This is a genomic window from Massilia suwonensis, assembly GCF_042655665.1.
In the GTDB taxonomy this organism is placed as follows: domain Bacteria; phylum Pseudomonadota; class Gammaproteobacteria; order Burkholderiales; family Burkholderiaceae_D; genus Telluria; species Telluria suwonensis.
In genome coordinates, this window is record NZ_JBHSMR010000013.1 from 1 (window position 1) to 55,482 (window position 55,482).

Sequence of the window (55,482 nt, forward strand, 5' to 3'; positions counted from 1 at the left end):
CTGTTAGACAGCGACAGGTCGTCGAGATCGCAAACTCAGGCGGAGTTTTTCAACACAATAGACCCGAAACGGACATTGCGCTTTGACGGGTTCGTGTCGTTGTAGTGTCTATCGACGTTCAACGCAAACCTGTTGGAACCAGTTCGACAGGCTGGGCCAACGTTCCGACGTTGCTCCGTTATGAGACCAGTAGGAGACTTCGCCGGAGGGAGAAATGCAGAAGTAGTCCCCATTGTCTTCAATGAAGGGGACGAGGTCGCGAGGTACACCCGCGTTCTCCCACGCGTACTGCGCTATTTCAAAAAGATCGCAGTAGCCTGACCCCGGCAATACGACGGCTGGGTCAAATACAGCGTTGCCAACGTCCCCTCCGCCTTTTAGAAAAGCGCGATAGTCAGGATGGAACATAACCCCTAAACGGGTCTCTGCAGAGGTAATTTCCTCGTCGGTTGGAGGGCGAAAAGGATCGATTTCTGAAGTCATGTAATGTGCTCACTTTGCGTGGCCGGATTGTTCAGTGATGAATGTCTACTTCTGGCCGGTCACCGAAATTCGGAACGGCTCAGTGTACGCCACCGTTGCTTCGACGACAAGAACACGTCTGATGAACGCGCGAAATTGAAGACCTTGCCAATCCCTCCTTGTAACTCGTCATGCATTGACTATGCTGGAGAATAGACGGCAGGCTCGGCACTGGCGTCGAAGGCGGGCGACGTGGACATCTTTACGGCAGTGGAGCGCAAGAACCTGCGCGAATTGAAGCGGATACTCAAGCACGATCCGCTCTCAGCGCGCAGGACCGATTGTTGGGGACGCACGGCGCTGATGCTGGCCTGCGTCGAGGGCGAGGAGGAATTCGTCAGGCTGCTGCTGCCGCTGAGCGACCCGCAGGCCAGCGACCGCGATGGCGAGACGGCCCTGATGCTGGCTTCCTTCGGTCATCCAGGCTGCGTCGAGCTGCTGCTGCCGGTCAGCGATGCGCACGCGCAGGACGGGGACGGCTGGACGGCCCTGATGTGGGCCGCCTCCAGCGGCAGCCAGCGCTGCATCGAACTGCTGCTGCCCCACAGCGATGCGGGCGCAGCCTTCCTGGGGCTGGGCAAGGCCTTGACCGACAAGGCCGCGCCGTCTAGCGCGCCGTCTACCGATTGACCAGGCTGCGCGGCTGCAGCAAGGCCAGTACCGCGCCCAGCAGCAGGGCAGCCGACACCACGTACATGCCCGCATTCGTGCTCTGGGTCACGTCCTTCATCCAGCCGATGATCGACGGGCTGACGAAGCCGGCCAGGTTGCCGATCGAATTGATCATGGCGATGCCGGCGGCGGCCGCGGTGCCGCCCAGGATGGCGCTCGGATAGGTCCAGAACACCGGCATGGTGGCCAGCAGGCCGGCGGTGCCGAGCGAGAGCGCGGCCATGGCCAGCACGACGTTGTCGCCGTAGATGGTGGCCAGCAGCAGGCCGATGCCGCCAAACGCGCTGGCGACCGTGAAGTGCCAGCGGCGCTCGCGGGTGCGGTCGGCGCTTTTCGCAATCGCCAGCATGGCGACCACGGCGCAGCCGTAGGGGATGGCGGTCAGCAGGCCGACGTCGAGCGCATCCTTGACGCCGGCCGCCTTGATCAGCGTCGGCAGGTAGAAGCCCACGCCGTACAGGCCCATCATGCAGCAGAAGTAGATCGCCGCCATCAGCCAGACCCGCGCATTGCCGAATACGCCGGACAGCTTGTGATCGGCCTTGCCGGAGTTGTCGTTGGCGATGTTCTCTTCCAGCAGGCGCTTTTCCTCGGTACTGAGCCAGGAAGCGGCGCGGATGCTGTTGGGCAGGTAGAAGATCGTGACGACGCCGAGGATCAGCGAAGGCACGGCTTCGACCAGGAACAGCCACTTCCAGCCTGCCATCCCGTTCATGCCGTTCATGGCGTTCAGGATCCAGCCCGACAGCGGCCCGCCGATCACGCCGGCGATCGGGATACCGATCATGAACAGCGCATTCATGCGGCTGCGGCGCTGCGCCGGGAACCAGTAGGTCAGATACAGCACGATGCCCGGGAAGAAGCCGGCCTCGGCGACGCCGAGGAAGAAGCGCACCACGTAGAACATGGTGGGCGTGGTGACGTAGGCCGTCGCCGCGGACAGGATGGCCCAGGTGATCATGATGCGGCCGATCCAGACCCGCGCGCCGACCTTGTGCAGGATGATGTTGCTGGGGACTTCGAACAGGAAGTAGCCGATGAAGAAGATGCCGGCCCCGAGTCCATAGACGGTTTCGCTGAACTGCAGGTCGCTGAGCATCTGCAGTTTGGCGAAGCCGACGTTGACGCGGTCGAGGTAGGCCGCGACGTAGCAGATGAACAGGAAGGGAAGCAGGCGCGCGGTCACCTTGGCATAGGTACGCGTTTCCATTTGCTCGCGCTGCGCTTGCGCGGCGCCCGCCGAAAGGGTAGGAGAGTCCATGTTGTTGTTGACCTTGCTGGATGAGGGTGAAAGCGCCGGCCGGCACGGCTCCAGTATATATATCTTAAGGACGGCTCAGTGCCGGCAAGCGAATCGCGCGGCCTTATTGCAGGCTCGTCGCCCGCACGATGCGCATGATGCTCGCGCGCGACAAGTTCGCCGCGCGGGCGAGGGCGCTGATCGATTCGCCGGCCCGGTGCTGCTGGACGATCAGGGCGCGCTGGGCCTGGGTGGTGCAGACCGGACGGCCGCGCGTCCTGGCTTGCGGCGCCGTGGCGATCGGCGTCATGCATGCCGGGTCGGCCGGATGAGGATCCATGTCCGCCACGGCAGCCAGCGCCGCCAGGACGGCCTGGCCGGCGGCACCGGCCAGGTCGAAGCTGCCGAGCTGGAGGACGACGACTTCGCTGCGGCGCAGGGCCAGTGTCCGGACCTGCGAAACGATGTCGCGCGCATCCTGGCCCAGGCAGTCGAGCGTGCACACGACCAGGCGGTCGTGCCTGCCGATGCGTCCGAGCAGGCGCTGGAATTCGAAGCGCTGCGCGGCCGGACGCGGCTCGCTGGCGCAGTCGTCGGCAAACCAGTGCGCGAGTTCGTAGCCGGCATGCTCCAGCATGCGGCGTTGCTGCCCGCTGTGCTGACTGCTATTGCTTGTCCATCCGTATCCGAAAACCGCCATTGCATCGCCCCCGATTCCCGTTACGCCGATGTTCAGCGCTTCAGCTGGGACAGGTCGCGTACCGCGCCGCGGTCGGCCGAGGTGGTCAAGGCCGCGTAGGCTTGCAGCGCCTGCGAGACCGCGCGTTCGCGTCCGACAGGCTGCCAGGCGTCGCGCCCGCGCGCTTCCATCGCCGCGCGCCGTTCGGCCAGTTCGCCGTCCGTCACGCGCAGATCGATGGTGCGTGCCGGGATGTCGATGTCGATGGTGTCGCCTTCTTCTACCAGCCCGATCGCGCCGCCTTCGGCCGCTTCCGGCGAGGCGTGGCCGATCACCAGGCCCGAGGAGCCGCCCGAGAAGCGCCCGTCCGTGAACAGGGCGCAGGCTTTACCCAGTCCCTTTGATTTGATGTACGAAGTCGGATACAGCATCTCCTGCATGCCGGGGCCGCCCTTCGGGCCTTCGTAGCGGATGATGACGACGTCGCCCGCATGGACCTGGTCGCCGAGGATCGCTTCGACCGCGGCGTCCTGGCTTTCGAACACGCGCGCCTTGCCGGAGAATTTCAGAATGCTTTCGTCGACGCCGGCCGTCTTGACGATGCAGCCCTTGGCGGCGATGTTCCCGTACAGGACCGCGAGGCCCCCGTCCTGCGAGTAGGCGTGGGCGCGGTCGCGGATGCAGCCCGTGCTGCGGTCGATGTCGTTGGAGGCGTAGCGCTCGGCCTGCGAGAATGCGACCTGGGTCGGCACGCCGCCTGGCGCCGCGCGGAACAGCTCATGGACGGCGCGCTCGTCGCTGACGCGGATGTCGTATTTGTCGATCGCCGCCTGCAGCGACGGGCTGTGCACGGTCGGCAGCGAGGTATCGAGCAAACCGGCGCGCGCCAGTTCGCCCAGGATCGCGACGATGCCGCCGGCGCGGTGCACGTCCTCGATGTGGTATTTGTCGGTCATCGGCGCGACCTTGCACAGGCAGGGCACCTGGCGCGAGATGCGGTCGATGTCGGCCATCGTGAAATCGACCTGCGCCTCGTGCGCGGCGGCCAAGAGGTGCAGCACGGTGTTGGTCGATCCGCCCATCGAGACGTCGAGCGCCATCGCGTTTTCGAACGCCGCGCGGGTCGCGATGGAGCGCGGCAGGACCGAGTAGTCGTCGCCTTCGTAGTGGCGTTTCGCCAGTTCGACGATCAGGAGGCCGGCCTTCAGGAACAGCTCCTTGCGGTCCGCGTGCGTGGCGACGATGGTGCCGTTGCCCGGCAGGGACAGGCCCAGCGCCTCGGTCAGGCAGTTCATCGAGTTTGCCGTGAACATGCCCGAGCAGGAGCCGCAGGTCGGGCAGGCCGAGCGCTCCGCTTCCAGCACGTCGGCATCCGACACCTTGTCGTCGCCGGCCTTGATCATGGCGTCGATCAGGTCGAGCTTGATGACCTTGCGTTCGTTGTTCACGACTTTCACCACCTTGCCGGCTTCCATCGGGCCGCCCGAGACGAACACGGTCGGGATGTTCAGGCGCATCGCGGCCATCAGCATGCCGGGCGTGATCTTGTCGCAGTTCGAGATGCAGACCATGGCGTCGGCGCAGTGGGCGTTGACCATGTACTCGACCGAGTCGGCGATGAGGTCGCGCGAGGGCAGCGAATACAGCATGCCGCCGTGGCCCATGGCGATGCCGTCGTCGACCGCGATCGTATTGAATTCCTTGGCCACGCCGCCGGCCGCCTCGATCTCGCGCGCGACCAGCTGGCCCAGGTCCTTCAGGTGCACGTGGCCGGGCACGAACTGGGTGAAGGAGTTCACCACGGCGATGATCGGCTTGTCGAAGTCGCCGTCCTTCATGCCGGTGGCGCGCCACAGGGCGCGGGCGCCGGCCATGTTGCGGCCCTGGGTGGTGGTGTGGGAGCGGTAGGTCGGCATGGCGGTTCCTGAAGCGAAAAATGATCGCTTCAGCATGCCGTATCGACATTGATATGTCCAATATGCGATTTGGCGCGCTGTGATTCTTTTTGCGTATCACAGCAGCGGACAACCTTTGTTAAATTGTTGCCTTGAGTAAACTATTGTCGTAGACTTATGGCAAGGATGACCACTAATCACACGACTAGGAGAACCCGATGTTCGTTGGGAGCTACACCTCGGCCCGGCTGTCACTAACGACCCCGCCGGACTGCTGCTGCAACTGCGGTGCCCACGGACCGCTCGAGTTCGTCGACACGCCGATGAAACAGGTGCGTTTCTTCCTCGTCTTCGGCACCGAACTGACGCTGACCGAAGCCTTCCCGTATTGCGCGGACTGCAAGCGATCCGCCAAGCGCGTGCGCCACGGCTGGCTGGCCAAGGGGATGGTGTATTGCCTGGTAACATCCATTGTCTTCCTGGCTGTCGTGATCGCTTCAAGCTCGCTGCCACGCTTCATGGGCGATAACCTGTTCTACAGCGCGCTGGTGCTCTCGGCCTTGCTGACCGCCGGGTATTACGCCACCCGCAAGTCCAGGCAGCCGGGCGGCACCTACTACCAGCCCGTCGCGCTCACCGAAGCATGGATCGGCGGCCAGCAGCTCGCGCAATACGGGCTGGCCTTCCATAACGAGCGCTATGCGGGGGCGATGCGGCGCGCGAATGCCGAACTGATCGACGCAGGCATCCTGAAGATTGCCTAGGCTCGGGCCGGCAAACCCGTACACTGGCCGGATCGTGCCCGAGGGCGCTTGAGGACGCATGAACATGGCAATGATATTGGCAGTCCTTGTTTTCTTCTCGGTGTGTGGCGTCATCGGCGCTTTCCAGCAGCGCTGGAGAGACGAGGACCTGCGTCTCCTCGCGCGCATCGACGAGGAATTTCGCCTGCTCGCCGTCGATGGCGAGTTTCCCGAGCTATGTTTCGACGGCAGTACCGCCGAGATCGTGGACGAGCGCCAGGAAGGCTTGAGCGACGACGAGGCCAATCTCGGTCTGGTGCGTGTGCACCGGTTCGCCCGCAACGCGCATGGTGAATACTTCCTCTTCATTTCCGAAGGCGCGGGCAAGCCCTTCTTCAAGCATGTGACCCAGGCGAATGCCAAGCTTGCACTCGGCAGCAAGTATGTCGCGCCGGCCCCGGCTCATTTGCACTGACAGCCTTCCGTCGCCGGCCGGATCTCCGTGCCCTGATGGAAGGTGTTCTTCCAGCCCTCCGCCTCGCGCACCCAGACGCGCACGAAGCGGCCGCGGAAGGGCTTGCCGCCTTCCTGGCGGCTGCGGAAGACGCCGGCGACGATGGCGGACTTGCCGCCATCGAGCACCTGGACTTCGGCCGACTCGTTCTCGTAAGTCTGAAAACGGAACTCGTCGCGCTCGAGCGCCGTGAGCAGCCCGGTCTTGCTGCGTACGCGGCCGCGGCTTTCGACGTGACGATAATAGCGGTCCATCAGCCGGCGCAGGGCCGGGATGTCGCGCCGCAGGATCGCATCGGCGCGCTGTTGTTCGAGTTTCAGCAAGGCCGCCTCGATCTCGCCGGTGGCCGCGGCGCCCGCCGGCATGCCGGTCAGCAGGGCGATCAGCACGGCGGCGCGAGTCAGTGCCCTCATGCCGCGCCGTTTCCAGGCTGGCCGGCCGGCGCGTCGGGCGCCATGCAGTAGCGGTTGCGCCCGTCCGCCTTGGCCTGGTACAGCGCCCCATCGGCCGCCCGGATCAGCGTGGCGCTCGTCTGCGTCCGGTGATCCGGCACCAGCGCGGCGATGCCCATGCTGCTGGTGAGGAGCGCGCTGGTCGGCGAAACCGCATGCGCGATGCCCAGCGCCGCCAGTTCGTCCAGCACCCGCTGCGCCACGCAACGCGCGCCGCAAGCATCGGTCTCGGGCAGCAGGATCGCGAACTCCTCGCCGCCGTAGCGCGCCACCAGGTCCTGGGCGCGGTTGGCGGCGCGGCAGAAGGCGCGCGCGACCTGTTCCAGGCAGGCGTCGCCGGCCTGGTGGCCGTAGTGGTCGTTGTAGAGCTTGAAGTGGTCGATGTCGGCCAGGATCAGCGCCATCGGCAGCGCGGCGCGGCCGCAGCGGCGCCATTCGTTGTCGATCCGCTCGCTGAAGGCGCGGCGGTTCGCCACGCCGGTGAGGCTGTCGGTCAGGCTCATGGCGCGCAGCGCGTCGGCCTGGCGCTTTACCGTCAGCTGGGTCCTCACGCGGGCGCGCACCACGGCCGCGTTCACCGGTTTGCTGATGAAGTCGGCCGCGCCGGCGTCAAGCGCGCGGGTTTCGTCTTCGGGCGAGGTGAGGGCAGTGACGAAAATGACGGGGATGCCGCTCGTTTCGGGGGCGGCGCGCAGGGCTTGCAGCACCGCGTAGCCGTCCATGCCGGGCATGACGGCGTCGAGCAGGATCAGGTCGGGACGCTGGGCCTGGGCCAGGTCGAGCGCGCGGCTGCCGTCGAGCGCGAACAGCACCTCGTGCGCGTCCTGCAATGCCGCATGCAGGATCTGGATGTTTTCCATGGCGTCGTCGACCACCAGGATGCGCCCGTTCAGGGCCAGCTCGCTCCAGCTCATGCGTCTCCTCTTTATTCCAGTATAGCTCCCAGCAGCTGCGCGGCGCGGTCGAAACGCAGCGTGCCGACCGCGTCGGCGAGCTCGGCCGCCGCGCTCGCACCCAGCAGGGCGGCAAGGCCGGGCGCGAGCGCCGCGTGCGCGGCCAGGGCCTTCAAATTGTTATTCCTGAGCAATTCTAGCAGCTGGGCCGGACTGGCCCCGTCCACTTGCGCGGGCGCGGCCGGAGCCGAACTGGGAGCCAACTCGCGCGCCGCCGCCTGCAGCGGCGCCAGCGCCGGTTCCAGCAGGGCCAGGTGGCGCGCCGCGGCGCCGTCGTCGCCCGCGCGCAGCGCGCTTTCCAGCGCCTGCGCCTGGGAGGCCAGGTCGACGGCGCCGAGGTTGGCGGCCACCCCGCGCAGGCGGTGCGCCGCTACCAGGGCGGCGTCGCGCTCGCCGCTTGCCGCCAGCGCGTGCAGTTCGTCGAAGCTGGCGCCGGCGCCGGCGACGAAGCGGGCGAAGACGGCGGCAAAGGCGTCCAGGCTGCCGCCGAAACGGGGCAGGGCCGCCTGCAGGTCAAGCCCGGGCAGGCGCGGGACAACGGCAGGCATGGTCGCCTCTGTCCGCGCCGCGCCGCCGCGGCCCGTCATGCGCGCCAGCGTGTCCACCAGTTCGTCGACGTCGATCGGTTTCGCAAGATGTTCGTCCATGCCGGCGTCGAACGCCTGGCGGCGGTCTTCCATGCTGCTGTTGGCGCTCATCGCGATCACCGGCAGCGCGTGCAGGCCCATGGCGCGGATCGCCTCGGTGGCCTGGTAACCGTTCATCACCGGCATCTGCAAGTCCATCAGGACCGCATCGAATGCGGCATCGACCCCGCCCAGCAGGGCCAGCGCTTCGGCGCCGTCGGCCGCCACCGTAACCAGCGCGCCGGCGTGGGTCAGCACATAGGTCGCCACTTCCTGGTTGATGGCATTGTCCTCGACCACCAGCACGCGCAGGCCGGCCAGGCGCGCTTCCAGCGGAGCAGGCTGCGGCGCCTCCGGGGCGGCCGTGCCTTGCGCCTCGCGGATCGCCGCTTCCAGTGCGGTGCGCGTAAAGGGCTTGCCGAGCAGGGCAACGCGCGGGGCGGCGGGCAGGGCGGGCGGTTCGACGGCGGCATCGGGCACCAGCAGCACGGTCGGCGGCAAGGCGGGCAATGCGTCGAGGCCGGAAGCGGCGGCATCGGCGAACAACAGCGCGCAGTCCCCGGCACTGGAAGCAGCTTGCGCCGCGCTGCTGTCGCCCACGCAGACCGGCTCCCAGCCGGCGCCGCGCAAGCCAGCAAGCAGCGCCGCTTCGGTATTCCCCGACAGCGCGAACACCAGGGCGCGCGGCATCGCAAGTGGAGCGGACAGCGCGGCCGGTTCCATGTCGCCGAAGTCCGCCTCGAAGTGGAAGGTCGACCCACGCCCAGGGCTGCTGTCCACGGCGAGCACACCGCCCATCAGGGCGACCAGGCGGCGCGCGATCGACAGGCCGAGGCCGACGCCGCCGTACTTGCGGCCGGTCGAGCTGTCGCCCTGCGAGAAGGGTTCGAACAGGCGCGCCTGCTCGCTCGCGGCGATGCCGATGCCGGTGTCGAGCACCGCAAAGCGCAGGCGCACCCGGCCCGGGCTGCGCGCGGCCACCTCCACCGACAGCAGGATCTCGCCGCTGTCGGTGAACTTGACGGCATTGCCGACCAGATTGAGCAGCACCTGCTCGAGGCGGACCGGATCGCCGCGCAGCAGGCGCGGCACGTCCGGGGCCACCTTAAACACGGTCTCGATGCCCTTGGCGCGGGCGTCCGGCGCGGTCAACACGGCGATGCCCTGCAGGATGGCGTCCAGCTGCAGGGGCGTCTGCTCCAGCACCAGCTGGCCGGCGTCGGTCTTGGCGTAGTCGAGCAGGTCGTTCAGGATGCCCAGCAGCGCGTTCGAGGCGCGCTTGATGTGAGCCAGGTGGGCGCGCTCGCGCCGGCCCAGCGGGGCTTCTTCCAGCAGGCGCGCCAGGCCCATGATGGCGTTCATCGGCGTGCGGATCTCGTGGCTCATGTTGCCGAGGAATTCGCTCTTCGCGCGGCTGGCCTGCTCGGCTTCGCGCAGCGCTTCCACCAGGCGCCCTTCGGTGAGCTTGAGTGCCGAGATGTCCGCGTGCAGCGCGTAGAAGCCGCGCACGCGGCCGGCGCTGTCGACGTCGGGCAGGTAGCTGCCCCAGACGTGGACCGGCTCGCCTTGCGGATTGCGCAGCGCTTCCTCGAAGCTCTGCGGCCGGCCCGCCAGCACGCCCGCCACATAGGGCCGCAGCTGGGCCAGGATGTCGGCCGGGACCAGGTCGCCGACAGGCTGCCCGAGCACGGCCGCTTCGTCTTCGGTGCCGAGCCAGGCCAGCGCCGGCCGGTTGGCGAAGCGCAGGCGCTCGTCGGCGTCCCAGTAGCTGACCAGGGCCGGCAGGTTGTCGGTGACGGTGCGGATGAAGCGCTCGCGCTGGCGCAGCTGGGCACCGCTGGCGCGCAGGGCGGCGTCGGCGGCCACGCGTTCGCTGATGTCGCGGATCGTCGCCTGCAGCATGCCGCGCCCGCCGATGTCGATGCTGGTCAGCTTGACGTCGGCGTGGAAGTTGCTGCCGTTGCGGCGCTGGTTCACCCATTCGAACTGGATGCCGCCTTCGTCCAGCGCGCGGCGCATCAGTTCGGTCGAGTACGCGTCCGAGCGGCGCCCGTTGGGCTGGAATTCGGGCGAGATGCTGGCCGGCGCGAGCAGCGTCAGCTCCTCGACGCTGTAGCCGAACATGCGCGCCGCGGCCGGGTTCACGCTGACGAAATGGGCGTTGTAGGCGAGCAGAGCCTGGGCGTCGCCCGAGCCTTCGAACAGCACGCGGAACATCTCTTCGTTGTCGCGGTTGCGCTGTTCCAGCTGCTTGCGCTCGGTGATGTCGATCACGACCGCGTTGATGCCGACCAGCTCGCGCTGCGGCCCGAACACAGGATAGTAGCTCGACAGCCAGTGGCGGATCACGCCCGGCTCTGCCGGCACTTCGCCCGCCACTTCCAGGTCGCGCAGGGCGCGCCCGGTTTCCAGCACGCGCCGGTAGGGCGCCTCGAATTCGACGCCGACCTCGCCCAGCAGTTCGGGCAGGGTGCGTCCCAGGTGGGCCAGGGCCGGCACGGCATTGATCGCGGCCAGGTAGTCGTTGATCATCACGAAGCGCAGCTCGCGGTCGACGAAGCACAGGCCCACCGGCGCGGTCGCGTACACGGTTTCCAGGCGCACGTTCAGGCGTTCCAGTTCGGCCGTACGGTCGGCCACGCGCGCTTCCAATTGGCTGCGGTAGCGCAGCAGCTCGCCCTCGACCTCCTGCAAGGCCGCGGCCACTTCGAAGGTCTCGCCGATCGCAGGGGGCGCCAGCCGCAGCGGCTCGCCGCGTCCGAGCGCGATCGCCGGGCCGACCAGGCCCTGCACCGAGCGCGCGATGCCGCCGCCGATGGTCCAGGCCAGCAGCAGGCCCAGGCCCAGCATGGCGCTGCCCACGGCGACGGTGGCCGGCAGGCTGTTGCCGAGCAGTTCGCGCGCGGCGTTGTCGGGATAGGTGACCGCGACCAGCCAGCCGTGTTGACCCGAGCGCATCCAGGCCGCGTGGCGCGCCACGCCGTCGCCTTCGTCGGGCAGGGCGGCCACGCCTTCGGGACTGGCGGCCGCGTTCGAGGCCAGTACGCCGTTGATCGGCGTCCCGACCCGGGTGGCGCCCCCGATATTGCGCGCCACCACCAGGCCGCGGCCGTCGAAGATCTCGGCGATCCAGCCGGGCGGCAGCTGCTGGGCGCCGAGCAGGTCGGCGATGCGCTTCGGGCGCACCTGGCTCGACAGCACGTAGGCCACCTTGCCCTCGCGCCAGACCGGCACGTCGGCCGAGAACACGAAGGCCTGCCCAGGTCCGGGCCGGTACAGGCCGGAGATGCGGGCGTCGCCGCGCAGCAGGACGGCCTCGACCGAGTCGCGGTTGGGCATCTCGGGCAAGGCGCTGCCGTAGGCGTGGCGGGTGTCGAGAAGGGGCCGGGCATCGGCGCCGCTCAGGGCGAAGTTGGAGACGGCGAATTCGGGGCGCAGCAGGCGGCGCGCCTCGGTGTGGAATCGTTCCAGGCTGCCGGGGGCGAGCGAGGGCCAGGCCGCGGCCACCCGCGCGGCCGTCTCGGCGCTTTCCAGGTCGCGGTCGAGCGCCGCCGCCAGCGCGCGGGTGACGGTCGCGGCGTCGCGCGCCACGTGCTCCCCTTCACGCCGGCCCGCGTCGTGGACGAAGGCGATGTAGGCGAACAGCAGGGGCAGCAGGCTGGCGAGGACGAGCGTGAACAGCTTCGAACGGATCGAAGGCAGGGCGGTGCGGCGAAACGGTGGCAAAACGGATCCATGTCAGCGGCGGCGCGGGGTGCGCCGCCAGCGAGCATGGTAGCCAAGAGCACGAGGGGACGGTAGCACGGACTGCCGCCATCCCCTTTATTTGTAGATCCTCAGCAACAACTCATGCCGGCTTGACAAGGTATTTCGCCAGTTCGACCTTGGCGATGGCATTGCGGTGTACTTCGTCCGGACCGTCGGCCAGGCGCAGCGTGCGGTTGCCGGCCCACTGCGAGGCCAGCGGGAAGTCGTCCGAGACGCCGCCGGCGCCGTGGGCCTGGATCGCCCAGTCCAGCACCTGCTGGGCCACGTTCGGCGCCAGCACCTTGATCATCGCGATCTCGGCCGCCGCGACCTTGTTGCCGACCGTGTCCATCATCCACGCGGCCTTCAGGGTCAGCAGGCGCGCCGTGTCGATGCGGATGCGCGCCTCGGCGATGCGTTCGCGCCAGACGCCCTGTTCGGAAATGCGCTTGCCGAAGGCGACGCGCGAGTCCAGGCGCTTGCACATCAGTTCCAGCGCGCGCTCGGCCACGCCGATGGCGCGCATGCAGTGGTGGATGCGGCCCGGCCCCAGGCGGCCCTGGGCGATCTCGAAGCCGCGGCCTTCGCCGAGCAGCATGTTGGCGGCGGGGACGCGCACGTTTTCGAACAGGATCTCGCAGTGGCCGTGCGGGGCGTCGTCGTAGCCGAACACGGGCAGCGGACGCTTGATCGTGATGCCCGGGGTGTCGCTTGGGACCAGGATCATCGACTGCTGCTGGTGGCGCGCCGCGTTCGGATCGTTCTTGCCCATGACGATGAAGATCTGGCAGCGCGGGTCGCCGGCGCCCGAGATCCACCATTTATGGCCGTTGATGACGTACTCGTCGCCGTCGCGCTCGATGCGGGTGGCGATGTTGGTGGCGTCCGACGAGGCCACGTCCGGCTCGGTCATGGCGAAGGCCGAGCGGATCTCGCCGCGCAACAGCGGTTCCAGCCAGCGCGTCTTGTGCTCTTCGCTGGCGTAGCGCTCCAGGGTTTCCATGTTGCCGGTATCCGGCGCCGAGCAGTTGAACACTTCGGGCGCCCAGCCCACGCGGCCCATGATTTCGCACAGCGGCGCGTAGTCGAGGTTCGACAGGCCCTCGGGAGCGCGCTTGGACTTCGGCAGGAACAGATTCCACAGGCCCTGTTCGCGCGCCAGCGGTTTCAGGCGCTCGATGATCTCGGTCGGCACCCAGCGGTTGCCCTTGGCGCCGTTGGCGTCGACTTCCTGTTTGTAGGCTTTTTCGTTCGGATAGATGTGCTCGTCCATGAAGGCGAGCAGGCGGGTACGCAGTTCCTTGCAGCGGTCGGAATAGTCGAAGTCCATGGTCTCTCTCTTTATTCTCAGCGGTTTGCGAATTGCCAGGCCATCTCGGCCATCGGGCGGGCGGCCTTGCCGTTTTCCAGCGCCTGTGCGCTCGAGGCGGTGCCGTCGACGTAGCGTTTCATGATGCCTTGCATGATGCCGGCGAGGCGGAACATGTTATAGGCCAGATAAAAGTTGAAATCTTCCATGCGCACCGTCTTGCCGGTGCGCTCGCAGTAGCGGGCGACGTAGGTTTCCAGGTCCGGGATGCCGAGGCTGGCGAGATCCAGCCCGCCGATGCCGCGGAACTTGCCGGGCTCGATGTACCAGCTCATGCAGTGGTAACTGAAGTCGGCCAGCGGGTGGCCCAGGGTCGACAGCTCCCAGTCGAGCACGGCCAGGATGCGCGGCTCGGTCGGGTGGAAGATGATGTTATCCAGCCGGAAGTCGCCGTGGACGATCGAGGTGTCTTCGCCGGGCGGGATGTTCTTGGGCAGCCATTCGATCAGGCGGTCCATCGCCTCGATCGGCTCGGTGACGGAGGCCTGGTACTGTTTGGTCCAGCGCTCGATCTGGCGCGCGAAATAATTGCCGGGCTTGCCGTAGTCGGCCAAGCCGATGGCGGCGTAATCCACGGTGTGGAGCTGGGCGATCACGCGGTTCAGCTCGTCGTAGATGGCGCCGCGTTCCTCCTTGCTCATGCCGGGCAGCGATTGCTCCCAGAGCACGCGGCCTTCGACGAAGTCCATCAGGAAGAAGGCGCGGCCGATGACGGATTCGTCGGTGCAAAGGGCGATCTGGCGCGGCGCCGGGAAGCCGGCCTTGTTGAGGGCGTTCATGACCCGGAATTCGCGGTCGATGGCGTGGGCCGAGGGCAGCAGCTTGGCGGCCGGGCCGGGTTTGGTGCGCAGCACATATTGCCTGTCGCCGGCGCGCAGCTTGAAGGTCGGGTTCGATTGCCCGCCCTTGAACTGCTCGACTTCGAGCGGGCCGGCCGGGAAGTCCGGCACATTGGCCCGCAGCCATCCGGCCAGCGCCTCGACATCGAACTTCTGGCGCTCGGAGACCGGCTTGGTCCCCATCATTTCTTCGTACACTGGCGTCTCCTCCTGTGTTGTTCTGAACTGTGTTGTCGATTGATTGTAGCTGATGAAGTGAACGATCGTACTATTTATTTTGTTAACTTTTTTAGCTGGCCCGGCGGTACTGTTGGAACAGCTGTTCCATGGTGGTTGTGCGCGCCTCGGGCTGCAGCGGGGAGGGCGGCACGTGGTTCACGAAGCGCACCACCCAGTCTCGTTCGTCGGCGCCGACGTCGAGGGCGTTGATGCAGCCGGCCTCTTGCGCCAGGCCGCCGAGGAACATTCTCTGGCCGGTCAGGGCCAGCGACAGGATGGCGCAGTTGACGCCGCCGTGCATGACCAGCAACACCGTGTCCCAATGTCGATCGGCGCGCAGACGGTCGAGGGCGGGGTGGACGCGGTCCATCATTTCGCCGACCGACTCGCCGCCGAGGAAGCGCTGGCCCGGCTCGACCAGGCCTTCGAAGGCGCCGGTGAAGGCGCGTTTCAGTTCGTCCTTCGGGATAGTGGAGAGGCGGCCGCCGCGGATTTCGTGGAGTTCGGGCCAGGTCTCGGGTTCGATCTGCTGCTGCGTCACGGCCAGCACGCGGGCGGCGGTTTCGACGGTGCGGGGCAGGCCGGAGACGATGACGCGGTCGAACTGGATGCCGGCGGCGGCAAAGGCGTGGCCGGCGGCGTCGGCCTGGCTGCGGCCCAGCTCGTTGAGAGGGACTTGTTCGGGGAGGACGGGGCGGCCGGCGGCGTCGAAGTAGGTGACGCTGCCGTGGCGCATCAGGTAGACACGGCGACGGGCTGAAGCTTGTTCTTGCATGCTGCTCCCTCATGGTGGGTAGGGTGGGCGCCCCGTGCCCACGCGGACCTGCGATTCGTGTTTGCCGGCTTGCGGATGGTGGGCACAGGGCGCCCACCCTACGGGTATCTTTGCAAATTAATCTTGTTTATCTTACAGCGCATTACCGCCGAGCGCTGCCTTTCCACCACAAAACAAATTCCAACGGTAAATATTGCGGCTTTCTGCCTTAGAATAATCCCCCATTCATGCAGGCAATCGAAGGGGTAGTATGGCAAGGCCAGAAAAAGTCAGGCTCGGTGAAATCCTGGTGCAGCAAAAGCTGTTGTCCGAGGAACAGCTGAACCAGGCGCTCGCAGACCAGAAGCGCACCGGCCGCAAGCTCGGGCGCGTGTTCGTCGAGAACGGCTTCGTCACCGAAGAGCAGATCTCCGGCGCCTTGGCGCGCCAGCTGAACATCCCCTACATCAACCTCAAGTTCTACAACATCAGCGACGCCCTGGTGCGCCTGCTGCCGGAAACGGCCGCGCGCCGCTTCCGCGCGCTGGTGCTGGAAGAGCGCGAAGGCGGTCTGCTGGTCGGCGTGTCCGATCCGACCGACCTGTTCGCCTACGACGAGATCGCGCGCCTGCTGCGCAAGAACGTCGAGCTGGCCGTGGTCAACGAGACCGAGGTGCTGCACACGATCGACCGCATCTACCGCCGCACCGGCGAGATCACCGATTTCGCCAAAGAGGTGGAAGCGGACGTCGGCGACGCCTTCGTCGATTTCGGCGCCATGACCGCGAACCCGGGCCTGGAAGAAGCGCCGGTCGTGAAACTGCTGCAGTCGGTGTTCGACGATGCGGCGCAAGTGCGCGCGTCCGACATACACATCGAGCCGCAGGAAGGGCGCCTGCAGATCCGCTTCCGCATCGACGGCGTGCTGCACCTGCAGACCGAGGCCGACATCAAGATCGCCACGCCGCTGGCGCTGCGCCTGAAACTGATGGCCGACCTGGACATCTCGGAAAAGCGCCTGCCGCAGGACGGCCGCTTCGCCATGAAGGTCAAAAACCAGCGCATCGACGTGCGTATCTCGACCATGCCGACCCAGTACGGCGAGTCGGTCGTGATGCGACTCCTGAACCAGGCCGGCAATACGCTGCGCCTGGAATCGATCGGCATGCCGCGCAAGATGCTGGAGCGCTTCCGCGCCATCGTCCAGCGTCCGAACGGCCTGGTGCTGGTGACCGGGCCGACGGGTAGCGGCAAGACCACCACCCTGTACAGCGCGCTGGCGGAACTGAACTCGGTCGAGAAGAAGCTGATCACGGTCGAGGACCCGGTCGAATACCGGCTGCAGGGCATCAACCAGGTGCAGGTCAACGACAAGATCGACCTGTCCTTTGCGCGCGTGCTGCGTTCGGCCCTGCGCCAGGACCCGGACATCGTGCTGGTGGGCGAGATGCGCGACCAGGAAACGGCGCAGATCGGCCTGCGCGCCGCGATGACGGGTCACCTGGTGCTCTCGACCCTGCACACCAACGATGCGGCATCGACGCCGCTGCGCCTGATGGACATGGGCGTGCCGCGCTACATGGTGGGCGGCTCGCTGCAGGCCGTGCTGGCACAGCGCCTGGTGCGCGTGATCTGCGAAAGCTGCTCGACGCCGTATGCGCCGACGCCGCCGGAGGTGACCTGGCTGCGCGCGGAACTCGGCGCCTTCGTGGAGCAGGCCCGGTTCTTCCATGGTAAGGGCTGCTCGCACTGCAACGGCACCGGCTACCGCGGCCGCACAGGCGTCTACGAACTGCTGGAAATGACGCGCGCCGTGACCGACGCCGCCAACCATCCCGACCCGAGCCACTTCCTGAAGGTCGCGCACGAGGAGATGGGCGGCCACACGCTGCGCCGCCACGGCGTGGCGCTGGCCGTGCAGGGCCGCACGACGATCGGCGAAGCCATGCGCATCAGTAATCAGACCGAAGACTAAACGATGCCATTCTTCGCCTACAAAGGCCGCAACGCGCGCGGCGAACTGATGCAAGGGGTACTGGAAGCGGCGGACAGCGGGGCCGTCGCCGACCAGCTGTTCGGCACCGGCGTGACCCCGGTCGAGATCCTGCCGACCCGCCGCACCACGGCCGGCAGCGGCGACCTGGGCGACACCTGGCGCCGCCTGCGCGAGAAAAAGGTCACGTCGATGGACGTGCAGCTGTTCTCGCGCCAGATGCATACGCTCCTGAAATCCGGCGTGCCGATCATGCGCGGCCTGGGCGGCCTGCAGGAGTCGAGCACCAGTCCCGCGTTTGCACGCGTGATCAAGGACCTGCGCGAGTCGCTCGACTCGGGCCGCGAATTATCAAGCGCGATGCGCCGCCACCCCGAGTGCTTCAGCAGCTTCTACCTGTCGATGGTGCGCGTGGGCGAGATGACGGGCCGCCTGGAAGAGGTGTTCCTGCGCCTGTTCGACCACCTCGAATTCGACCGCGACATGCGCGACCGGGTCAAGACGGCGCTGCGCTACCCGAGCTTCGTGATGATCGCGATGGTCGTCGCCATGGTGATCGTGAACATGTTCGTGATCCCGCAGTTCGCCAAGGTGTTCGAGAGCTTCCACGCGACGCTGCCGCTGATGACGCGCATCCTGATGGCGACCTCGCGCTTCACCCTCGACTACTGGCCGCTGCTGCTTGGCGTCACGGTGGGCGGCCTGGTCGCCTTCCGCTCCTGGCTGGGCACGGCGGCCGGACGCTATACCTGGGACCGGCGCAAGCTGCGCTTTCCGATCGCCGGCAAGATCATCCACAAGGCGACCATGGCCCGCTTCGCGCGCAGCTTCGCGCTCTCGATCCGGAGCGGCGTGCCGATGGTGCAGGCCCTGACCGTGGTGGCCCAGACCGCCGACAACGCCTACCTGGCCGCGCGCATCGAGCAGATGCGCGACGGCGTCGAGCGCGGCGAAAGCATCCTGCGCACCTCGACCGCGGCGAACGTGTTCACGCCGATCGTGCTGCAGATGATCGCCGTGGGCGAGGAAACCGGTTCGCTCGACGACCTGATGGACGAGATCGCGCTGATGTACGAACGCGAAGTCGACTACGAGCTGAAGACCCTGTCGAGCCAGATCGAGCCGATCCTGATCACCTTCCTCGGCGTGATGGTGCTGGTGATGGCGCTCGGTATCTTCCTGCCGATCTGGGACCTGGGCAAGGCGGCCCTGCATCGCTGATGAAGACGCCGCGCGTTCGGACGCAGGGCGGAGCGACGCGGCTGGAACTGGCCGTGGCCACCATCCTGGCGGCCTTGCTGGCGGGAGTGTTGCTGAATTGCATCACCAGCTACGAGGCCGAATCCGAGCGCGTCGCGGCAAAACAACTCCTCGGTTCCTTGCGCACGGCGCTGGCCGTGCAGTCGGCCGGGATCATTTCGACAACGGGTGAGCCTGGTTTGTTGGCACTTGCCCAACAGAATCCGATGACATGGTTGCAAGATCGGCCGAAAAACTACCTTGGCGAGTACTACGCGCCCAAAAATGAGGCACTCCCGAAGGGGAATTGGTACTTCGACCGCAGCCGCCACGCCCTTGTCTATCTTCCATCCGCCGAGAAAACTTTTTCTTCTGGGATACAAAAAATTCTGATCTTCAAGGTAGAATTCATTGGTGTTTCCGCCCCGGCCCGTGCAGACAGGCAGGCAAGGGGCACCTCAGGCCTGGTGCTCACGGAGCTGAACGAACAGGCGGTCGCTTTCAACAATATTGCGGGGTCCCTTCCGCGCCTACATTTCTCGGAGAAAAAGCAATGAACAAGAGCATCAAAGCAGCGCAAGGCGGTTTTACCCTGATCGAACTGATCGTCGTGATCGTCATCCTCGGCATCCTGGCCGCGACCGCACTGCCGAAGTTTGCCAGCCTGAGCGGCGAAGCGCGCCTGGCGAGCCTGAACGCCGCCAAGGGCGCCCTGAGCGCGACCTCGGCCATGACCCACGGTAAATACCTGGTGACCCCGGGCGGCGCTGCCAACATCACGGTGGAAGGCACCAACGTGGCGATGGACACCACCTCGGGCTATCCGGCCGTGACCGACGACGCGCAGGCACTGGCCCTGGCGACCGCCGCCGGCCTGTCGACCAACGACTACGCCATCGTGACCGCGACCAGCTCGCACGCCAACAAGCCGACCCTGGGTGCAAGCCAGTTCGCGCTGGTCCCGGCAAGCCTCGCCACGACCACCAAGGCCGCCACCTGCTACGTGCTCTACACCGGCGCCACCCTGGCCAACCGCGCGCCGACCATCACCCTCGGCAACGGCACCGCGCCAACCGTCGCCAACTGCGAGTAATCCTCCCCCGCCCGTGGCTGGCTTGCATCCTCGCTCCTTGCATCCTGCATCCAGCCGCGGCAAGCGGTTCCACCATGGCTTCACCATGGTGGAACTGGTCATCGTCATCATCCTCATCGGCATCCTCGGCACCGTCGCCGCCAGCCGCTTCTTCGAACGCACCAGCTTCGACACCGTCGCCTGGACCGAACAGGTCAAGGCGACGCTGCGCTACGCGCAGAAAGTCGCCATCGCCCAGAACCAGTCCGTTTTCGTGCACATGACGCAGGACCGCGTCTCCGTCTGCCTGGCCGACGATGCCGCCTGCCCGGCGCCGGACGCCCGCGTACGCGCCCCGGGCGGCGCCAACAGTGCCTCAAGCGCGACGCGCGCCGCCTGCAATGCGGACGAGTGGATGTGCGAAGGCCGGCCCGCCGGCGTCACCATGGGCCGGCCCGGTAACGCAACGCAGGCGGCCGGAGGCGTGGCCTTCGACGGCCTCGGACGCGCGCGCATGCTGAACGGCTTCGGCGGGCGCCTGGAAATCAAGGGCAAGGGCGAGGACAAGGGCCTCGTGACCACCATCGCCATCGAGGCGGAGACCGGCTATGTGGACTGAGTTTCCTCCCCTTCGCCGCCGCCTGCGCTCCCAGCGCGGCGTCACCCTGGTCGAACTGATCATGTTCATGGTGATCGTCTCGATCGCGCTGGCCGGCATCGTGCAGGTCATGCGCCTGACCACCGCCAACAGCGCCGACCCGCTGCGCCGCAAGCAGGCCCTGATGATCGCCGAAGCCCTGCTCGAGGAAGTGCGCCAGGCCGGCTTTACCTATTGCGATCCGAGTTCGGCCAATGCCGAGACGGCGCAGAACGCGGGCGAATGCGCGCTGCGCGAAGACTTCGGCAACGAGGGGCCCGCCGGCACCGTCTTCCTGCGCCCCTTCGACAACGTCAACGACTACGGCGCCGCCAACGGCAACCCGGTCGCCGCCTTCAACGACGGCAGCGGCGCGCTGGCCGACGCCCTCGGCCGGCGCATGAACCTGGCCGGCTACCGCGCCACCGTGGCCATCATTCCCGAGGCGCTGGGCGACATTCCCGCCGGCGCCGGGGCCGACACCGACGCGCTGCGCATCCGCATCGTGGTCGACTACGAGGGCGCCGACCCGCCGGTCACCCTGGACGGCTACCGCGCGCGCTACCTGCCGGTGCCGAGGTCCGAATGAAGCCGGCGCCATACTTTCGCCGCGCCCGCGGCTTCACCCTGGTCGAGGCGATCGTCGCCATCGTCATCGTCGGCATCCTGGGCGCCATCGTCGCCGTCTTCATCCGCGCCCCGATGCAAAGCTATGCCGACACCGTCGCGCGCGCCGAAGCGAGCGACGAGGCGGACCTGGCCCTGCGCCGCATGGCGCGCGAGATCCGGCTGGCGCTGCCCAACAGCGTGCGCGTGAGCGCCGGCGGCGACAGCATCGAATTCCTGCTCACCAGGACCGGCGGGCGCTATCTCGCGGCCGAGGATGCCGTGCTCGACCGTCCGGTGCTCGACTTCGTCAATCCCGCCAACACCACCTTCATGGTGGTGGGCGGCCTGCAGACCGACGTCGAAACCAGCGACTACGTCGTGGTCTACAACCTCGGTCCGGGCCTGGCGCCGAGCGACGCCTACGCCTTCAACAGCGCCAACCGCAACATCGCCCGCGTACGCACGCGCGCCTTTGCCGGCGGCACCCGGCTCGAGCTGATGGACAATCCCTTCGCCCGCGCCGAGCCCATGCCCTCGCCGGGGCGCCGCTTCCAGGTCGTCAGCACGCCCGTCACCTACAGCTGCGAGAACGGCAGCGGCGGCCTGGTGCTGACGCGCCGCGCCAACTACGACATCCGCGCCGAGATCACCGACCCGATGACCGGCAACGCCACCTCGGCCGTGCTGGCGCGGCGCCTGGCTTCCTGCGCCAACCTGTTCAGCTATGGCGCGGCCGACGTCGAGCTGCGCCGCAGCGCGCTGGTGCTGCTGTCCCTGAGCCTGCACACGCGCGGCGCCGGCGACGCCGGCAACGGCAGCGTGCGCCTCGTCCACCAGGTCCACGTCGACAACACGCCATGATGCATCCTGCCTTCTTCACCGTCCGTGCCCGCCGCCGCAGCGCCGGCGTCGGCATCGTCACCGCGATCTTCCTGCTGGTGGTGCTGGCCGGCCTCGGCGTGGCCATGGTCACCCTGTTCAACAAGCAGCAGCAGGGCATCGCGCTCGACGAGCAGGGCGTGCGCGCCCAGCAGGCGGCGCGCGCCGGCATCGAGTGGGGACTGTTCCACCGACTGCGCGACACCAACTGCGCCGACGGCGGCGTCTATCCGGTGGCGCTGGCGGGCAAGGTGCTGCGCGAATTCACCGTCATCGTCTCCTGCCGCCAGGCCGGCAACCCCGACGAGCGGCCGGTGTCGACCGACCCCGATGCCCGTCTGGACCGCTGGATCATCCGCGCCGTCGCCTGCGCCCCCGCCGCGGCCGGCGTCTGTCCGGACCGCTCGAACAATCCCGACTACGTGCGGCGCGTGATCGAGGTGCAGATATGAGGGCGCGCTTGTTCTTGCTGCGCCTGCTGGCCCTGGCCCTGTTCGCCTGCGCCGGCGCGGCGCGCGCCGATACGGCGATCTCGCTCTGGAAAGCCTTCGACGGCCGGGTCAATTTCACCGGCACCCAGGTCTCGCTGCGCACCAAGCCCAATGGCGCCAGCAACAAGGCCGCCTGCACGATCACGGCGCCGGGCACCAACCGCACGGCCTCGCTGTCGCTGCCGCTCGGTGCCAGCGTGGTTTCGGCCCAGCTCTACTGGGCCGGCTCGGGCCCCAGCGACAGCACCGTCACCTTCGAGGGCCGCTCGGTGACGGCCACCCGCAAGTACACGTCCAGCACCATCGGCGGCGGCTACAATTATTTCGGCGGCGCGGCCGACGTTACCGACATCGTCCGGCTCAAGGGCGGCGGCACCTATAATTTTTCGGGCCTGACGGTGTCGAACGGCAGTCCCTGGTGCGCCTCGGAAGCGGTGCTGGGCGGCTTCTCGCTGCTGGTCGTGTACTCGCACCCGACCCAGCCCGAGCGCGTGCTGAACCTGTACGAGGGCTTCCGCTACGTGCAGAACAGCGAAGTCGTCGTCAACGCCAGCAACTTCCGCTGGAACCGTACTTCGTATCCGGTCAAGGAAAAGGCGCGCGTCGGCCACATCACCTGGGAGGGCGACTCGACCCTGTCCCAGGACGGCGAACGCCTGCGCTTCGAGGGCACCGAGATGACCGACTCGTTCAACCCCGAAGGCAACCAGTTCAATTCGAAGAGCAACATCAACAGGGACAGCGCCTCCTACGGCATCGACTTCGACGCCTACGACACCGAGGTCGTGATCTGGTCCGGCTACGACGCGCGCGTGTCGACTTCCTACCGCACCGGCCAGGACCTGGTGCTGCTGAACGCCGAGGTGCTGCTGGTGCCGACCATGCCGATTTCCGACCTCTCGGTGGCGATTGCGCGTCCGGGCGCGCTGCAGGTGGGCCGCAACGCCGCCTATACGGTCACGGTCACCAACAATGGGCCCTACACCGATGCAGGGCCGATCACCATCACCCAGACCCTGCCCGCGGGGATGAGCTTCGTCTCCGGCAACGGTACCAACTGGAGCTGCCTGGCGAGCGGCGCGACCGTCACCTGCACCTACCGCGCGGCGATCGCGCCGGATACGAACGCGGCGCCGCTGACCATCACCGCCGGCGTCAGCACCACCGGCGACAAGACCACGACCGTGACGGTGAAGGGCACCGACGACGACAATGCGGCCAACAACGCGGCCTCGAACACGGGCACCGCGGCGCCCGCCGCCGTCACGCCGCCGCCGACAGGCGCCACCACCAGCTACGTCTTCACCGACAGCGCATGCGTGGCCGGCATCGCGATCGGCACGGCCGGCCAGACCTGCAAGACCTATGCCGCGTCGGCAGTGGGCGGCGCCAGCAAGTCCATCTACCTCACCGCCATCGCCAACGGCGTGCCGACGGCCCCGAGCAAGACGGCGGAGACCACGGCCTCGCTGCAGTTCTCGCTCGACTGCGTCAATCCCGACAGCGGCACGGTTGCCGCCAGCTATGCCGGCGCCACTGTTCCCGCCTGCGCCGCGGCCGGCCTGCCGGCCAAATGGTCGGACGCGGCGGCGGTCAAGTTCCCCGCCAACGCGGTGTCGGTCGCGCAGACCTTCCTGTATAACGACATCGGCAAGGTCAAGCTCAGCCTGATGGCAGGGACCGTCACCGCCTCGACCGGGGAGTTCGTGGTGGCGCCATCGCGCATCGTCCTCGACAGCATCAAGTACGGCACGCTCGAGAATCCCGGGAGCATCAAGGGCGATGGCGCCGCCTTCGCACCGGCCGGCGCCGACCTGACGCTGCAGGTCCGCGCGCTGCTCGCCAGCCCACCCGGCACAACCGTGTATGCGCCGAACTTCGGCAACGAGGACACGCCGCCCGAGCTGCCCCTGAGTTTCTCCAAAGCGGTAGAGCTGCCGAGCCAGGGCGAACTCTCGCAGGTCCCGCCGGTATGGGACAAGTCCGCCCACCTCGCCACCATCACGGCTTCCTGGAGCGAGGTGGGCGCGACCAACTTCGTGCTCGGCCTGCCCGATCCGGACGTACCCGGGGGCACCTTCGTCACCTACCTGGGCGCCACGGTGAAGGGCAACACGGTGCCCGTCGGGCGCTTTTATCCGGCCTATTTCAAGACCATCCCGCTTGGCCCCTTCGATTGTCCGAAGAGCCTGCCGGAGGCCTACACCTGCCCGCGCGAAAGCAGGGGCGCCGTGTACTCGGGCCAGCCCTTCGACGTGACGGTCGAGGCCTACAACGCCAACAACAACCTGGTCCAGAACTTCAACGGCGACTGGTACCGCGACATCACCCTCACGGCCGTGCGGGCGAACGGCGACGTGGCGACGGCGACGCCGCTGACCACGCCGACCGGCACTGTCCCCGTCGTGATCGGCAAGCCGGCCAAGGTGACCGATCCGGCCACCAAGCTCGATACCTATCCGGTGCAGGGCAGGGCGCGCTTCACGCTTGCCAATGCCTACGTCGATACCCAGCCAGGGGCGGCCGTCAGCGAGCCGCGCACCATCTTCGTGCGCGCGGCCGCCAACCTCGGCAGCACGACCAGCGAGATCGTCATCAGCTCGCTGCGCAGCGGCGACGAAGTCTCCGAGGACGGCGGCATGCTGGTGCTGAACGGACGCCTGAAGGTGCCGAACGCGCTCGGCACCGATACGCTCGCCACGCCGCTCGGCCTGCGCGCGGAATACTTCGCCGGCGCGGCCGGCTGGCTGTTCAATCCCGGCTTTGCAGATTCGCCAGGCGGCGGCGTGACGGCCGGCGAAGTCGCCGTGCTGGCCTGCGGCGGCAAGTTCCTCGACGCCGGCGAAGTCTGCGCCAACGTCGTCGGCGCGGCCGGCACGGCGCGCATCCCGATGGCCGCCGGGAAGGGCGTGCTGCGCCTGCGCGCGCCGGGCAAGCGCGCGGGCGGCGCAGCGCGCAGCGGCACGGTCACGCTGCGCTACAACGCCTGGACCTGGCTGCCCAGCACGACCGGACGGATCACATTCGGCAGCTACCGTACTCCCGTGATCTACGTTCGCGAGCTGTATTTCTAGACGATGCGCTGAGCGCTGTCGCGGGCACGCCCGTTCGGTGTTGCCGCCGAGCGATTTTATTCGGTAAAACCGGCGAACTTGAATATAATCAAGTCTCTACGGTCCTACCATCAGAGATCGCTCCACATCGACAACGGTCCGCATGCGTTTTTTTAGAAAAGCAAAGAAAAGGGAAGGCTGGCTCGCCATTGCGCTGCAACGCGATGGGCTGGCCGCCGTCAGCATGCAGACCGCGCCCGACATCAAGCCGCAGGTGCGCCAGGCCGTCTTCTATCCGGGCACGAACCCCGCGCAGCTGCTGGAAAAGGCGGGACGCGAACTGCATGCCCATGCCTACCGCGCGATCACGATCCTGAACGGCGGCGAATACCAGATCGTCTCGGTCGACGCGCCGAATGTCGCCCCCGACGAACTCAAGACCGCGGTGCGCTGGCGCCTGAAGGACATCCTCGACTTCCACATCGACGACGCCACCATCGACGTGCTCGACCTGCCGGTCGACCCCAACGCCGCCGTGCGCGCCCAGCATTCGATGTTCGCGATCGCCGCGCGCAACAGCGTGATCGAGACCCGGCAAAAGCTGTTTACCTCGGCGAAGGTCGACCTGGCCGTGATCGACATCCCCGAGATGGCGCAGCGGAACATCTCGGCCCTGGTCGAGCCGGCGGGCCGCGGCGTGGCGATGCTTTCCTTCGGCGAGGAGGGCGGCCTGCTGACCGTGTCCTACCGCGCCGAACTGTACCTGACGCGCCGCATCGACATCCAGCTAGAGGCGCTGCTCGACGAGGACATCGACCGCCGCAACGCCGCTTTCGATCGCGTCACGCTCGAACTGCAGCGCTCGCTCGACAACTTCGAGCGCCAGTATTCCTTCATCAGCGTGGCCAAGCTGGTGCTGGCGCCTTCGCAGGTCTCGGGCCTGGACGAATACCTGTCGAGCAACCTGTACACGCCGGTCGATACGCTCGACCTGGCCAGCCTGTTCGACTTCGAGCGCGCGCCCGAACTGCTCGACGCGCGCCTGCAGCAGCGTTTCCTGGTGCCCCTCGGCGCCGCCCTGCGCCACGAGGAGACGGTGCTGTGAGCCAGCAGATCAACCTCTTCAATCCGGTATTCCTGCAGCAGAAGAAGCTGTTCTCGGCGCGCACCATGGGCGCGGCGCTGCTGGTGCTGTTCATCGGCGTGGCCGCGCTCGACGCCTACGGCAGGCTGCGCCTGGAGGCGCTGCAGAAGGAAGCCGATGCCGGCGCGGCCCAGCTGAACCAGAAGCAGGCGCGCCTGACCAACGTCGGCAAGGAATTCGCGCCGCGCCAGAAGAGCGCGGCGGTGGAGGCCGAGCTGGCCGAAGTGGAGGGCCAGCTGGCGGCCTTGCGCGAGGTCTCCGGCGTGCTCGAACGCGGGGAACTCGGCAACACCCAGGGCTATGCCGAATACTTCCGCGCGCTGGCGCGCCAGCACGTCGACGGCCTCTGGCTGACGGGCGTGAGCATCGCCGGCGCCGGCGTCGACATCGGCGTGCGCGGACGCGCCCTCGATCCGCAGCGCGTGCCCGGCTACCTGAACCGCCTGACGAGCGAACCGGTCATGCGCGGCAAGTCCTTCGGCAGCCTGTCGATCAGCCAGGGCGTGGGCGCGACCCGCCTCGACGAGAACGGCAAGACGGTCGCGCAGGCCGCGCCGTATGTCGAATTCAGCCTGCTGTCGGCCCCGGAAGGAGTCAAGCCATGAAGGAAAGGCTGCTGCGCCTGGCCACCCGCATCGACGCCCTGACCCTGCGCGAGCGGGTGCTGCTGTTCGCGGCGATCGGCGCCGCTTACCTGTTCCTGATGCACTTCTTCAGCCTGGGGCCGATGCTCGCGAAGCAGGAGCTGCTGCGCACCCAGATCGTCCAGCAGCAGAACAACCTGGAAGGCATCGACAACGAGATCCGCGACAAGGTGCAGGCATTCCAGGCCGACCCGGATGCGCCGACGCGCGAGAAGATCGCCGCCGCGCGCGCCCAGCTCGACTCGCTGGCCCTGAACCTGCGCGCGATGCAGAAGGGCCTGGTCGCGCCCGAGCGCATGGCGCCGCTGGTGGAAAGCATCCTGCGCGCCAACGGCCGTCTGCAGCTGGTGTCGCTGCGCACGCTGGCGACGGAGCCGGTGATGGGCGGCGCCAAGCCGCAGGCCGTCCCCGCCGCCGCGCCGTCCGCGGCCTCGGCGGACGCGGCGAAACCGGCCGCGCTGCTGTACCGCCACGGCGTCGAAGTCACGGTGCGCGGCAACTACCTCGACATGATCGGCTACATGGCCGCGCTCGAAGCCATGCCGACCCAGCTGTTCTGGGGCGGCGCCCGCCTCGAAGCGGAAACCTGGCCGGCCTCGCGCCTGACGCTGACCCTGTACACCCTGAGCCTGGATGCGAAATGGATGAAGCTGTGAAGCGCGCCGTCTTCTGCCTGCTGCTGGCGAGCGCGAACCTGGCCGCGGCCCAGGCGCTGCAGGATCCGACGCGTCCGCCGGCGTCCATGCTGGCGGGGCAGGGCGGCGGCGATCTGGCGGCCGGGGCCCCGGTCAACCGCGCGCCGCAGCTGCAGTCGGTGCTGATCGCGCGCCAGCCGGGCGGGCGCCACGTGGCCGTGATCGACGGCGAGACCGTGCGCCTGGGCGACAGCTTTCGTGGCGCGCGCGTGGCGCGCATCGAACAGAACGAGGTGGAGCTGGTACGCGGACGCACGCGCCAGGTCCTGAAACTGAACGCGGCCCCGGCGACCCATGGCGGCGCCATCGAGCGGGTACGAGACAACACGAAGGACCGGGAATGACATCCATGCGACACGCTTCCACCCTGGCCGCGCTGGCTTCATTGAGCTTCCTGGCCGCTTGCCAGAGCACGCCGCCGCACCAGACCTACGACACCATCAAGCGCGAGGTGGCCAGCGCCAGCGCCGCCAACCGCGGCGCCGCGCCGGCCGACGACGCCGTCGCCAACGCCCTGCTGCCGCCGGCCGCCGCGCTGGCCAGGGAATTGCCGAAGGCGCGTCCGGCGCTGGAAGAGCGCTTCAACGTCGCCTTCAACAACGTCCCGGCGCAGCAGTTCTTCCGCTCGATCGTGGCCGGCACCCGCTACAACATGCTGGTGCACCCCGAGGTGAGCGGCAACATCAGCGCCAACCTGAGGGACGTGACGCTGCAGGAGACGCTCGAAGCCATCCGCGAGATGTACGGCTACGACTACAAGATCGACGGCAGCCGCATCACGATCCGTCCGCTGACCATGCAGACCCGCATGTTCCACGTGAACTACCTGGTCGGCAACCGGCGCGGTTCCTCGAACCTGCGCGTGTCCTCGACCTCGGTCGCGAACGCCGGCAACAGCAACAACGGCAGCAACCAGGGCCAGTCGGGCAATCAGCCGAACCAGAACCCGAACAACCAGAACAACGGCAGCCAGAACGGCCTGAACGCGACCCAGGTTGCCAGCACCGACGTCAACATGCTGTCCGAGAGCGACTTCTGGGGCGAGCTGAAGGCGGCCATCGAAGCCATCGTCGGCTCGAAGGAGGGCGGGCGCAGCGTCGTCGTCAGTCCGCAATCGGGCGTGCTGGTGATCCGCGCCATGCCGGACGAACTGCGCAGCGTCGACATGTACCTGAAGGCGACCCAGTTGTCGGTGGACCGCCAGGTGATCCTGGAAGCGAAGATCCTGGAAGTGGAGCTGAACGAACAGTTCCAGAGCGGGATCAACTGGGCCAGCTTCTCGTCGATCGGCAGCTCGCGCAACAACCGCGTCGCCACCGGCATGATCGCGCCGGGCGCCTCGCTGCAGCCGCTGCCTTTCAACGGCGGCCAGCCGCCCGCGATCAACAACGGCAGCGGCCTCTCGGCCAGCACCGGCTTCTCGCTCTCGAACGCGGCGAATGCGGCCGGCTCCCTGTTCGGCTTCGCCTTCCAGACGAATAACTTCGCGGCCCTGATCTCCCTGCTGGAGCAGCAGGGCACGGTGCACGTGCTGTCCAGCCCGCGCGTGGCCGCCGTCAACAACCAGAAGGCGGTGCTGAAGATCGGCACCGACGAGTTCTATGTGACCGGCGTGACGACCACCACCAATACCAGCGCCACCGGCAACACCACGACGCCGAGCGTGACCCTGCAGCCCTTCTTCTCGGGCGTGGTGCTGGACGTGACGCCGCAGATCGACGAGAAGGGCAACATCCTGCTGCACGTGCACCCCTCGGTGAGCCAGGTGACGACGATCACCAAGGGCATCGACCTCGGTGCGGCCGGTTCGCTGACGCTGCCGCTGGCCGCGTCCTCGACCTCGGAACTGGACAGTATTGTCCGCGGCCAGGATGGCCAGGTGGTGGCCGTGGGCGGCCTGATGCGCCAGGCCGCGACCGACGACACCAGCCAGCTGCCGGGCGCGGGCAAGGTGCCGGTGCTGGGCGCGCTGTTTCGCAACAAGAACCGGGTCGCGCAGAAGCGCGAGCTGGTGGTCCTGATCAAGCCGACCATCGTCGACAGCGCCAGCAACTGGAGCCAAGACCTGCTCGACACTTCGCGCCGCATCGATACCCTGGACCCACGCTCGCTGGAGCGCAAGTAATGTACGCGGCGCATTTCGGCTTGCGCGAACTGCCGTTCGGGATCACCCCGGACACGAGCTTCTTTTTCGGCAGTCCGCGCTCGCAGGAAGCGCTCAATACCCTGCTGATCGCCGCGCGCAGCGGCGAAGGCTTCATCAAGATCACGGGCGAGGTCGGCACCGGCAAGACCCTCCTGTGCCGCAAGTTCATGGCGACCCTGGGCGAGGACTTCGTCACCGCCTACATCCCGAATCCCTTCCTGGAAGCGCGCACGCTGATGCTGGCGCTGGCCGACGAACTCGAGGTGCCGCTCGAGCGCCAGGTCGACCAGCACCGCCTGCTCAAATCGCTCATGCAGCGCCTGCTCGACCTGGCGCGCCAGGGCAAGCGCGTCGTGCTCTGCATCGACGAGGCACAGGCGATGCCGGTGGAGAGCCTGGAAGCGCTGCGCCTCCTGACCAACCTGGAAACGGAAAAGCGCAAGCTGCTGCAGATCGTCCTGTTCGGGCAGCCGGAACTGAACCGCAAGCTGGAACTGGACGCGATCCGCCAGCTGGCGCAGCGCATCACCTTCCACTATCATCTCGGACCGCTGTCGCCGGACGACCTCGATTTCTACCTGGCGCACCGGCTGCGCGTGGCCGGCTACACGGGCGCGCGCCTGTTCACGCCAGCCGCCGTGAAGGGCCTGTACCGCGCCAGCGGCGGCATCCCGCGCCTGGTGAACATCCTGGCGCACAAGGCGCTGATGCTATGCTATGGCGAAGGCAGGCAGCAGGTCGGCGCGGCCCACGTGAAGGGCGCCGCGCTCGATACCGTCGGGCGCAAGCGCCGCCTGTGGCCATGGCTGGCGGGCGCGGGCGCCCTGGCCGGCATGGCGGCCTCCCTGGCATGGACCCTCACACGATGAGATCGCGATGAGCCTGATTAACAAGATGCTGCAGGACCTCGACGCGCGCGGCACCACGCGCGCCGGCGGCGTGCCGCCCGAGATCAAGACGGTCGGCGTCGAACGCCGCCTGCCGGTGGGCCGCATCGCCGCGATCGCCGGCGGCGTGGTGCTCGCGCTCGGCGCGGCGGCCTGGATCATTTTTCCGCTGAAGGGCAAGACCTACGACGAACAGCCGGCGCCGCCCGTGGCGGAGGCTGTTCCCGCTGCGCCGGTGACGGTGGCCGAGGTGGCGCCGCCGGCTGCGCCCGCGCCCACGCAGCAGCCGGCCACGCCGCCCGCGGCTGCTCAGCCGGACCCAGAGCCGGTCGCCTCTGCGCCGCGCAAGCCTGCGGCCACGGTCAAGGAGCAGCCCGCACCGCCGGCGCCGAAGCCGGCCGCACCGGAAAAGCAAAGTACCGCCTCGACCACTTCGTATGCCGTTGCCAGCGCGCGCGCACGCGCCGAGCAGGAGCGGCTCGAGAAGCGCTGGGCGGCCGAGGAAGTCCGGCTGGCGGGGCTGCCGCCGGGCGAGCGCGGCGAGGCCGAGCGCCGGCTGCGCGAGGAGCAGGCGCGGGCGGCGGAGAAGACCCGGCAGGAGACGCGCTGGCTGGCCGCGCTGCAGCGCAAGGAGATGGAGGCCGGCGGCTTGCCGGTCGCGGCGGCGCCTGCGCCATCGCCGGCCGGCGCCGCCCAGGGCCGCAGCGAAACCGACACGCAAGGCGCCGAAAACGCCTACCGGCGCGCGCTGGCGGCGATGCAGGAAGGCCGCGTCAGCGAAGCGATGGCCGGCCTGCAGGCCGCGCTGCGCATCAGCCCGCGCCACGAGGCGGCGCGCCAGACCCTGGTCAGCCTGCTGATCGAGAACAACCGCGGCGACGAGGCCATGACCCAGCTGCAGCAGGCCCTGACGCTGGACCCGCGCCAGCCGGCGCTGGCGATGCTGCTGGCACGCCTGCAGATCGAACGCGGCAAGAGCGGCATCGAAGCGCTGCTGCGCACCCTGCCTTACGCCGGCGGCAACGGCGAGTACCACGCCTTCCTGGGCGGCGCGCTGCAGCGCCAGAACCGCTTCCGCGAAGCGGCCGACCAGTACCAGACGGCGCTGCGCTCGGCGCCGAACAATGCGGTGTGGTGGATGGGGCTGGGGATGGCGCTGCAGGGGGACAAGCGCAATGGGGAGGCGCTGGAGGCCTTCCGCCAGGCGAAGGCGCTGGGCACTTTGTCGCCGGAGCTGCAGGCCTTCGTCGAACGCCGCCTTGCGCAGGTCGGGCGGTAACGGATCTGCGTAGGGTGGGCACTCCGTGCCCACGCGTTACGAACGTGTACGGTGGCCCGCGTCGGCCGCCTGTCGATCGCAAATTATCTCGTAATGGACACGCTGTACCGCGTGGGCACAGAGTGCCCACCCTACAAATGCCGTTGATTCGCGTAGGGGCCATGGAGGCCAATGGCCTTCATGGCGGGTTCACCGGGCGCCCCGAGCCCACCAGCCGTGTGCAAGCCGCCGGTATCAGATCGCCGCCAAGCGCTCCAGCGCCAGGCGCAGCGTCGCATCTTCCTTCGCAAAGCAGAACCGCACAATCCCCGACTCCCGCCCGCTACTGTAGAACGCCGACACCGGAATCGCCGCCACCTTCAATTCGGTCGTCAGCCACTGCGCAAACTCCGCTTCCGGCAGGCTCGAGACCGCCCGGTAATCCACGCACTGGAAATACGTCCCATCTGCGGGCAGCAGCTGCAGCCGCGTACCTGCCAGCCCGGCCCTGAACAGGTCGCGCTTGTGCTGGTAGAAACCCGACAGCCCGAGATAAGGCGCCGGATCGCGCATGTACGCCGCCAGCCCGTGCTGCATCGGCGTATTCACCGTGAACACGTTGTACTGATGGACCTTCCGGAATTCCGCCGAGAGGGCCGCGGGCGCGGCCACGTAGCCGACCTTCCATCCCGTGACGTGATAGGTCTTGCCGAAGCTCGAAACGACAAAGGACCGCTCTGCCAGCACGGGGTGAGAAGCCACCGACTGGTACCGCTCGCCGTCGTAGACCATGTGCTCGTAGACTTCGTCGGACAGCACCAGGATGCCGGTGTCCTCGACGATGCTCGCGAGCGCGTCGAGATCGGCGCGGCGCAGGATGGAACCGGTCGGGTTGTGCGGCGAATTGATGACGATCAGGCGCGTGCGCGGCGTGACGGCGGCCGCCACCTTCGCCCAGGGCACGCTGTAGCCCTGGGCGCCCACTTCCATCTCCAGGGGCACCACCGTGCCGCCGGCCAGCACGATCGCCGGCGCGTAGCTGTCGTAGGCCGGTTCGATGACGATGGCCTCGTCGCCCGGATGCACGCAGCACAGGATGGCCGTGGTGAGGGCCTGGGTGGCGCCGGCGGTGACGGTGATCTCGGTTGCCGCATCGTAGCGCCGGCCATAGAGCGTCTCGATCTTGGCCGCGATCGCCTCGCGCAGGGCCGGCACGCCGGTCATCAAGGGATACTGGTTCTGGCCGGCGCGCATGGCCTCGTTGACGGCGTCGACCAGGCGCGGGTCGCAGCCGAAATCGGGGAAGCCCTGGCCGAGGTTGACTGCGCCGTGTTGGGCGGCCAGCGCCGACATGGTGGAAAAGATGGTGGTGCCTACTTGCGGCAGGCGCGATTGCAGGGCAGGGGTGCTCATGGGTGATGGTCGAGTTTGGGATGGATTCATTCTAGCGCGGGCGCGGCCTGCAGCTTGACCCAGGCCTCGGGCAGCATGATCCGGAACAGGCCGCCCTGCAGGGTCTTGCGTCCGAGCTTCAAGAGCGCCTTGTCCTTGGTGATCAGGATCGCGGCATTCGCGTCACGCGCGATCTCGAGGAATTTCTGGTCGTCGCGGTCGGTGCAGACGGGCAGGCGGATCGGTTTGCTGTCCGGTGCGACGACCTCGATCAAGGCATCGAAGCGCGCCGCGGCCTGGGCGCGGCTGTCCTCGTCGAGCGGCAGGTGCGGGTAGTGCAGGACGATCCGGTATTCGTCGCGGCAGTCGGCGCGCGTCACGGCGCGCACCGCGCCGTCCTCCAGGGCGGCCAGCAGCGGCGCCCAGCGCGGGTCGCGGAAAACGAACAGGTCGAGGCAGACATTGGTGTCGATGACGATGGCTTGGGCTGGAGCGGGTATCATGTCGGAAATCTTAATTGCTTTTGTGTTTGTATGCTGATTGTCTTATCGCCCGCCAAATCCCTCGACCTCGATACCCCGTCCCCGACCGCCCATCACACGCTGCCCGATTTCACGGGGCGCGCCGCGCAACTGATCGGCGTGCTGCGCGACCTCTCGCCCGGCCAGGTCGGCGACCTGATGCACATTTCCGACCAGCTCTCGACCCTGAACGTGGCGCGCTACGCCAGCTGGACGCTTGACCACGCCGACGGCTACCAGGCGATGATGGCCTTTAACGGCGACGTCTACGCCGGCCTCGACGCGCGCAGCCTGGCGCCACCGGCCATCGATTTCGCCCAGCGCCACCTGCGCATCCTGTCGGGCCTGTACGGCCTGCTGCGCCCGCTCGACATGATGCACCCTTACCGGCTGGAAATGGGCACGAAGCTGGCCACGCCTGCCGGCAAGGACTTGTATGCCTTCTGGGGCGAGACCATCAGCCAGGCACTGAATGCCGAGCTGGCGGCCACCGGTTCGACGGCGCTGGTGAACCTGGCGTCGGAAGAGTACTTCAAGTCGGTCAAGCCGAAGCTGCTGACCGTGCCGGTGATCACGCCGGTGTTCGAGGACTGGAAGAACGGCAAGTACAAGATCATCTCGTTCTACGCCAAGCGCGCGCGCGGGATGATGGCGCGCTATGCGATCGAGAAGGGGATTACCGATCCGCAAGCCCTGAAGGACTTCGACGTCGACGGCTATGGATTCGTGGCCGAAGGATCGACCGGGACCAGCTGGCTGTTCCGTCGAAAAATTACAGAGTGAGGTAGGGTGGGCGCCCCGTGCCCACGCAACGGTTGAGCAGTGTTGGCCGCAATCGAAAAGCGGTGGGCACGGGGCGCCCACCCTACAATTTATTTCAGCGCATCCTTCGGCGCCGGGCGCGGACCCGACTTCGACCAGAACTTCCACCACGGCGCCTCGCCACCCGCATTCGCGTTCAGGAAACGGCTGTTTGGATAGTTCAGCGTGAACACGCGCTGGGCGTCGTCGCGCAGCGGCAGCATGCCGAGCTTGTCGTAGCTGCGCATCATGATGAACAGCGCCTCTTCGCGCGCCGGGGCGTCGGCGTAGTCGGTGACGGCGCCTTGCGCACGGTTGAGGGCGGCGAGGTAGGCGCCGCGGCGGTAGTAGTAGTTCGCCACGTGCACTTCATAGGCCGCCATCGCATTGATCAGGTAGTTCAGGCGGGCGATCGCGTCCGGCGTGTATTTGCTGTTCGGGAACTTGTCGACCAGGGTCTTGAAGGCGGCGAAGGCTTCGCGCGTCGCTTTCGGGTCGCGCTCGGTCGGGTCCTGCGAATAGATCGTGCTCAGGAAGCCGATCTGGTCGTTGAAGTTGACCAGGCCGCGCAGGTAGTACATGTAGTCTACTTGCGGATGATTCGGGTGCAGCTTGATGAAGCGCTCGACCGCGGCCAGGGCTTCGGCCTGGTCCTGGGCCTTGTAGTGGGCGTAGGCGATTTCCATCTGCGCCTGGGTGGCGTAGGTGCCGAACGGATAGTTTGCTTCGAGGCGCTGGAACAACTTGATCGCGGCCTCGTAATGGGCGCCTGCCATCTCTTCGCGTGCCTCAGCGTATAATTTCTCCGCTGACCACTTTGCGGTCTCATCGGTTTTCTCGGGCAAGAGCCCGCAGCCCGACAGACCCAAGAGGGCACTCATTGCAGCAACCACCAACAGTTTTTTTTGCATAGCTTTTTGCAGAAAAGTTTTACCGAGATTCAACGAACGGCTGATTATAGCCGATGGGACTGACGTGATATTAACTCCTGCGCCGAATTCGGCGGATTTGCCCCTGGACCCCGATTTCGACGATGAAATCGATGCCGACGAAATTGCATTCGCTGCCCCAACTGGCATCGACCTCTCCCCGATCACCCTGCATCTGGACGAGTCCGCCTGCGGCCAGCGCCTCGACAAGGTCGTCGCCGGCCTGGTGCCGCAATTCTCGCGCAGCCGCCTGCAACTCTGGTTCGAAGGCGGCCACATCCAGGTCGACGGCAAGAGCGCGCGCGGCAAGGACACGGCCTATGGCGACGAAACCATCGTCGTGCAGCCGCAGCCGGCGCCGGAAGACACCGCTTTCGCGCCCGAAGAAATCGAACTGAACATCGTCTACGAGGACGAGCACATCCTCGTGATCAACAAGCCGGCCGGCCTGGTCGTGCACCCGGGCGCCGGCAACTGGTCGGGCACGCTGCTCAACGGCCTGCTGCACCACGCGCCGCAGCTCGGTTCTGTGCCGCGCGCCGGCATCGTGCACCGCCTCGACAAGGACACCAGCGGCCTGATGGTGGTCGGCAAGACCCTGGCCGCGCAAACGGATCTTGTGCGCCAGCTGCAGGCGCGCACCGTGAAGCGCGAATACTTTGCCCTGGTCTGGGGTACGCCGCAATTGTCGGGCACGATCGACGCTTCGATGGGACGCCATCCGAAGGAGCGCACCAAGATGGCGGTCTCGACCAGCATGGGCGCGAAACCCGCGATCACCCATTACACGCGCATCGCCGAAGGCATGCTCGACCGCCGTCCGGTCAGCCTCGTGCAGTGCCGCCTCGAGACCGGGCGCACCCACCAGATCCGCGTCCACATGCTGTCGATCGGCTTCGGCCTGGTCGGCGACTCGGTCTATGGCAAGACCCACCTGAGCCCGGTATTCCACCGCCAGGCCCTGCAGGCGCGCCGCCTGGGCCTGGTGCACCCGGCCACCGGCGAGCAGTGCGAATGGGTCGTGCCGCTGGCGGCCGATTTCGCCGAGCTGATCGCCAAGGCCGGCATCCCCGAGCCGGACGCGGTCTGATGGACAGCGCCGACCTCGTCATTCCCGAGTGGCTGGATGCGCCGCCGAACATCGGCGCGCTGGCGACCACCCGCGTCGGCGGCGTCTCGCAAGGGCCCTACGACGACGGGCGCGGCGGCGGCGGTTTCAATCTCGGCCTGCACTGCGGCGACGACCCGGTCGCGGTGAACGCGAACCGCGCGCGCCTGCAAGCTCTGCTGCCGGGCCGTCCGGCCTGGATCGCGCAGGTGCACGGCGCCGCCGTGGTCGACGCCGCGACCGTCGGTCCCGACCAGCCGGTGCGCACGGGCGACGCCAGCATCGCGAGCGCGCCCGGCCTGGTGTGCGCCATCCTCACCGCCGACTGCCTGCCGGTGCTGTTCGCCGACCGCGCGGGCAGGGTGGTGGGCGCCGCCCATGCGGGCTGGCGCGGGCTGGCCGGCGGCGTGCTGGGGCAGACCGTGGCCGCCATGCGGGCGCAGGGCGCGGACGAGATCACGGCCTGGATGGGCCCGGCCATCGGGCCGCTGGCTTTCGAGGTGGGACAGGATGTGTATGACGCCTTCGCCGCGGCGCTGCCGGGCATCGACGTCGGCTTCGCCTTCCAGCGCCGTCCCGAGCTGGGCGGCAAATACCTGGCCGACATGTTCGCGCTGGCGCGGCGCATGCTGGCGCGCGACGGCGTCACCAGCGTGTCCGGCGGCATGCATTGCACGGCGACGGAAATCGACCGGTTTTACTCGTATCGCCGCGATGGCGTGACCGGACGGCAGGCAAGTTTGATCTGGATCAAGTAGCGCCATCCGGATTCATCAATACTGCTTAGTCGCCACCGCCACCGCCACCGTCGCCCCCGCAAGCGTCGCCTCCGCCGCTGTCGCTCCCGTTGTCGCAACTGGCCGCCACGCCGGTGCCCTCAGCCATGTGTGTGTTTTCCGCCACGCTCCAGTGCGGTAGCATGAATGGCAGCCCGTCGCCCGGGCCGCCTTCGGTCCGCGCCGCGGCGGCGGCACGTTTTGCCCTGCGCCGCTTGCCGCCGGTGAGGTAAAAAAGTATAGACAGGGGTATCATGCAGTACACGAGAAAAGTCATCATCCCGGCGACGAACGAGGTTTCCGTCGCGGCCATCAGGATGACGACGTAACTCCAGCCGATTGCAACGATCCACATATTTTTCTCCACGATTCTCGCCAGTCATTAACCCGATTCTAACGGACGCCGACATGAATATGCCCGACCCACAAGCTTTCGCCACCACCTGGATGAACCAGTTCACCGATCCCTCGGCCTGGCAGGGATGGATGAAGATGCCGGCGGCGGGCGGTGGGCTCAGCGCGGCGGCCAATCCGCTGGCCGGCGTGTTCAAGGACTTCGGCGTCAGTATCGCCCCGGCGCGTCTCGACGCCTTGCGCCAGGATTATCTGCAGAAAGCGGGAAGCCTGTGGCAGGACTTCATGTCGGGTAAAACGCCACAATTGCACGACAAACGCTTCTCCGGCTCCGAATGGACGGCCACGCCTTTCGCCGCCATCACCGCCGCCTCCTACCTGCTCAACAGCGAATTCATGCTGGCGCTCGCCGACGCGGTCGAGGCCGGTCCGCGCGAGCGCCAGAAGATCCGCTTCACGGTGCAGCAGATGGTCGACGCCATGTCGCCCGCCAACTTCCTGGCGACGAACCCGGAAGCCCAGGCCAAGCTCATCGAGAGCAAGGGCGAGAGCCTCACCAAGGGCTTGCAGAACATGCTGGAAGACTTGCGCAAGGGCCGCATCTCCCAGACCGACGAGTCGGCCTTCGAGGTCGGCGTCAACGTCGGCACCGCGAGCGGCCAGGTCGTCTACGAGAACGAGCTGTTCCAGCTGATCCAGTACACGCCAAGCACCCCGACCGTGCGTGCGCGGCCGCTGCTGATGATCCCGCCCTGCATCAACAAGTTCTACATCCTCGACCTGCAGCCGGAAAACTCGCTGGTGCGCTACGTGGTCGAGCAGGGCAATACCGTCTTCATGGTTTCGTGGCGCAATCCGGACAAGACCATGTCCAACCTCACCTGGGACGATTACGTCGAGCGCGGCGCCATCGAGGCGATCAGGATCACCCGTGACATCAGCGGCCAGGACAAGGTGCACGTGTTCGGCTTCTGCGTCGGCGGCACGATCGCCGCCAGCGCCCTGGCCGTGCTGGCCGCGCGTAACGAGCAGCCGGCCGCCAGCCTCTCGCTGCTGACCACGCTGCTCGATTTTTCGGACACCGGCGTGCTGGAAGTCTTCATCGACGAGACCCAGGTGGGGCTGCGCGAGGCGGCGCTCGCCAAGGGCGGCATCATGCCGGGCCGCGACCTGGCGACCACCTTCTCGGCCCTGCGCCCGAACGACCTGGTCTGGAACTACGTCCAGCAGAACTACCTGAAGGGCAAGGTGCCGCCGGCCTTCGACCTGCTGTACTGGAATGCCGACAGCACGAACCTGCCCGGCCCGATGTTCTGCTGGTACCTGCGCAACACCTATCTCGAGAACAAGCTGAAAGTGCCGGGCCAGCTGACGGTCTGCGGCGTGCCGGTCGACCTCGGCGCGATCGATGCGCCGGTATTCGTCTACGGCTCGAAGGAAGACCACATCGTTCCCTGGCCGGCCGCGTTCGCCTCGATGAATTTGCTGAACCCGAAGAAGCCGAAGGCGAACCGCTTCGTGCTGGGCGCCTCGGGCCACATCGCCGGCGTGATCAATCCCGCCTCGAAGGGCAAGCGCAGCTACTGGGTCAACGACAAGGCGCCGCGCAAGGGCCCGCGTGCGCCGGACGAATGGTTTGCCGGCGCGAGCGAGAACAAGGGCAGCTGGTGGCCGGAGTGGGCCAGGTTCCTGCAAGAGAACGGCGGCGAAGAAGTGCCGGCGCCGGCCGGCTTCGGCAACGCGCAGCACCAGCCGATCGAACCGGCGCCCGGTCGTTTTGTTAAAGCAAGAGCAGATTGAGGAAAGCCGATGTTGTACTTGCCATGAAATAAATTCAGTGGCAAAAGCGATAATTGCTGCACCTGCGCATCGAACGTGGTATTTTTAGCCGGTTCGTCCTGTCCGGCAACTTTTGGAGGACGGACCACGGCTCGCCGATGCGGCAATTTGAACAATCTTCGCAGCGCCGCCCACAAGGCGGGCGCAACATTGGAACTTGAGATGAGTAGTGCAAAAAACAGTACTGAACGCCTGATCAAGAAATACCCGAACCGTCGTTTGTACGACACCCAGACCAGCTCCTACATTACCCTGACGGACGTGAAACAGCTGGTCCTCGATGCCGACGAGTTCACGGTGGTCGACGCCAAGACCAGTGAGGACCTGACCCGCAGCATCCTGCTGCAGATCATCCTGGAAGAGGAAGCGAACGGTGCGCCGATGTTCTCGAGCGCCGTGCTGGCCCAGATCATCCGCTACTACGGCCATGCGATGCAGGGCATGATGGGTTCTTACCTGGAAAAGAACGTCCAGGCCTTTACCGACATCCAGAACAAGTTCACCAGCAACGCCGCCGGCGCCCTCGAAGGCAAGCCTTTCAGCCCGGAGATGTGGACCCAGTTCATGAACGTCCAGGGCCCGATGATGCAGGGCATGATGAACAACTACATCGACCAGAGCAAGAACCTGTTCATGCAGATGCAGGAGCAGATGCAGAACCAGAGCAAGGTGCTGTTCAGTGCCTTCCCGTTCCCGCCGACGACGCCGACGGACAAGAAGTAAGCGTTTCGATACGGGCGTGTATGCGTCCGTCGACCGCGTGGGCGGGGGACCCGCCCACCTTACGGGTATGTTCGTAGGGGTAGGCGAGGTCAATGACCTCGCCTACGGTTTCATCGGGCGCCCTGTGCCCACCTGACGCACGCCAATGGTGGGCACGGAGCGCCCACCCTACATCAAAACGCTTCCCAGCTGGCTGCTGGCGCCTTTGTTGCCGTCAGCTGCCGCTGCGCCGACACGGCATACCCCAGCTTCTGCTGCTCATTCCCCAACTGGAACACACTGACCAGCCGCGCCAGTTGCGCCGCCTGCTGCTGCATCGCCTGCGCCGCCGCGGCCGCTTCCTCGACCAGGGCCGCGTTCTGCTGCGTCACGCCATCCATCTCGATCAGGGCCACGTTCACCTGCTCGATGCCGCGCGTCTGTTCCTGGCTGGCCACGGTGATGCCACCCATCAGCTCGGCAACCCGGCGGATGCTGCCGACGATTTCCTGCATGGTGCTGCCGGCTTCATCGACCAGCTTGCTGCCGGTTTCGACCTTGTCCACCGAGTCCGCGATCAGGGCCTTGATTTCCTTGGCGGCGGCGGCCGAGCGCTGGGCCAGGTTGCGCACTTCCGAGGCCACGACCGCGAAGCCGCGGCCCTGCTCGCCGGCGCGTGCCGCTTCCACGGCCGCGTTCAGCGCCAGGATGTTGGTCTGGAAGGCGATGCCGTCGATGACGCCGATGATGTCCACGATCTTCTTCGAGGAATCGTTGATCGCGCCCATGGTGCCGACCACCTCGAGCACGACGTTGCCGCCGCGCTCGGCGACGGTGGAGGCCGCGCGCGCCAGGGTGTTCGCCTGGGCCGCGTTGTCGGCATTGTGCTTCACGGTCGAGGTCAGTTCTTCCATCGACGAGGCCGTCTCTTCGAGCGTGCCGGCCTGGGCTTCGGTGCGGCTGGAGAGGTCGGCGCTGCCGCCGGCCACTTCGCTCGAGGCCTGGGCGATGCTGTCGGTGGCGACGCGCACCTGGCCGACCAGGTCGGCCAGCTTGTCGCGCATGGTGCGCAGGGCGAACAGCAGGCTGGCGCTGTCGCCCGCGCGCAGGTCGATCGGCACGCCCAGGTCGCCCTGGGCAATGCGGTCGGCAATGGTGGTCGCATACAGCGGCTCGCCGCCGAGCTGGCGCAGCAGGCCGCGGGTGATGGTCCAGGCGAGCAGGGCGCCGATCGCCAGCGCGGCCAGGGTCAGGAGCGCGGTCTGCAGGCGCGCGGCCGCGTGAGCGGCGCCCGCTTCCTCGGCCGCTTCGCTCACCAGGCCTTCCTCGTGCGCAACCATGGCATCCATCGCCTCGATGGTCTTGGCCTGCAGCGGCTGCAGTTCCTGCAGCAGCACGCGGTTCGAACCCTCGCGGTCGCCGGCCTTGACCAGGTTGGTCATCTTGGTGACGACGTCCACGGCGGCGGCGCGGCTGGCCGTGATCTTGTCGAGCGCCGCTTTCTCGGCCGGCGTGTTCGCCAGCGCTTCCAGCTTTTTGAAGGTATCGGCATACACCGCGCGGTTGGCGGCCAGGCGCTTGTTTTCCGCCTCGATCTCGGCGGCGTCGCTCATCAGGGCGATGTTGCGGCCGTTCAGGATCGCGTTCATGACCGACTGGCGGATGTCCATGATCAGGCCGAGCTTGACGTTGTCGTGGCTGACGATGCGGTCCAGCTTGCTCTGGATGGTGGCCATCTTTGCCAGGCTGAGAACGGCGAGCACGACCATGATAGCCAGGATGACGGAAAAGGCGAGGGCGAGGCGCCGTCCGACGCCGAGCTTGTTGATGTTCATAGGAAGAATCAGAAAGGAGGAAATCGGTAATTTCGAAAGTATATCCACACGGAAATATCTAGTGGTTTCCAGAAAACGACACTCCGGCTATACCTGTGGAAACCCACAGTCCCGAATCGGCCCGTGCTTTTCTCTCCGCCCCGCGTTCAGGTACAATCGCAGATTGCCCGTTTACCTTGTCGCCTCCTGCCCATGCTCGAACTCCGCCGCAATCCCGCTCCCGCCGCCAATCCAGAGAATGCCGCTGCCGCGCCGGCCGTCGCCCCGAAGGTCGGCTTCGTCTCGCTCGGCTGCCCGAAGGCGCTGGTCGACTCGGAGCAGATCCTGACCCAGCTGCGCGCGGAAGGCTATCAGACCGCCAAGTCGTATGCCGGCGCCGACCTCGTGATCGTCAACACCTGCGGCTTCATCGACGCCGCGGTGCAGGAGTCGCTCGACGCCATCGGCGAAGCCCTGGCCGAAAACGGTAAAGTGATCGTCACCGGCTGCCTGGGCGCGAAGAAGGACGCCTCGGGCGAGGACATCATCACCAAGGTGCACCCGAAGGTGCTGGCCGTGACCGGTCCGCACGCGATGACCGAAGTGATGGAGTCGGTGCACCTGCACCTGCCCAAGCCCCACGACCCCTTCGTCGACCTGGTCCCGGACCACGGCGTGAAGCTCACGCCCAAGCACTACGCCTACCTGAAGATTTCCGAAGGCTGCAACCACCGCTGCAGCTTCTGCATCATTCCGTCGATGCGCGGCGACCTGGTCTCGCGTCCGATCCACGAAGTGCTGGTCGAAGCCGAGAATCTATTCAAGGCCGGCGTGAAGGAACTGCTCGTCATTTCGCAGGACACCAGCGCCTACGGCGTCGACGTCAAATTCCGCACCGGCTTCTGGAACGGCCGCCCGATCAAGACCCACATGACCCAGCTCACCGAAGCCCTGGGCCAGCTGGCGCGCCAGTACGACGCCTGGGTGCGCATGCACTACGTCTACCCGTATCCGCACGTCGACCAGGTGATCCCGCTGATGGGCGACGGCCACGTGCTGCCTTACCTCGACATCCCGATGCAGCACGCGCATCCGGACGTCCTCAAGCGCATGAAGCGCCCGGCCAGCGGCGAGAAGAACCTCGACCGCATCCTGGCCTGGCGCAAGATGAACCCGGACCTGACGATCCGCTCGACCTTCATCGCCGGCTTCCCGGGCGAGACCGAGGCCGAGTTCGAGTACCTGCTGGACTTCCTGCGCGAAGCACAGATCGACCGCCTCGGCTGCTTCGCCTATTCGCCGGTCGAAGGCGCGACCGCCAACGAGCTGGCCAACCCGGTGCCGGAAGAAGTGCGCGAAGAGCGCCGCGCGCGCGTCATGCTGCTGCAGGAAGAGATCTCGGCCAAGCGCCTGCAGGCCAAGGTCGGCAAGACCCTGCGCGTGCTGGTCGACGAAGTCGGCCCGCGCGAAGCGATCGGCCGCTCGGCTGCCGATGCGCCGGAAATCGACGGCGTCGTCCACATTAAGCGTCCGCTGGGCCAGGGCAAGGGCAAGCTGGTGGTTGGCCAGTTCGCCGACGTCGTGATCACCAAAGCCGACGCCCACGACCTCTGGGCCACCCCGGTTTAATTCCCAACTAAAAACGCGCGAACATGACGAAGAAGTCCCTCCAGACCACGCTGATTCACACGAACTACACGGCGCCTGGGGGCTTCGACGCCTTCCCGCCCGCCATCCACCACGCCTCGACGGTCCTGTTCGAGAACGTCGCCGCCATGCGCTCGGGCGAGTGGAAAGAAAAGAACGCCTATACCTACGGCCTGCACGGCACGCCGACCACGTTTACGCTGGAAGCGCGCCTGGCCGAAATCGAGGGCGCCGCGCACTGCCTGCTGGCGCCCTCGGGCCTGGCGGCGATCGCCATGGTCGACTTCGCGCTGCTGAAAAGCGGCGACGACGTCCTGCTCCCCGATAACGTCTACAACCCGAACCGCGAACTGGGCCGCTGGCTGAGCGCCGACTTCGGCGTCACCGCGCGCTACTACGACCCGCTGATCGGCGCCGGCATCGCCGACCTCATTCAACCGAATACGAAGCTCATCTGGACCGAGGCGCCGGGTTCGGTGTCGATGGAAGTGCCCGACCTGCCGGCCATCTGCGCCGCGGCGCATGCGCGCGGCGTGCTGGTCGCGCTGGACAACACCTGGTCCGCCGGCCTGGCCCTGCGCGGTTTCGACCTCGGCGTCGACATCATCATGCAGGCGCTGACCAAGTATCAGTCGGGCGGCTCGGACGTGCTGATGGGCGCCGTCATGACGGTTGAGCGCGCCGTGCACGACAAGCTGGCCATGGCCCACATGCGCCTCGGCCTGGGCGTGAGCGCGGACGATGCCTACCTGGTGATGCGCGGGCTGCCGACCATGAAGCTGCGCTTCGAGGCGCATGATGCGGCGGCGCGGCGCGTCGCCGCGTGGCTGAAGGCGCGTCCGGAAGTCGTCAGCGTGCTGCACCCGGCGTTTGCGGATTGTCCGGGGCACGAGACGTGGAAGCGCGATTTCTCGGGCGCCGGCGGGCTGTTCTCGGTGATCTTCGACGAGCGTTATACGGAAGAGCAGACCGACCGCTTCGTCGATTCGCTCGAACTGTTCGGTCTCGGCTACAGCTGGGGCGGGGCGAACAGCCTGGTGATGCCGTACCGGATGGCGGCGATCCGGCGCAACTGGGCGGGCAAGGGGACGCTGGTGCGGTTCAATATCGGGCTGGAAGACACGGACGATTTGATTGCGGATATCGAACAGGCGTTGGGCAAACTCTGATCGCGCCAAAATCCGCGGGCATGCCCGCCCTACGGTGCACCGCCGATATCGATTGAAACGATGTTAGCGGCTGTGTAACGTAGGGCGGGCATGCCCGCGCGTTTCGTACCGCGCCGGATCCACCAACGCGAACTGGACGCACAAACAAAAACGCCGCGAATCCTCGCGGCGTTTTTGCTTTCAATTCCAAACTTACTGCTTCAACACCCGGCGCAGCGTCGTCGACAAATCCTCCGCCGAGAACTTCGCCACATACGCATCCGCACCGACATTCTTGACGTGTTCCTCGTTCGTCGTCCCCGACAGCGAGGAGTGGATCACCACCGGCAAATTCGCCAGGCGCGCGCTCTTCTTGATGTTGCGGGTCAGCGTGAACCCGTCCATCTCCGGCATCTCGAGGTCGGTCAGCACCAGCGCGACGCGGTCGTAGACGCTCCTGCCCTCGGTCTCGGCCGCGCTGGCGATCGTGTTCAGCTGGTCCCAGGCTTCCTTGCCGCTCTTGGTCATGGTGAAGGGCAGGCCCATCGCGTCCAGGCCCTGCTCGATCAGGGCGCGCGCGACGACGGAATCGTCGGCCGCCAGGATCACCGAACCCGGCTTGATCTGGATCTTCGCGCCCACGGTCTGCGAGCTGATTTCAGGCGCGGACTCCGGGTTCATGTTGCGCAGGATGGTCTCGACGTCGAGCACCTGGGCCAGGCGGCCCGGCTCGCCATTCTCGCCTTCAAGGCGCGCGATGCTGGTGACCATGCCGCTGCCGGCGCTCTTCTCGGCCGACATCACCTGGCTCCAGTCCAGGCGCACGATCTCTTCCACGCTCTCGACTGCGAAGGCCTGGGTGGTGCGGGCGAACTCGGTGACCAGCATGATGTTCAGGCCGGTCTTCGGCTTGACGCCGGCAATCGCCGGCAGGTCGAGCACCTGGATGATCTGGCCGCGCAGGTTGACCACGCCCAGCACGTGCGCCGGCGAGCCGGCCACGGCCGTGATCTGCGGCATCGCGACGATCTCGCGGATCTTGAATACGTTAATACCGAAGAGCTCGCTACGCTCGCCGTTGTCATCGCCGCCGAGACGGAACAGCAGCAACTCGAATTTGTTGGTGCCCGTCAGATTGCTGCGCTCGTCGACTTCCTGCTGAACCGATTTCATATGTCGTCCTGAATAGTTGTGCTACCACTGTGGTGCCATCAGGAAAGTATTCTAGCTGCGAAATTACCGAATTGCGCAAAACCGGCATCAAATGGGCATGGCTTTGTTGCTGTTCAGATCCAAAAAACCACGGATTAGACGATAAGCCTTCCATAACCACGCGACGCACCAGATCAGCCAGGCCACTGGGATGCCGATCAGGGTGGCGAACAGGACGCCGCCGACGACCATCCACAGCACGTAGAACCAGAACGAGCGGATCATCCAGGTATGGTGGCTGTAGACGATGGTGCCGTTGGTCTCCGGACGCTTCAGGTAGTTGACGATCAGCGGCAGGAAGGACAGCATCCCGAGCGAGAAGAAGAAGGTGCAGGCATGGACGAGATAAAGGATGCGCGCCATCTGCTTGGCGTCTTCGGTTCCGCTGTCGAGTACGAGTTGTTGCGACATGAATGGCTCCTAAAGGGACAACTTGTGGACGACCCGGGGACGGCCCCGCTTGCATGCATTGTAGCAGTCGTTTATGGCATTTTCGCTAAGCTTGCAGTTTCGACTGCACCCAGGCCACGATGTTGCCGGCATCCATGGCCCCGGGCTGGCGCGCGATTTCGCGTCCGCCACGGAACAGGGCCAGGGTCGGGATGCTGCGGATGCCGAACTGGCTCGAGAGATCCTGCGCGCGCTCGGTATCGACCTTCAGCAGGCGCACGCGCGGCTCCAGCCGGCTGGCCGCCTGGGCATAGGCGGGCGCCATCATCTTGCACGGCCCGCACCATTCGGCCCAGAAGTCGACCAGCACCGGGATGTCGTTGCGCGCCACGTGCTTGTTGAACTGGGCGGATGTAACGTCGAGCGGCCGGCCGGAAAACAGGGTGGCGGCGCACTTGCCGCAGACGGGATTGTCGGCCAGGCGCGCCTGGGCCAGGCGGTTGACGGCCTCGCAGTCGGGGCAGACGATGTGGATGGAATCGGTCACGAAGCACTCCTTCAAGTATGCGTTGGCATCATTGTAAGTCGGGTGCGCGGCGGCCGTCGCCCTGTGTCCGCTTTCACGCCGGCTCAAGCATGCGACCTGGCAATCCGGGGCGGCGTAGAATCGCCGTAACATAATTGCAAGATGCGCGATGAGCAATCAAATTAATTCTGCACCGCTGATCGGCTGCGCCGGCTGGAACATCCCGAAGGAAGCCGCCGCCGCCTTCCCACCGAGCGGCAGCCACCTCGAACGCTACGCCGCCGTCTTCCCGGTGGTGGAAATCAATTCGTCCTTCTACAAGCCGCACCAGCCCAAGACCTATGCGCGCTGGGCCGAGAGCGTCCCAAGCGGTTTCCGCTTTGCGGTCAAGGTGCCGCGCGCGATCACCCACGATGCGCAGATGCGCGACATCGACGGGTTGCTCGCGCGTTTCGCCGGCGAAGTGAAGGAGCTGAAGGACAAGCTGGGCTGCCTGCTGGTGCAGACGCCGCCGAAACTGGGCTTCCATGACGAGACCGTGCGCGACTTTTTCATGAAGCTGCAGGACCGCTTCGGCGGCTGCATGGTCGCCTGCGAAGGACGCCATCCGAGCTGGTTCAGCGACATCGCCACCGAGGTGCTGCGCGAACGGAAAGTCACGCGCGTGATCGCCGACCCGGCCGCCGGCCAGCCCGGGCCGCACGTGCCGACCACCGAGGACATCTACGTGCGCCTGCACGGCGCGCCGCGCATCTATTATTCGGCCTACTCGCAGGAGTACCTGGAGGCCCTGGTGCGCGACCTCGAGGTACACCGCGCGGCCGGGCGCCGGGTCTGGTGCATCTTCGACAATACCGCGGCCGGCGAAGCCGTGCCGAACGCGCTCGACGTGCTGCGCGCGACGGGCGGCGGTCCGCAGCTGTGATGCCATCATGGTCGAGGCCACGTTCCGGTTTTTCGGCGAACTGAACGACTTCCTGCCGCGCGACCGGCGAGAGAGGGCGTTCGCCGCGCCCTGCGCGCGGGCCGCCACCGCCAAGCACATGATCGAGGCGCTGGGCGTGCCGCATACCGAGGTCGGGACCCTGATCGTGAATGGCGCGGCGGCCGGTTTCGGTCGCTTGCTGGCAGAGGACGACGCGCTGGAACTGCATCCGCAGCGCGCGTCCGCGGCGCCCGGGATCCGCTTCATCGCCGACGCCCACCTCGGCGGCCTGGCGCGCCTGCTGCGCATGGCAGGCTTCGACACCCTCTACGAGAACGATTACCGCGACGAGGACATCGTCGCCATCGCCGCGCGCGAAGGCCGCACGGTCCTCACGCGCGACCGCGAACTGTTGAAGCGGCGCGAGGTCGAACAGGGCTGTTACCTGCACACGATCCGGCCGGAGGCGCAATTGCGCGAACTCTTCGATCGCCTTGGACTGGCCGCGCTGGCCCGGCCTTTCACCCTCTGCCTGCACTGCAACCTGCCGCTGCGCGCGGTGCCCAAGGCCGAGGTGCTCGATCGCCTGCCGGAATCGGTACGCGCAACGCACGAGGAATTCACGACCTGCGACCACTGCGGCGGCGTGTTCTGGAAAGGTTCGCACCACAAGCGCATGCTGGCGATGCTGGCGGGCGTGTTTCCGCTAGAATCCTCAGCTCCTCCTTCGCGTCCCGAACGCCCGTGACCGCTGCCTTGCCACCGCTGCCGTTTCCGATCCGCACCGAGTGCCCGCCCGGCGCCTGCGTCTGCGAACGCGAGCGCCTGCTGGCCGAGCCGGGGGCCGACATCCGGCCGCTGGCGATCGACCGCAGGCAGGAGCAGAAGCTGATCGAACGCATCGAGCGCATCGACAGCTACGAGGAGCTGAAGCACGTGCAGGAAGTCATCCGCAGGAACATCGGCGCCGAGCTGCGCATCGAAGCCGGTCCGAACGAGGTGCGTACGATGCGCGGCATCATCATCGTGCTCGAGGAAAAGCCGGGCCTGTGCAAGAAGGTACGCCAGTCGGTGCCGGCGGCGGTGCGCAAGCGCCTGCAGGAAAAGCCCGAGATTGCCTGGGCGATCCTCGATGCGGGCGACCTGTTCGGGGCGGCCTAGCGCCCCTTCAGTCCTTGCGGCGCAGCGCCAGCAGGGCCGTGAGTGCCGCTGCCAGCAGCCAGGGGGTGCCGGGTTCGGGCACGTCGGCCGGCTTGGTGGCGTCGGGCAGCGTGCTGTCCGGGAGCAGCGGCCTGGCCGGGTCGGTCTTCGGAATGAAGGGATCGGGATCGGAAGGGGGCACTTCGTCCGGCTGCGCCGGCGTGTCGACCGCCACCAGAATCGGCGGCGCCGATCCCCTGACGGGGTCGGTCGCGCTGCCGCTGCCGACGCTCGTGCCGGGCTGGACGGTCCAGCCGGTGGACAGCAATCCCATGTTGCGCAAGTCGCCGAACCGGGGCGCCAGCCCGAGGCCGCCGGCGTCGAGCGGCGCGCGCCACGATGCGGCCTGGCTGGCGCCCGCCGTGGAGACGAAAGGAACGCTGCTGGCCTTGGCGGTGTTCGTGACCGCGTCGCCCAGTTCGGGTCCGCCGACCGTCACCAGCGCGCCGTTCTCTTCCTCGACGCCTTCCGCAAAGGAAGCTTCGAGCAGCTCCAGGTCGGGATCCTGCGCCTCGACCGGGAAGCGGGCCACGTCCGAGATCCGGTTCGCGCAGCGGGCGCGCATCTCGTTGCGCCCGTCGGTGTACAGGGTTTCGCCGGCCTTGAGCATGACTTTTTTCGCCGTCCAGTAGACCTGGTCGCCCTTGCGGTAGGAAACGTGCACGGCGCGCGGCGCAGCGACCGTGACGGGACGCGCACTGGCGACGTCGAAACTGGCGTAGTGCGCGGCGACGACCTTGTCGGTGCGGACGATCCGCACCAGTTCGGCCTGGCTGGCGACGCCGCCCGGCACCACCGAATACGGGTAGACGATGCGGGCAGGGCGCTGCTTGCCGGATTCGGCGGGCGCGGCGGCCAGCAGCTGGGGAGCCGGTGCGGCTATCGATGTCACCCGGATCGGCTCTGGCTGCTGCATGCAGACCGCAGCCAGCGCGCACACGGCGAAGCTCGCCAGCACGCCTGCCGTCAGGCGGCGTCGGAGCCGGGCGCGTTGCCCGAGGCGCAAGGTGTAGCGGTAGCCGCGATTCATGCTGATCCGTGAGTAGGAGTTGTCCTACAGCATAAAGCGTTACCGTTAGTAAATCCAGAGCCCGACCGGAAAAGATCCGATTTCTGTTGTTAATCGGTCAACCGGGCTTGCCGGCGGCCGGTCGGCCGCGCTTCCGGGAATGCATCAGCATCGCTAGGAAGGCCGCGCCGGCCAGCCAGGCGCTGGACGGTTCGGGGACGTCGGACGGCGGCGAATCGAGCGCAGGATTGGGCGGCGTCGGCTGGCCGGGATCGGGCCTGGGCACGAAGGGCTCGGGATCGACGAGCGGCGGCGGCAACGGATCGCCCGGGCCGGTGTCCAGCAAGGGATCGGGCTGCACGCTCGTCCAGTGCGCCAGCGGCGGCGGCGTGAGCGAGGCCAGCAACTGGGTGTCCGGCAGATGGACCGCCAGCGGCGGCAGGCCCGGGTTGGCGAACCAGCCCATCGGCGGCCAGGACAGGCCGGGTGCCGGCGAGCCGGCTATCGGCGGACGGGACGGCTGCGGGGTCGGGGCCGGGGGCGGGTTGGCCGGCCCACTCGGCAGGTGGGGCTGCCTGCCCAGTCCCGGCACATCGTCCTCGAAGTCCGGCATGCCGACAAAGGCGATGCTGCTGCCGTCTCCTGCCGGTTCTTCCTTGACCAGCAGGTCGAGCGTCTCGGGGCTGGGCGCGTCCTGCTCGACCGGGAAGCGGGGCTGGTCCGAGATCCGGTTGGCGCAGCGCGCACGCATCTCGTTGCGGCCATCGGTGAGCAGGGTCTCGCCCGACTGCAGCATGACTTTCTTTTTCGTCCAGTAGATCTTGCCGTCCTTGCGGTAGGAGACATATACCGCGCGCGGCGCGGATACCGTGGCCGCATACGCCCGCTCCACATCGAAGTCCGCATAATGCGCGGCGACGAGCCTGTCGCTGCGGATGACCTGTGCCAGTTCCGCCCGGTCGAGTGCGCCGCCCGGCACGACCGAGTAGCGGTACACGCGGCGCGCGGCCGGCGTCGCGTCAAGCGCCGGGGCTGGTGCCGCCGCAACAGCGGGCATAGCGGAAAACTCCGCCAAGGTGGCGTAGGGCGCCGGTTCCGGCAGGATCGCGTAAGCGAGTGCGCCGGCGGCGATGGCAATCGACACGCCCGCCAGGGCGCGGCGCTGGAAACGAAGCCGCTGCTCGAGACGGCGAGAATAAGGGTAAGTGCGTGGATACGAACGGTCCATGGACAGGCCCAAGTAGGATCGGTCCTACAGGGTATGTCATCAGGAAATTCTATTCGATCTCAAAACAGCAATATCGATAATAAAATATGCTTAAAAGATAGTAACGTGGGGGAAACGCGACGTTATCTGCGCTTAAAATGATTTCAGGAAATACGAGTTGATGGGAGGCAAATCCAGTTCCCGCCTTACATCTTGATCACGTATTTCAGCACGAAGCCGGCGATCAGCAGGCCCGCCATCGCCAGCGACAACATCCCGTGCAGGACTTCGGAGCCGACCGACACGTCGCGCATCATTTCTTCCTTGCCGATCTTGCCGGCACGTGTCAGGACCACGGGACGCAGCAGGCCCTGCACGCCTACCAGCACCAATCCCAGGCCGATCAGCGTTTCGCCGACCAGGCCCTGGCGCAGGCCGCTCCACAGGCCCAGGCCGCCGAGTCCGAGGCCGAACAAGAACCAGAAGATGCGCGAGCCGGTGTAGCGCGAGAATTTGGAGGTCGTCATGGTGAGAGCCGTGCTGTCGAAACCGCAATTATACGGGGGCGGCGGCGCGCGACCGCGGCCTGAGCATCACCAGCGCCAGCGAAGCCACCACCAGCGCGATCCCGGCCCACTGCCAGGGCGTGACGGTCTCGCCGAGGAACAGCATGCCGGCCGCGATGCCGACCGGCGGCACCGCCAGCGAAAAGGGCGCGACGCGGTTGACCGGATGGCGCTTCAATAGGCCCGTCCACATTGCATAGCCGAGGATGGTGGCGAACCAGCCGAGGTAGGCCATGGACGACCAGGCGGTGAGCGAGACCGCTGCCAGGTCCCAGCTGGTGGAAGGTGGATCGAAGGCCAGCGAGAGCGCGATGAAAGGCAGGATCGGCACCATCGAGCTCCACACCATGAAGGGCAGGACGTCGAATTGCGGCGTGCTGCGCTGGGCGATGCGCACCACGATGTTCGAGGCCGCCCACATCGCCGCGGAGGCTACGCTCAGCACGAAGCCCATCAGCGTCACCGTCGAATTGCGGCCGAGCGCATCGACGCACAGGCACGCGAGACCCAGGGCGGCGATGCCCATCGCGGCCTGCAGGCGCCGCTCGATGCGTTCCTTCAGGATCAACGCCGCGAACAGGGCGGTAAAGAACACCTGCATCTGCAGCATCACCGGCGCCAGCGAGGCCGACATGCCGGCGCGCAGGGCCAGGAACAGCAGGCCGAACTGGCCGACCCCCTGGAACAATCCGTAGAGGATCACCCAGCGCGCGGCCAGCTTCGGCGGACGCACGAACAGCAGCAGCGGCAGCAGCGCGAACAGGTAGCGCCCGGCGCCGAGCTGGAAGGGCGTGACTTCGCGCAGGCCGAGCTTCATGGCCACGAAGTTGGTGCCCCAGACCAGCACGACGCACAGGGCGGCGGCGTAATCCCGCCCTTCGAGCGCCCCCGGTTCACGCATCAGTGCGAATGCCCGCCGCCGAGATAGGCTGCCACCACCTTCGGATCGTTTTTCAGGCTCTCCGCCGGGCCGTGCACCGAGATGCGCCCGTTCTCCAGCACGTAGCCGTAGTCGGCCACATTCAGCGCGGCGGCCGCGAACTGCTCGACCAGCAGCATGGTCACGCCTTCGGATTTCAGGCGCGTGATGATGCGGAAGACTTCCTCGACCAGGATCGGCGCCAGGCCCATCGAGGGTTCGTCGAGCAGCACCACGTCCGGATTGAGCATCACGGCGCGCGCCATGGCCAGCATCTGCTGCTCGCCGCCGGAGAGCGTGCCGGCCAGCTGGTTGCGGCGCTCCTTCAGGCGCGGGAACAGGTCCATCGCCTTGTCGAGGTCGCGCTGGACGTCGCCCTTCGGACGCGCACGGGTGAAGCGCGGGAAGGCGCCCAGCAGCAGGTTGTCGGTGACGCTCATGGTGGCGAACACGCGCCGTCCTTCCGGCGAGTGGGCCAGGCCCGCGCGCGCGATGCGGTGCGAGTCCAGGCCCGTGATGTCGCGGCCGCCGAGCGTGATGCTGCCGGCCTTCGGCTTGATCATGCCGGAGATGGCGCGCATGGTGGTGGTCTTGCCGGCGCCGTTCGAGCCGATCAGGGTAACCAGTTTGCCTTGCGGGACGTCGAGCGAAATGCCGTGCAGGACCTGCACCTTGCCGTAGGCCGCTTCCAGGTTTTGTATGGATAACATGGTCGGTCTCCTTATACCGCGGCCGTGGCCGATGGGGTGGCTTCGCTGGCGCCGCCGAGATAGGCCTCGATCACTTTCGGATCGGCCTGCACGCTGGCCGGCATCCCTTCGGCGATCTTCTGGCCGAAGTCGAGCACGGTGACCGTGTCCGAGATCGACATCACGACGTCCATGTGGTGCTCGATCAGGATGATGGTGATGCCGTGGTCGCGGATCTTGCGGATGATCGCCATCAGCTCGCGGATGTCGGGCGCGGTCAGGCCCGCGGCCGGTTCGTCGAGCAGCAGCAACTGCGGATTCAGGCCCAGCGCGCGGCCGATTTCCAGCAGGCGCTGCTTGCCGTAGGGGAGGTTGCGCGCCTCCTCGTCGGCGAGATCCGAGAGACCCACGAATTCGAGGATGGCCGCTGCGCGCTTGCGTGCCGCCGCTTCCTCGCGGCGCTGGCGCGGCGTCGCCACCATGGCGTCGAACACGGTCGAACGGAAGGTGTGGTGCAGGCCGACCAGCACGTTCTCTGTCGCCGTCATCTCGCCGAACAGCTGCACGTTCTGGAAGGTGCGCGCCACGCCGCCGAGCGCGATCTGCGAGGGCGTACGTCCCGTGATCGGCTGGCCGGCGAACACGACGCCGCCCGCGGTCGGCTTGTAGATGCCGGTCAGGACGTTCATCATCGTGCTCTTGCCCGAACCGTTCGGGCCGATCAGGCCATGCACCGAGCCGCGTTTGACGTGGAGGTCGACCTGGTTCAGGGCCTTCAGGCCGCCGAACTGCATCAGGATCTGCTCGGCCCGGAGCAGGTCGCCGCCCGTATCGCGCTTCGCCACGCCTTCGAAGGCATCGGCGCTCGCGTCCGCATCCACGGACCTGGTGTGGGCCACCCGGCGGCCGAACAGCTGGCGGAAGAAGCCGACGATACCGTCCTGCAGGTAGTAGACGACGAACAGGGTCATCAGGCCGAAGATGGTCAGGCGCCAGTCGACCATGTTCTCGATCCGGTAGGACCAGACGGCGAGACCAATGGTGGCCACCAGCGGCACCAGCACCTTGCGCGGCGTCGACTTGCCGCGGGTGAGCGCGAGCGCGGAGCCGATCACGCCCAGCACGGCCGCGGCGACAGCGATCTTGCGGAACAGGGCGATGTCCGAGAGCAGGCTGGGGAGCATGACGACGATGATCGCGCCGAGGATGGCGCCGACCCGGGTCTTGCGGCCGCCCATGATCACGGCCAGCAGGAACAGGATGGTCAGCTCGAAGTTATAGGTGTTCGGCGAGATGTACTGTTCCGAGTAGGCGTACAGGCTGCCGGCCAGGCCCGCGAAGCCGGCGCTGATGACGAAGGCGTAGACCTTGTAGCGGTACACCGACACGCCCATGCAATCGGACGCGATCGGGCTGTCGCGCAGCGCCTCGAAGGCGCGCCCGATGTTCGATTTCAGCAGGCGGTGCACCAGCAGCAGCGACAGCACCATGAAGGCGGCGCACATGTAGAAGTACTCGACCTCGGTCAGTTCCTTGCCCAGCACGTGCGGTTTCGGGACCATGATGCCGAGCGGGCCTTCGGTGAGGAAGGTCATCTCGTTGATCATGATCTGGACGATGGTGCCGAAGGCGAGCGTCACCATGGCCAGATACGGCCCCGTGACACGCAGTGCCGGCAGCGCCAGGATGGCGCCGAAGACGGCGGAGATGGCGATGCTGGCGGGGACGGCGAGGAACCAGGGCGCGCCCAGCTTCATCACCAGGATGCCGGTGACGTAAGAGCCGACGCCGAACAGGCCGGCGTGGCCGAGCGAGACCTGGCCGGTGTAGCCGACCA

At 66.9% G+C, this 55,482-nt stretch carries 53 protein-coding genes (1 of these 53 only partly in view); 29 read left to right on the top strand and 24 right to left on the bottom strand.

What is annotated here, in order from left to right:
* Positions 1-108: 108 nt before the first annotated feature.
* Positions 109-483: an SMI1/KNR4 family protein gene (locus ACFPQ5_RS07920; protein ID WP_379753209.1), complete on the bottom strand. Its 375-nt coding sequence runs from the start codon at positions 481-483 to the stop codon at positions 109-111.
* A 231-nt stretch (positions 484-714) separates the two neighbouring features.
* On the opposite strand from ACFPQ5_RS07920, the gene ACFPQ5_RS07925 reads away from it, so the two are divergent.
* A complete protein-coding gene (locus ACFPQ5_RS07925; RefSeq protein ID WP_379753212.1) occupies positions 715-1,152 on the top strand; it encodes an ankyrin repeat domain-containing protein in 438 nt (145 codons plus the stop codon).
* On the opposite strand, the gene ACFPQ5_RS07930 is transcribed toward ACFPQ5_RS07925, so the two are convergent.
* From ACFPQ5_RS07930 to ilvD, 3 genes are all read right to left on the bottom strand, one after another.
* Positions 1,142-2,455, bottom strand: a complete 1,314-nt coding sequence (locus tag ACFPQ5_RS07930) for an MFS transporter (protein WP_379753215.1) — start codon at positions 2,453-2,455, stop codon at positions 1,142-1,144. The genes ACFPQ5_RS07925 and ACFPQ5_RS07930 overlap by 11 nt on opposite strands.
* Before the next feature lie 103 nt (positions 2,456-2,558).
* Positions 2,559-3,134 carry a recombinase family protein gene (locus tag ACFPQ5_RS07935; RefSeq protein WP_379753218.1) on the bottom strand — a complete coding sequence of 192 codons (576 nt, stop codon included), beginning with the start codon at positions 3,132-3,134 and terminating at the stop codon, positions 2,559-2,561.
* A gap of 32 nt (positions 3,135-3,166) precedes the next feature.
* Positions 3,167-5,029, bottom strand: a complete 1,863-nt coding sequence (gene ilvD / locus ACFPQ5_RS07940) for a dihydroxy-acid dehydratase (protein WP_379753222.1) — start codon at positions 5,027-5,029, stop codon at positions 3,167-3,169.
* 197 nt (positions 5,030-5,226) lie between these two features.
* Here ilvD and ACFPQ5_RS07945 point away from each other — a divergent pair, with 197 nt between their 5' ends.
* Both ACFPQ5_RS07945 and ACFPQ5_RS07950 read left to right on the top strand, forming a co-directional pair.
* Positions 5,227-5,772: a hypothetical protein gene (locus ACFPQ5_RS07945; protein ID WP_379753225.1), complete on the top strand. Its 546-nt coding sequence runs from the start codon at positions 5,227-5,229 to the stop codon at positions 5,770-5,772.
* A gap of 58 nt (positions 5,773-5,830) precedes the next feature.
* Entirely contained in the window at positions 5,831-6,226 is a 396-nt protein-coding gene (locus ACFPQ5_RS07950; protein WP_379753228.1) for a hypothetical protein, read from the top strand.
* On the opposite strand, the gene ACFPQ5_RS07955 is transcribed toward ACFPQ5_RS07950, so the two are convergent.
* From ACFPQ5_RS07955 to ACFPQ5_RS07980, 6 genes are all read right to left on the bottom strand, one after another.
* Positions 6,214-6,678, bottom strand: coding sequence for a nuclear transport factor 2 family protein (locus ACFPQ5_RS07955; protein ID WP_379753231.1), 465 nt, complete (start codon positions 6,676-6,678; stop codon positions 6,214-6,216). The two genes, ACFPQ5_RS07950 and ACFPQ5_RS07955, sit on opposite strands and share 13 nt — an antisense overlap.
* Positions 6,675-7,631 (bottom strand): diguanylate cyclase, encoded by a 957-nt coding sequence (locus ACFPQ5_RS07960; protein ID WP_379753234.1) that lies wholly within the window; start codon positions 7,629-7,631, stop codon positions 6,675-6,677. Before ACFPQ5_RS07960 ends, ACFPQ5_RS07955 begins: the two co-directional genes overlap by 4 nt.
* An 11-nt stretch (positions 7,632-7,642) precedes the next feature.
* A complete protein-coding gene (locus ACFPQ5_RS07965; protein ID WP_379753237.1) occupies positions 7,643-12,022 on the bottom strand; it encodes a PAS domain-containing protein in 4,380 nt (1,459 codons plus the stop codon).
* Positions 12,023-12,143: 121 nt separating this feature from the next.
* The gene (locus ACFPQ5_RS07970) at positions 12,144-13,373 is read right to left on the bottom strand and encodes an acyl-CoA dehydrogenase family protein (RefSeq protein WP_379753240.1); all 1,230 of its coding nucleotides are present in this window, start codon (positions 13,371-13,373) and stop codon (positions 12,144-12,146) included.
* Positions 13,374-13,390: 17 nt separating this feature from the next.
* Positions 13,391-14,434, bottom strand: coding sequence for a phosphotransferase (locus tag ACFPQ5_RS07975; RefSeq protein WP_379760034.1), 1,044 nt, complete (start codon positions 14,432-14,434; stop codon positions 13,391-13,393).
* A gap of 106 nt (positions 14,435-14,540) precedes the next feature.
* Complete coding sequence (locus ACFPQ5_RS07980) at positions 14,541-15,245, bottom strand: histidine phosphatase family protein (RefSeq protein WP_379753243.1); 705 nt, start codon at positions 15,243-15,245, stop codon at positions 14,541-14,543.
* A gap of 250 nt (positions 15,246-15,495) precedes the next feature.
* Between ACFPQ5_RS07980 and ACFPQ5_RS07985 the strand changes: the two genes are divergently transcribed.
* From ACFPQ5_RS07985 to ACFPQ5_RS08060, 16 genes are all read left to right on the top strand, one after another.
* A complete protein-coding gene (locus ACFPQ5_RS07985; protein WP_379753246.1) occupies positions 15,496-17,199 on the top strand; it encodes a GspE/PulE family protein in 1,704 nt (567 codons plus the stop codon).
* Positions 17,200-17,202: 3 nt separating this feature from the next.
* On the top strand, positions 17,203-18,438 hold the full coding sequence (locus ACFPQ5_RS07990) for a type II secretion system F family protein (protein WP_379753249.1): 1,236 nt from the start codon (positions 17,203-17,205) through the stop codon (positions 18,436-18,438).
* A complete protein-coding gene (locus ACFPQ5_RS07995; RefSeq protein WP_379753252.1) occupies positions 18,438-19,013 on the top strand; it encodes a hypothetical protein in 576 nt (191 codons plus the stop codon). Before ACFPQ5_RS07990 ends, ACFPQ5_RS07995 begins: the two co-directional genes overlap by 1 nt.
* Positions 19,010-19,549, top strand: a complete 540-nt coding sequence (locus ACFPQ5_RS08000) for a type II secretion system protein (RefSeq protein ID WP_379753255.1) — start codon at positions 19,010-19,012, stop codon at positions 19,547-19,549. The genes ACFPQ5_RS07995 and ACFPQ5_RS08000 overlap by 4 nt, the downstream gene beginning before the upstream one ends.
* 37 nt (positions 19,550-19,586) lie before the next feature.
* The gene (locus ACFPQ5_RS08005) at positions 19,587-20,147 is read left to right on the top strand and encodes a prepilin-type N-terminal cleavage/methylation domain-containing protein (RefSeq protein WP_379753258.1); all 561 of its coding nucleotides are present in this window, start codon (positions 19,587-19,589) and stop codon (positions 20,145-20,147) included.
* A complete protein-coding gene (locus tag ACFPQ5_RS08010; protein WP_379753261.1) occupies positions 20,137-20,754 on the top strand; it encodes a prepilin-type N-terminal cleavage/methylation domain-containing protein in 618 nt (205 codons plus the stop codon). The genes ACFPQ5_RS08005 and ACFPQ5_RS08010 overlap by 11 nt, the downstream gene beginning before the upstream one ends.
* Positions 20,751-21,635, top strand: a complete 885-nt coding sequence (locus ACFPQ5_RS08015) for a PulJ/GspJ family protein (RefSeq protein WP_379753264.1) — start codon at positions 20,751-20,753, stop codon at positions 21,633-21,635. Before ACFPQ5_RS08010 ends, ACFPQ5_RS08015 begins: the two co-directional genes overlap by 4 nt.
* Complete coding sequence (locus tag ACFPQ5_RS08020; protein WP_379753267.1) at positions 21,632-22,105, top strand: agglutinin biogenesis protein MshP; 474 nt, start codon at positions 21,632-21,634, stop codon at positions 22,103-22,105. The genes ACFPQ5_RS08015 and ACFPQ5_RS08020 overlap by 4 nt, the downstream gene beginning before the upstream one ends.
* A complete protein-coding gene (locus tag ACFPQ5_RS08025) occupies positions 22,102-25,218 on the top strand; it encodes a DUF6701 domain-containing protein (protein ID WP_379753270.1) in 3,117 nt (1,038 codons plus the stop codon). Before ACFPQ5_RS08020 ends, ACFPQ5_RS08025 begins: the two co-directional genes overlap by 4 nt.
* A 142-nt stretch (positions 25,219-25,360) precedes the next feature.
* Positions 25,361-26,302: a type IV pilus biogenesis protein PilM gene (pilM, locus tag ACFPQ5_RS08030; RefSeq protein WP_379753273.1), complete on the top strand. Its 942-nt coding sequence runs from the start codon at positions 25,361-25,363 to the stop codon at positions 26,300-26,302.
* The gene (locus ACFPQ5_RS08035; RefSeq protein WP_379753276.1) at positions 26,299-26,946 is read left to right on the top strand and encodes a PilN domain-containing protein; all 648 of its coding nucleotides are present in this window, start codon (positions 26,299-26,301) and stop codon (positions 26,944-26,946) included. The genes pilM and ACFPQ5_RS08035 overlap by 4 nt, the downstream gene beginning before the upstream one ends.
* The gene (locus ACFPQ5_RS08040; RefSeq protein ID WP_379753279.1) at positions 26,943-27,641 is read left to right on the top strand and encodes a hypothetical protein; all 699 of its coding nucleotides are present in this window, start codon (positions 26,943-26,945) and stop codon (positions 27,639-27,641) included. The genes ACFPQ5_RS08035 and ACFPQ5_RS08040 overlap by 4 nt, the downstream gene beginning before the upstream one ends.
* The gene (locus tag ACFPQ5_RS08045; protein WP_379753282.1) at positions 27,626-28,024 is read left to right on the top strand and encodes a hypothetical protein; all 399 of its coding nucleotides are present in this window, start codon (positions 27,626-27,628) and stop codon (positions 28,022-28,024) included. Before ACFPQ5_RS08040 ends, ACFPQ5_RS08045 begins: the two co-directional genes overlap by 16 nt.
* A gap of 5 nt (positions 28,025-28,029) precedes the next feature.
* Positions 28,030-29,805 (top strand): pilus (MSHA type) biogenesis protein MshL, encoded by a 1,776-nt coding sequence (mshL, locus tag ACFPQ5_RS08050; protein WP_379753285.1) that lies wholly within the window; start codon positions 28,030-28,032, stop codon positions 29,803-29,805.
* Positions 29,805-30,695, top strand: coding sequence for an ExeA family protein (locus ACFPQ5_RS08055; protein ID WP_379753288.1), 891 nt, complete (start codon positions 29,805-29,807; stop codon positions 30,693-30,695). Before mshL ends, ACFPQ5_RS08055 begins: the two co-directional genes overlap by 1 nt.
* Positions 30,696-30,702: 7 nt before the next feature.
* Positions 30,703-31,992 (top strand): tetratricopeptide repeat protein, encoded by a 1,290-nt coding sequence (locus ACFPQ5_RS08060; protein ID WP_379753291.1) that lies wholly within the window; start codon positions 30,703-30,705, stop codon positions 31,990-31,992.
* A 234-nt stretch (positions 31,993-32,226) separates the two neighbouring features.
* Here ACFPQ5_RS08060 and ACFPQ5_RS08065 read toward each other — a convergent pair whose 3' ends face one another.
* Both ACFPQ5_RS08065 and ACFPQ5_RS08070 read right to left on the bottom strand, forming a co-directional pair.
* A complete protein-coding gene (locus ACFPQ5_RS08065; RefSeq protein WP_379753294.1) occupies positions 32,227-33,384 on the bottom strand; it encodes a pyridoxal phosphate-dependent aminotransferase in 1,158 nt (385 codons plus the stop codon).
* Positions 33,385-33,410: 26 nt separating this feature from the next.
* Positions 33,411-33,866 (bottom strand): putative toxin-antitoxin system toxin component, PIN family, encoded by a 456-nt coding sequence (locus tag ACFPQ5_RS08070; protein WP_379753297.1) that lies wholly within the window; start codon positions 33,864-33,866, stop codon positions 33,411-33,413.
* 30 nt (positions 33,867-33,896) lie between these two features.
* On the opposite strand from ACFPQ5_RS08070, the gene yaaA reads away from it, so the two are divergent.
* The gene (yaaA, locus tag ACFPQ5_RS08075; RefSeq protein WP_379753300.1) at positions 33,897-34,667 is read left to right on the top strand and encodes a peroxide stress protein YaaA; all 771 of its coding nucleotides are present in this window, start codon (positions 33,897-33,899) and stop codon (positions 34,665-34,667) included.
* Positions 34,668-34,756: 89 nt separating this feature from the next.
* On the opposite strand, the gene ACFPQ5_RS08080 is transcribed toward yaaA, so the two are convergent.
* A complete protein-coding gene (locus ACFPQ5_RS08080; RefSeq protein WP_379753302.1) occupies positions 34,757-35,596 on the bottom strand; it encodes an outer membrane protein assembly factor BamD in 840 nt (279 codons plus the stop codon).
* Between the two features lie 64 nt (positions 35,597-35,660).
* Between ACFPQ5_RS08080 and ACFPQ5_RS08085 the strand changes: the two genes are divergently transcribed.
* Entirely contained in the window at positions 35,661-36,704 is a 1,044-nt protein-coding gene (locus tag ACFPQ5_RS08085) for an RluA family pseudouridine synthase (protein ID WP_379753305.1), read from the top strand.
* Positions 36,704-37,480: a peptidoglycan editing factor PgeF gene (gene pgeF / locus ACFPQ5_RS08090; protein ID WP_379753308.1), complete on the top strand. Its 777-nt coding sequence runs from the start codon at positions 36,704-36,706 to the stop codon at positions 37,478-37,480. Before ACFPQ5_RS08085 ends, pgeF begins: the two co-directional genes overlap by 1 nt.
* A 25-nt stretch (positions 37,481-37,505) precedes the next feature.
* Here pgeF and ACFPQ5_RS08095 read toward each other — a convergent pair whose 3' ends face one another.
* Positions 37,506-37,853, bottom strand: coding sequence for a hypothetical protein (locus ACFPQ5_RS08095; protein WP_379753311.1), 348 nt, complete (start codon positions 37,851-37,853; stop codon positions 37,506-37,508).
* A 53-nt stretch (positions 37,854-37,906) separates the two neighbouring features.
* Between ACFPQ5_RS08095 and phaC the strand changes: the two genes are divergently transcribed.
* Positions 37,907-39,652 (top strand): class I poly(R)-hydroxyalkanoic acid synthase, encoded by a 1,746-nt coding sequence (phaC, locus tag ACFPQ5_RS08100; protein WP_379753315.1) that lies wholly within the window; start codon positions 37,907-37,909, stop codon positions 39,650-39,652.
* A 201-nt stretch (positions 39,653-39,853) separates the two neighbouring features.
* Positions 39,854-40,414, top strand: coding sequence for a polyhydroxyalkanoate synthesis repressor PhaR (gene phaR, locus ACFPQ5_RS08105; protein WP_379753318.1), 561 nt, complete (start codon positions 39,854-39,856; stop codon positions 40,412-40,414).
* 173 nt (positions 40,415-40,587) lie between these two features.
* Here phaR and ACFPQ5_RS08110 read toward each other — a convergent pair whose 3' ends face one another.
* Complete coding sequence (locus ACFPQ5_RS08110) at positions 40,588-42,228, bottom strand: methyl-accepting chemotaxis protein (RefSeq protein ID WP_379753321.1); 1,641 nt, start codon at positions 42,226-42,228, stop codon at positions 40,588-40,590.
* A gap of 192 nt (positions 42,229-42,420) precedes the next feature.
* Here ACFPQ5_RS08110 and rimO point away from each other — a divergent pair, with 192 nt between their 5' ends.
* Together rimO and ACFPQ5_RS08120 are read left to right on the top strand one after the other, a co-directional pair.
* Entirely contained in the window at positions 42,421-43,836 is a 1,416-nt protein-coding gene (gene rimO, locus ACFPQ5_RS08115; protein ID WP_379753324.1) for a 30S ribosomal protein S12 methylthiotransferase RimO, read from the top strand.
* A 23-nt stretch (positions 43,837-43,859) separates the two neighbouring features.
* Entirely contained in the window at positions 43,860-45,023 is a 1,164-nt protein-coding gene (locus ACFPQ5_RS08120) for a cystathionine beta-lyase (protein ID WP_379753327.1), read from the top strand.
* A 192-nt stretch (positions 45,024-45,215) separates the two neighbouring features.
* Here the strand turns inward: ACFPQ5_RS08120 and ACFPQ5_RS08125 are convergent, their stop codons facing one another.
* The 3 genes from ACFPQ5_RS08125 to trxC all read right to left on the bottom strand — a co-directional run bounded on the left by ACFPQ5_RS08125 (position 45,216) and on the right by trxC (position 47,151).
* A complete protein-coding gene (locus ACFPQ5_RS08125; RefSeq protein ID WP_379753331.1) occupies positions 45,216-46,175 on the bottom strand; it encodes a chemotaxis protein in 960 nt (319 codons plus the stop codon).
* An 87-nt stretch (positions 46,176-46,262) separates the two neighbouring features.
* Complete coding sequence (locus tag ACFPQ5_RS08130; protein ID WP_379753334.1) at positions 46,263-46,625, bottom strand: DUF4870 family protein; 363 nt, start codon at positions 46,623-46,625, stop codon at positions 46,263-46,265.
* Positions 46,626-46,710: 85 nt separating this feature from the next.
* Positions 46,711-47,151, bottom strand: coding sequence for a thioredoxin TrxC (gene trxC / locus ACFPQ5_RS08135; protein WP_379753337.1), 441 nt, complete (start codon positions 47,149-47,151; stop codon positions 46,711-46,713).
* 148 nt (positions 47,152-47,299) lie between these two features.
* On the opposite strand from trxC, the gene ACFPQ5_RS08140 reads away from it, so the two are divergent.
* From ACFPQ5_RS08140 to ACFPQ5_RS08150, 3 genes are read left to right on the top strand one after another with little or no spacing between them, the layout of a single operon-like run.
* Positions 47,300-48,055 carry a DUF72 domain-containing protein gene (locus ACFPQ5_RS08140; RefSeq protein WP_379753340.1) on the top strand — a complete coding sequence of 252 codons (756 nt, stop codon included), beginning with the start codon at positions 47,300-47,302 and terminating at the stop codon, positions 48,053-48,055.
* Positions 48,056-48,062: 7 nt separating this feature from the next.
* Positions 48,063-48,803: a Mut7-C RNAse domain-containing protein gene (locus ACFPQ5_RS08145; RefSeq protein ID WP_379753343.1), complete on the top strand. Its 741-nt coding sequence runs from the start codon at positions 48,063-48,065 to the stop codon at positions 48,801-48,803.
* Complete coding sequence (locus tag ACFPQ5_RS08150; protein WP_379753346.1) at positions 48,800-49,216, top strand: hypothetical protein; 417 nt, start codon at positions 48,800-48,802, stop codon at positions 49,214-49,216. Before ACFPQ5_RS08145 ends, ACFPQ5_RS08150 begins: the two co-directional genes overlap by 4 nt.
* Before the next feature lie 7 nt (positions 49,217-49,223).
* On the opposite strand, the gene ACFPQ5_RS08155 is transcribed toward ACFPQ5_RS08150, so the two are convergent.
* The 6 genes from ACFPQ5_RS08155 to ACFPQ5_RS08180 all read right to left on the bottom strand — a co-directional run.
* Positions 49,224-50,285: a PEP-CTERM sorting domain-containing protein gene (locus tag ACFPQ5_RS08155; RefSeq protein ID WP_379753349.1), complete on the bottom strand. Its 1,062-nt coding sequence runs from the start codon at positions 50,283-50,285 to the stop codon at positions 49,224-49,226.
* A gap of 97 nt (positions 50,286-50,382) precedes the next feature.
* Complete coding sequence (locus tag ACFPQ5_RS08160; RefSeq protein ID WP_379753352.1) at positions 50,383-51,492, bottom strand: hypothetical protein; 1,110 nt, start codon at positions 51,490-51,492, stop codon at positions 50,383-50,385.
* 185 nt (positions 51,493-51,677) lie between these two features.
* Positions 51,678-51,998, bottom strand: a complete 321-nt coding sequence (locus tag ACFPQ5_RS08165; RefSeq protein WP_379753356.1) for a hypothetical protein — start codon at positions 51,996-51,998, stop codon at positions 51,678-51,680.
* Between the two features lie 28 nt (positions 51,999-52,026).
* Positions 52,027-52,938, bottom strand: coding sequence for an EamA family transporter (locus ACFPQ5_RS08170; RefSeq protein ID WP_379753359.1), 912 nt, complete (start codon positions 52,936-52,938; stop codon positions 52,027-52,029).
* Positions 52,938-53,666 (bottom strand): ABC transporter ATP-binding protein, encoded by a 729-nt coding sequence (locus ACFPQ5_RS08175; protein ID WP_379753362.1) that lies wholly within the window; start codon positions 53,664-53,666, stop codon positions 52,938-52,940. Before ACFPQ5_RS08175 ends, ACFPQ5_RS08170 begins: the two co-directional genes overlap by 1 nt.
* Before the next feature lie 11 nt (positions 53,667-53,677).
* Positions 53,678-55,482, bottom strand: the 3' portion of a protein-coding gene (locus ACFPQ5_RS08180; protein WP_379753365.1) for a branched-chain amino acid ABC transporter ATP-binding protein/permease. Its footprint extends 148 nt past the window's final position; 1,805 of the gene's 1,953 nt are visible here — the last part of the coding sequence; its start codon lies off the right edge, out of view; the stop codon is at positions 53,678-53,680.

What these genes read in the sequence shown, in the direction of transcription:
- ACFPQ5_RS08160 (WP_379753352.1), bottom strand. Translation starts at nt 51,492, where the DNA reads ATGGACCGTTCGTATCCACGCACTTACCCTTATTCTCGCCGTCTCGAG.
- ACFPQ5_RS08015 (WP_379753264.1), top strand. Translation starts at nt 20,751, where the DNA reads ATGAAGCCGGCGCCATACTTTCGCCGCGCCCGCGGCTTCACCCTGGTC.
- pilM (WP_379753273.1), top strand. Translation starts at nt 25,361, where the DNA reads ATGCGTTTTTTTAGAAAAGCAAAGAAAAGGGAAGGCTGGCTCGCCATT.
- mshL (WP_379753285.1), top strand. Translation starts at nt 28,030, where the DNA reads ATGCGACACGCTTCCACCCTGGCCGCGCTGGCTTCATTGAGCTTCCTG.
- ACFPQ5_RS07995 (WP_379753252.1), top strand. Translation starts at nt 18,438, where the DNA reads ATGAAGACGCCGCGCGTTCGGACGCAGGGCGGAGCGACGCGGCTGGAA.
- ACFPQ5_RS07980 (WP_379753243.1), bottom strand. Translation starts at nt 15,245, where the DNA reads ATGCAAGAACAAGCTTCAGCCCGTCGCCGTGTCTACCTGATGCGCCAC.
- ACFPQ5_RS08125 (WP_379753331.1), bottom strand. Translation starts at nt 46,175, where the DNA reads ATGAAATCGGTTCAGCAGGAAGTCGACGAGCGCAGCAATCTGACGGGC.
- ACFPQ5_RS08175 (WP_379753362.1), bottom strand. Translation starts at nt 53,666, where the DNA reads ATGTTATCCATACAAAACCTGGAAGCGGCCTACGGCAAGGTGCAGGTC.
- ACFPQ5_RS07990 (WP_379753249.1), top strand. Translation starts at nt 17,203, where the DNA reads ATGCCATTCTTCGCCTACAAAGGCCGCAACGCGCGCGGCGAACTGATG.
- ACFPQ5_RS07975 (WP_379760034.1), bottom strand. Translation starts at nt 14,434, where the DNA reads ATGGGGACCAAGCCGGTCTCCGAGCGCCAGAAGTTCGATGTCGAGGCG.
- yaaA (WP_379753300.1), top strand. Translation starts at nt 33,897, where the DNA reads ATGCTGATTGTCTTATCGCCCGCCAAATCCCTCGACCTCGATACCCCG.
- ACFPQ5_RS08065 (WP_379753294.1), bottom strand. Translation starts at nt 33,384, where the DNA reads ATGAGCACCCCTGCCCTGCAATCGCGCCTGCCGCAAGTAGGCACCACC.
- ACFPQ5_RS07955 (WP_379753231.1), bottom strand. Translation starts at nt 6,678, where the DNA reads ATGAGGGCACTGACTCGCGCCGCCGTGCTGATCGCCCTGCTGACCGGC.
- rimO (WP_379753324.1), top strand. Translation starts at nt 42,421, where the DNA reads ATGCTCGAACTCCGCCGCAATCCCGCTCCCGCCGCCAATCCAGAGAAT.
- ACFPQ5_RS08165 (WP_379753356.1), bottom strand. Translation starts at nt 51,998, where the DNA reads ATGACGACCTCCAAATTCTCGCGCTACACCGGCTCGCGCATCTTCTGG.
- ACFPQ5_RS08040 (WP_379753279.1), top strand. Translation starts at nt 26,943, where the DNA reads ATGAAGGAAAGGCTGCTGCGCCTGGCCACCCGCATCGACGCCCTGACC.
- ACFPQ5_RS08025 (WP_379753270.1), top strand. Translation starts at nt 22,102, where the DNA reads ATGAGGGCGCGCTTGTTCTTGCTGCGCCTGCTGGCCCTGGCCCTGTTC.
- ACFPQ5_RS08145 (WP_379753343.1), top strand. Translation starts at nt 48,063, where the DNA reads ATGGTCGAGGCCACGTTCCGGTTTTTCGGCGAACTGAACGACTTCCTG.
- ACFPQ5_RS08110 (WP_379753321.1), bottom strand. Translation starts at nt 42,228, where the DNA reads ATGAACATCAACAAGCTCGGCGTCGGACGGCGCCTCGCCCTCGCCTTT.
- ACFPQ5_RS08010 (WP_379753261.1), top strand. Translation starts at nt 20,137, where the DNA reads ATGTGGACTGAGTTTCCTCCCCTTCGCCGCCGCCTGCGCTCCCAGCGC.
- ACFPQ5_RS08045 (WP_379753282.1), top strand. Translation starts at nt 27,626, where the DNA reads ATGGATGAAGCTGTGAAGCGCGCCGTCTTCTGCCTGCTGCTGGCGAGC.
- ACFPQ5_RS07970 (WP_379753240.1), bottom strand. Translation starts at nt 13,373, where the DNA reads ATGGACTTCGACTATTCCGACCGCTGCAAGGAACTGCGTACCCGCCTG.
- pgeF (WP_379753308.1), top strand. Translation starts at nt 36,704, where the DNA reads ATGGACAGCGCCGACCTCGTCATTCCCGAGTGGCTGGATGCGCCGCCG.
- phaR (WP_379753318.1), top strand. Translation starts at nt 39,854, where the DNA reads ATGAGTAGTGCAAAAAACAGTACTGAACGCCTGATCAAGAAATACCCG.
- ACFPQ5_RS08000 (WP_379753255.1), top strand. Translation starts at nt 19,010, where the DNA reads ATGAACAAGAGCATCAAAGCAGCGCAAGGCGGTTTTACCCTGATCGAA.
- ACFPQ5_RS07935 (WP_379753218.1), bottom strand. Translation starts at nt 3,134, where the DNA reads ATGGCGGTTTTCGGATACGGATGGACAAGCAATAGCAGTCAGCACAGC.
- ACFPQ5_RS08095 (WP_379753311.1), bottom strand. Translation starts at nt 37,853, where the DNA reads ATGTGGATCGTTGCAATCGGCTGGAGTTACGTCGTCATCCTGATGGCC.
- ACFPQ5_RS08155 (WP_379753349.1), bottom strand. Translation starts at nt 50,285, where the DNA reads ATGAATCGCGGCTACCGCTACACCTTGCGCCTCGGGCAACGCGCCCGG.
- phaC (WP_379753315.1), top strand. Translation starts at nt 37,907, where the DNA reads ATGAATATGCCCGACCCACAAGCTTTCGCCACCACCTGGATGAACCAG.
- ACFPQ5_RS08080 (WP_379753302.1), bottom strand. Translation starts at nt 35,596, where the DNA reads ATGCAAAAAAAACTGTTGGTGGTTGCTGCAATGAGTGCCCTCTTGGGT.
- ACFPQ5_RS07950 (WP_379753228.1), top strand. Translation starts at nt 5,831, where the DNA reads ATGAACATGGCAATGATATTGGCAGTCCTTGTTTTCTTCTCGGTGTGT.
- ACFPQ5_RS08120 (WP_379753327.1), top strand. Translation starts at nt 43,860, where the DNA reads ATGACGAAGAAGTCCCTCCAGACCACGCTGATTCACACGAACTACACG.
- ACFPQ5_RS08140 (WP_379753340.1), top strand. Translation starts at nt 47,300, where the DNA reads ATGAGCAATCAAATTAATTCTGCACCGCTGATCGGCTGCGCCGGCTGG.
- ACFPQ5_RS07920 (WP_379753209.1), bottom strand. Translation starts at nt 483, where the DNA reads ATGACTTCAGAAATCGATCCTTTTCGCCCTCCAACCGACGAGGAAATT.
- ACFPQ5_RS07930 (WP_379753215.1), bottom strand. Translation starts at nt 2,455, where the DNA reads ATGGACTCTCCTACCCTTTCGGCGGGCGCCGCGCAAGCGCAGCGCGAG.
- ACFPQ5_RS07945 (WP_379753225.1), top strand. Translation starts at nt 5,227, where the DNA reads ATGTTCGTTGGGAGCTACACCTCGGCCCGGCTGTCACTAACGACCCCG.
- ACFPQ5_RS08060 (WP_379753291.1), top strand. Translation starts at nt 30,703, where the DNA reads ATGAGCCTGATTAACAAGATGCTGCAGGACCTCGACGCGCGCGGCACC.
- ACFPQ5_RS08170 (WP_379753359.1), bottom strand. Translation starts at nt 52,938, where the DNA reads ATGCGTGAACCGGGGGCGCTCGAAGGGCGGGATTACGCCGCCGCCCTG.
- ACFPQ5_RS08130 (WP_379753334.1), bottom strand. Translation starts at nt 46,625, where the DNA reads ATGTCGCAACAACTCGTACTCGACAGCGGAACCGAAGACGCCAAGCAG.
- ACFPQ5_RS07985 (WP_379753246.1), top strand. Translation starts at nt 15,496, where the DNA reads ATGGCAAGGCCAGAAAAAGTCAGGCTCGGTGAAATCCTGGTGCAGCAA.
- ACFPQ5_RS08020 (WP_379753267.1), top strand. Translation starts at nt 21,632, where the DNA reads ATGATGCATCCTGCCTTCTTCACCGTCCGTGCCCGCCGCCGCAGCGCC.
- ACFPQ5_RS08070 (WP_379753297.1), bottom strand. Translation starts at nt 33,866, where the DNA reads ATGATACCCGCTCCAGCCCAAGCCATCGTCATCGACACCAATGTCTGC.
- ACFPQ5_RS07960 (WP_379753234.1), bottom strand. Translation starts at nt 7,631, where the DNA reads ATGAGCTGGAGCGAGCTGGCCCTGAACGGGCGCATCCTGGTGGTCGAC.
- ilvD (WP_379753222.1), bottom strand. Translation starts at nt 5,029, where the DNA reads ATGCCGACCTACCGCTCCCACACCACCACCCAGGGCCGCAACATGGCC.
- ACFPQ5_RS08055 (WP_379753288.1), top strand. Translation starts at nt 29,805, where the DNA reads ATGTACGCGGCGCATTTCGGCTTGCGCGAACTGCCGTTCGGGATCACC.